Genomic DNA, 49,982 nt, shown 5'->3' on the forward strand with positions numbered 1-49,982 from the left:
AGTTTAGTAATTTCATCAAACCAGCCAAAAAGTACCTTGGTCAAGGTATTATTTGAACCAATGGCAAAATTAAGTGATTCTGTTACCTATGATATTACTGCATGGTCCTTACCTTACGCATACGGATTGGATGCTATTGCCAGCGAAAGCAATTTAAACGGCTCATCTTCCGTACTAAATAAACCTGTAGCAACTAGTTTTGATGCTGACAAGTATGCCTATTTAGCAGACTGGAACAGTATGAAAGATGCTAGATTTCTGGCAGAATTATTACGTAACAATGTGCGTGTACGTTACGCACATAAGCCTTTTACCTTAGACGGTATTTCTCATGATCGCGGTACATTAATTATAACAAAAGGTGATAACAAGCACCTAAAAAACTTTAATGAGGTTCTTAAAACAGCATCTACCAATCACTCTAAAAATTTAATTTCCACCAACACAGGTTTTGTTGAAAGCGGTAAAGATTTTGGCTCTGGGTATGTTGATGTAATTCAGAATTTAAACATTGCCGTACTATCTGGAAAGCCTACTTCAACGCTTCGCTTTGGAGAAATATGGAACTTTTTTGAACAACAACTAGACTACCCGATTTCTGTATTGGACGAAGCCTATTTTGACCGTGTCAACCTTGCTAAATATAATATCTTAATACTACCTGACGGTCGTGGGTACAACAGTTTTTTAAGCTCTTACAATAAAGAAAAAATTAAGGAATGGGTAAAAAATGGCGGTAAACTTATTGCCATGGGCGGAGCAATTGACGGAATTACAGCATCGGACAAAGATTTTGAAATTTCCGAAAAAGAAATGCCGAAAGATTCTTCTTCCACAATTGAATCTTATGAAATTTCTGAAAGAGAACAGATCAAATCAGCTATTACAGGAGCTATTTTTAAGGCTACCGTAGATAACACAAATCCTTTGGCATATGGGTATAACGATACTTATTTCACCCTTAAACTAGGTGCACGTTCCTATAATTATCTAGAAAACGGAAGTGCTGTTTATTTAAGTGATGGCGCCAACGAACCTGTATCTGGTTTTGCCGGTAGCGAAGCAAAGAAAAAGATTGCCGAAACCTTAATCTTCGGTACCGAGGATATGGGTCGCGGTCAAGTAATTTACATGGTAGACAATCCTTTATTTAGAGGTTTTTGGGAAAATGGAAAACTATTTTTTGCCAATGCCTTATTCATGGTTAAATAAAAAAATATGAAAGAGTATAAAGTTGAAACGCTTATTTTCTATTCGAAATTTACGTTTGATAAAAATCATTTAGCGAAATCATCTAACAAAGCAATTCAAGAAAAATTAAACGAATACGCTAAAAATGGCTGGCGTTTGGTATCTACCGATACTACAGAATTTGGAATGGCCATGTATATTTATTTATATTTTGAAAAGTAATTAAATTAAAAATCAACTGGATTAGATATCCCTGAAGCAACGTTAATTGTTTCAGGGATATTTTATTTTATGGTTGCATGGCACTCTTTCCAACATATTTGCATGTTTTACGTTTAAAATATAAGACACTGAGCTATTAGTGCAAAAACCACCACCAATGCCAAACGACCAAGAGCAAATAAATGCATTAATGCAAAAGTTAGAACTGCTTTTAAAAAAGCAGCAAGACTTTAATATTGAGGTAAATGAAATTCGTAGGGATATTCAAATTCTTAGAAATACACAGGCAATAAAATTCAACGAAAATACTTCTGAACATACCACTAAATCTTCAGAAGTTACTATTGAAAAAGAGGATGCATTAATTGATAAAGCAGTTGAAATTGAAACACCCACTCCTGTTCAAGCTCCAATAGAAATTGCTTCTATACAAGAAGAGCCTAAAAAGATTCCTGAAAAGATAATAAAGCTTCAAAAAGGCAAATCTAACCTAGAGAAGTTCATTGGTGAAAACCTAATTAATAAAATAGGGATATTGATTACCGTAATAGGTGTTGGTATCGGCGCAAAATACTCTATTGAAAATAATTTAATTAGTCCGCTTACCAGAATTATTCTTGGCTATTTGGTAGGCTTGGGCCTTTTAGGATTCGGATTTAAATTAAAAGCCAAATATGAGAGTTATAGCGCTGTTTTGGTGAGCGGTGCATTGGCTATTCTTTATTTTTTAACTTATTTGGCATACGATCTTTATGGGCTATTCCCGCAAATAGCAGCTTTTGGCCTAATGCTTCTATTTACCGTTTTTGGTGTGGTTGCGGCCATCAACTATAATAAGCAGATCATTGCACATGTTGGTCTTGTAGGCGCTTACGGCGTTCCTTTTTTATTAAGTAACGATTCTGGTAACGCTACCGCCCTATTCAGTTACATTGCTTTGATCAATGTTGGTCTTTTGGCAATTTCATTTAAAAAATACTGGAAAGCTCTTTACTACGTTGCCTTCACCTTTACATGGCTTATTTACGGATCGTGGTACGCATTCTCAAGTTATGATGAAGATTTTATTATGGGCTTTAGCTTCTTAGCAATATTCTTCTTTTTGTTCTATGCCACATTCTTAGCTTTTAAATTAATTAAATCAGAGAAATTTCAAGTTGCAGATATTATTCTGATCATGCTAAACTCGTTCATCTTTTACGGCTTTGGTATTGCTTGGCTCTATGATTATAAAGGCGGAGAGTTTTACCTAGGCTTATTCACCCTATTGAATGCATTTATTCATTTTGTAATAACGGTAATTATCTTCAAAAGAAAATTAGCCGACCGAAAGCTGTTCTTCTTAACATCTGGGTTTGTACTTACGTTTATTACCATAGCGGTCCCTGTTCAGTTAGATGGCAATTGGGTAACGTTATTCTGGGCTTTTGAAGCCGCTTTATTATTTTGGATAGGACGCACCAAAAAAGTCAAATTCTATGAATATCTATCCTATATTTTAGTTGCTCTAGCATTCTTTAGTTTAACCATGGACTGGGCAGCAAGGTACTCTTATATGAATACTAAAGATGAATGGAATCTATTATTAAACACTACGTTTTTAACATCTATACTTTGCGTTGCCGTATTTGGATTCATGAGTTGGATACAAACAAAATTCAGCACTGAAAAACCTTCAATAGTTCAACAGCTAATGACCTTTGGTATTCCCGCTCTGTTCATAGGAACCCTCTACTTTGCATTCTATCTTGAAATTGAACAGTATTGGAACAATGCCTTTCAGTTATCTAAAATTGAAATATCAAGTACATCTGGCCAATACCCTGAATACAACTACAATCTCAAAGATTTTGAAGCTATTTGGTTAATTCTTTATACCATGTTTTTCTTTGGCGTTTTAAGTTTTGTACATATTTTAAAAATCAAAAACAAGATATTAGGTATTGTAGCCTTAGGCGCTGCGCTTTTAACAACTTTCATATTCCTTACAAACGGACTTTATACCTTAAGCGAGCTGCGTGAAAATTACCTAACCCAGCAACTTACGGAATTTTATAATGTAGGAGCATATAACATATACATACGCTATATTTCTTTTGCATTTCTTACATTTCTTCTATTCGCCATTTATAAATTAGCACAGCAAGAGTATTTAAAATTCAATACTAAAATTCCGTTTGAAATTCTAATGCATACCACCATTATATGGGTTTCAAGTAGCGAATTATTAAATTGGATGGATATATCCGGATCTGATCAGTCTTATAAATTAGGTCTTAGCATACTTTGGGGTGTTTATGCCCTTTTATTGATCGGTCTTGGTATTTGGAAAAAGAAAAAACACCTACGTATTGGTGCTATTGCCCTATTCTCTATTACTTTGATCAAATTGTTTTTCTATGACATATCATCGTTGAACACTATTTCTAAGACCATTGTATTTGTGTCATTAGGAGTATTATTATTGATTATTTCATTTCTTTATAATAAATACAAACACATTATTTCTGATGAAACTAAATAGTTTTCTAACCATAATTGCTATTCTGTCGATTTCATTTTGTTTCGCACAGATGGATTCCTATTCCAAAAAAATAGAATTAAAAGGAATAGACAGTCAATGGCATGCCATAGAAATACCAAATGATGTATTTTCAGAAGTGAATACCAATATGAGTGACATTCGTATTTATGGGGTCACCGCTAACGATACTATTGAAGCACCTTACCTTCACAAAGTTTCTAAAGCAGAAAATTCTAATTCAGAGATATCCTTTAATTTATTGAACAGCGTCAATACCCAAAAAGGTTATTACTATACCTACGAACTGCCCCAGAAAGAAACTATTAATGAGATTCTATTAAACATTGAAGACCTTAATTTTAATTGGGAAATTACCCTTGAAGGAAGTCAACATCAAAAACAATGGTTCACTATTTTAGAAGACTATCGCATTTTATCGATTAATAATGACCAGACAAACTATTCGTTTACCACATTAAAGTTTCCAGATGCAAATTATAGATACTACAGAATACTGATCAGAAGTACCGAAAAACCGAATCTGGCATCAGTAACTATCTCTAAAAAAGCAAAAAAAGCTGCAGAATATCGTAATTATATCATACAATCCTTTAAGGTTTCACAAGAGGAAAAGAAAACAATAATAGATATTGAACTAAATAAACGCGTTCCATTAAACTTATTAGAATTAACAGTTGATGACAAAATTGATTATTACCGATCTATTTCTATTCAATATTTAGCAGATAGTGTAAAAACGGATAAAGGATTCTATTACAACTATAGACCATTAGCTACCAGGACACTTTCATCCATGGAAAATAATAGTTTTCAACTACCTGGAACCTTAGCAAATAAAGTTCGAGTAATTGTTGTAAACAATGACAATCAGCCTTTAAAAATATCAGGGACCAATGTAAAAGGTTATGTGCATACTTTGACCACACGTTTTACAGAACCGGCTACATATTATTTAGTTTATGGCAAACAGAACGGTAATTTTCCCAATTACGATATTACCAAAACCACCGTTTCATTACCTGACACCATTACAAAACTAAATTTTGGCAGTGTGGAAGAAATACCAAAACCCCAAACCGAAACAACAGACCCTCTTTTTGAAAACAAATGGTGGTTGTGGCTTATCATTGGGATAGTAATTGCCCTATTAGGCTACTTCACTATTGGGATGGTAAAGAAAGAGCTTTAATGGTTTTAGTAAAAAAATCATTCCGAAAATACGCTAAATTAAAATCTACAAACAGTTCTCCATAGTTTGCTTGACCTATATTTTATTCACCTCTCTCTGATCTGGGAATCAACAATTAAACCATTGTTATATAAATTATAATATGATGTAAAGGTGGTTGATTTAATTTTACTTATTAATAGGCAAAACCTTCATGAAATTATAACGTAAGTAGTGTGATGAAATATTATATTCTATTACTGCTCCTACCTCCAACGGTTCTTTTAAGTCAAAAAATAGACCATCTTGTCTCCTTTAGAGATATGGGTAGTGAAAGGTATTTCCGATTTAATTATGACAATGATTTCTTCGCTGAATCAGATAAAAATTAAACACAAGGTTATAGTTTTGAGTATGTGGATCCAAGCTTATCCCAGAACCCGGTAAACCATATAATCTTCAAGATAAAAGGTAATTACTTTACCTACGGATTAGCATTAGAGCATATTGGCTATACACCGAGTGATTTTGTAAATTCTGACATACAACTTGATGATAGACCTTTTGCCGCAGCTATCTACTTTAAGAGTTTTGTTGTTGCAACAGATACCATTACCAAATCAAGACTATCTCAATCATTAAGCTTAGGACTTATTGGTCCAGGGGCATTTGGTAAAGAAATGCAAACAGCAATTCATAAACTTATCGAAAACAAAACTCCCGGTGGTTGGGATAATCAAATCCAGAACGATTTAGTGTTGAATTATGAAATTGGCTACGAGAAACAAATTTTTAATTATAAAAACATAGTAAATGCACAAGCAATATCTTCACTACAACTAGGAACCTTATTTACAAATGCATCGGTGGGATTTAATTCTACTGTCGGACTATTAAATGATCCGTTTTCTAGAAACAGTACACCATCGAAGTTTAAATTTTATGCTTTTGTACAACCAACCGTTAATGTAGTTGGTTTTGATGCCACCTTGCAAGGCGGCATTTTCACCAATGACAATCCTTATACCATTTCTTCGAAAAATATAGAAAGGTTGACCGCACAAGTCGACTACGGACTCATACTCAAATACCGAAAACTGTATTTAGAATATACTCGAACAACGATTACCAAAGAATTTACCTCTGGTAATTCTGCCAATTGGGGCGGTTTTAGAGTGGGATTTCTATTTAATTAATTACACAACTGGCTCTCCGTAAAGGTCAAAGTCAGCCGCTTCCGTAATCTTTACATTTACAAACTCTCCCTGCTTTACGTAGTGCTTAGTAGCATCTATTAAAACCTCGTTATCCACATCTGGCGAATCAAACTCGGTTCTTCCGATAAAGTGGTTTCCTTCTTTACGATCTATAATACAACGAAACGTCTCCCCTACTTTCTTTTGGTTCAATTCCCAAGATATTTGAGATTGTATTTCCATGATAATATTAGCACGCTCTTGTTTTACTTCTTCCGGAACATCGTCTACTAAAGTATAAGCATGAGTATTTTCTTCATGACTGTAGGTAAAACAACCCAAACGTTCAAAACGCATAGCGGTTACCCAGTTTTTAAGAATCTCAAAATCTTCTTCTGTTTCACCAGGGTACCCAACTATCAATGTAGTCCTAATGGTCATTTCAGGTACCGCTGCCCTAAATTCCTTAAGTAACTTGGTAGTTTTAGCTTCTGTGGTACCTCTGCGCATACTTTTAAGAATACGGTCAGATATATGCTGCAATGGAATATCCAAATAGTTACAAACCTTGGGTTCCCTATTCATTACATCTAGCACATCCATTGGAAAACCAGCCGGAAATGCATAATGTAAACGTATCCACTCTATACCTTCTACCTTTACCAAGGCTTCTAAAAGCTCGGCTAGATTTCTTTTCTTATATAAATCTAATCCGTAATACGTTAAATCTTGAGCAATCAAAATAAGCTCCTTTACACCTTTGGCGGCAAGCTTTTCCGCTTCTGTAACCAATTCTTCTATAGGTGTGCTTTTATGCTTACCTCTCATCAGTGGAATTGCACAGAAAGAACATGGACGATCACAACCTTCCGCAATTTTTAAATAAGCATAATTTTTGGGTGTCGTCGTTAATCGTTCTCCAATTAATTCATGCTTATAATCTGCACCTAAAGCTCTTAATAGTCCCGGTAACTCGCTTGTACCAAAATACTCATCTACATTAGGAATCTCTTTTTGCAAATCTGGTTTGTAACGCTCGCTCAAGCAACCGGTAACAAAAACCTTATCTACTGCACCTACTTCTTTCTTTTGAACATATTCTAAAATGGTATTAACACTTTCCTCTTTTGCATTGGCAATAAAACCACAGGTGTTAATTACAACTATATTTCCTTCTTCTTCATGTACAACTTCTTTGTCGTTGGCCTTTAATTGGCCCATGAGTACTTCAGAATCATAAACATTCTTTGAACAACCTAGAGTTACTACGTTGATTTTGTTCTTCTTAAGAGTTTTTGTCCTCATAATTTAAATTGGGGTGCAAAAATACGATTTGGCTATTTAAAAACGTTAGATATGGACAAATTTACTTGTAATCTTTATTTGATTGCAGTTTATGTACACCCAAATCTTAAATTAACCATGAAATTCTCCCAATATTTCAGGCTGTTTGCCCTATCTCTAATTATAGCATCGTGCTCCAGTGATTCTGAACCTAGTTCAGAGACCGGAAAGAGCGGTACACCCCCGGTAACGGCAGCAATACCCACAGAAACCTATTTCCCTCCTATATCACGATCTAATGAATGGGAAACCATATCAATGGAAAACTTAGGATGGAACGAAGATGAACTAAGCAACCTCTATTTCTTTTTGGAAAATAACAATACCGATGCCTTTATAGTGTTAAAAAATGGGCGCATAGTGATTGAAAAATACTTTGGTGATTTTAAGTCCGATGATAACCATGCCTGGAATTCCGCTGGAAAAAATTTAACCGCCATGTTAACAGGTATCGCCCAAGAAGAAGGGTATTTGGATATTACGGATGCAACTTCTACACATTTAGGTGAAGGCTGGTCTAATTTGCCTTTAGAACAAGAAATGAACATCACCATAAAAAATCAATTGACCATGACTACCGGTCTAGATTATACCGTAGATGATATTTTTTGTACCGAGCCCCAATGTTTGAATTATTTAAACGAACCAAGCACTTTCTGGTATTACCATAATGCACCGTATACCTTGCTAGATAATGTCATTGCAAATGCCACGGAAACCGATTTTAATTCATATTTCTCAAAAAAAATAAAAGAACCCATTGGTATGCAAGGCTTGTTTCTTGAAATTGGATACAACAATGTGTTCTTTAGTTCTGCAAGAAGTATGGCACGTTTTGGCATTCTTAATTTAACTAAAGGTAACTGGGACGGAATTTCAATTCTCGATGACCAAGATTACTTTAATGCCATGACAAACACTTCGCAAAATTTAAATCTTTCTTACGGTTATCTCTATTGGTTAAATGGCAAAAGTAGCTTTAGATTACCAAGCACCATAGATGAATACTCCGGTAGCCTAATACCCAATGCACCTGACGATCTATATGCCGGACTTGGACTTAACGACCAGAAATTATATATGGTACCAAGTTTAGATTTGGTAGTTGTACGCATGGGCGGAGCAAGCAACGAAGAACTTTTAGGACCTTCTAGTTTTGATAATGAAATTTGGGAATTACTAAATGCCATCATGGAGCAATAGCATTTGTATTTATTTAAGTAACTTCTTGATCACCTAGTTATTACTTAGCTAGTAACAATGCTTATTTTTGTATAAAATTGCAAAATGGATTTTAGAAGCATTGCCGAAGAAAGATATACGACCAAAAAATACGATGCCACAAAGAAAATTTCCGATTCACAGATCGAAGATTTAAAGCATATATTAAAACTAAGTCCGTCTTCTATAAACAGCCAACCTTGGCTGTTCACCTTCGTATCTAACAAACAGATAAAAGACCAATTAGCCGACGCCTCATATTCCAATGCCTCTAAAATTAAAGATGCCAGCCATTTGGTAGTATTCAGCGTATTGGACAATCTTGAAGAATTTGAAAAACGCGTTGAAGAAAATTTACATGAAGGTTCAATTAAATTTTACCAGCAAGTTGTAAAACCACAACCTGAAGAGAAAACTATAAATTGGCTGTCACAACAAGTATATATTACTTTAGGGTTCTTCTTGGCAGCATGCGCTACCATGAAAATAGATTCTACGCCAATGGAAGGTATAGAACCTAAGAAATATAAAGAAATTTTAAAAATTGAAAATCACAAAGTTCTCTTCTCCGTTGCTTTGGGCCACCGTCATTTAGAAGACAACACACAACCAAGCTTAGTCGGCAAATCTAGATTGGGCGCTGATGTAGTCATTCAATCCATTGATTAATTCAGCATCACTTTAGACCTCTTTTAAAAGCTTAAAAACTGTAATTTCTGGCCTAACATTAAAACGTACTTGTCGTAAACAGCCCAAAGCACGATTAATGTAAAGGGTTCTCCCATCTTTTAAATCTTTTATACCTGCATCATAATTTTTGTTTTTAACAGGTAAAATAAGTGGTGGCAGAAAAGGTGGTTTAACCTGTCCGCCATGGGTATGACCAGAAAGTATCCAACCTTTAAAATTATTCCAAACGGGAAGATCACATACATCCGGATTATGACATAGGGTAATATTTGCTTTAGTGGGGTTATATTTTTCTATAGTCTTTTCTGGATAAAAATTACTTCCCCAAAAATCATCCATTCCTAAAAAATTGAGTCCGGCAATCTCTACCGCATCATTACGCAACATGGTTACCCCTACATCTTCTAAACTCTCTGTTATATTTTGTGCTACCGGTTCCTCTACAAAATCAATTCCGTAGTCATGATTACCCAATATCCCAATAGTACCCAAAGTACCTTTAACAACAAATTTTAACACCTCTCTTAATTGTGTTATTTGCTCATTGTCTTCATAGGTAACATAGTCGCCAGTATACACCACAAAATCTGGGCGTAACTCTTGAGCTTCTTTAAATGCATCTATAATATATTGATAATCAAAAGAATTACCGATATGAACATCACTTATTTGCATTAGCGTTTTCCCAACTAGTGCATCTGGCAAATTCCTTAACGGCATTTTTAGATGCACAAATTGAATCCAAAACGGTTCTATCTGCCAACTATATAATCCTGTCAGTAAACCCAAACCCGCTAGCCACCGAAAAGACTTTTTTATAAAGCTTCTTCTTTTCATTTTAAGCCATCAAATTTAGTTTTGGTAGTCTTTTGGTAACACTCGGTTTGGAAACTTTTCTTCATAAGATTTACCTAATCTCAATAAATTTGCTTCTGAGAACTGTTTTCCTATAAATGTTAAACTAATTGGCTCACCAGATGTTTTATAACCCATTGGAACCGTTAAGGCCGGATATTTTGCAACAGCTGCATAACCCGCATGATAATTATTTATGGACAATACGGCATCTAGCTTATATTTATCCAGCGCATTATCAAAGAATGTGCGTCCATTTTTTTCAAGATTAGATTTTATCTCTTCTAACTCGGCAGTTGTGGTAGAATCATTAATTATCCCTTCAAACAAAGCTTGCCCATATGGAATTCTAAATAACGAATCTAAATTATTGAATGATACCGCATCTGAAATTGAAGAAATTTTAACCAATTCAGGATTTGCATGTTGTTTAAGATAAGACTTTAAATCATTTCGCATATCTATATTCAAAATACTTAAAAAACCGTTCATAGCTACTTCTGGTGGAGTAAATTCAACTATTGTTGCGCCAGCTTCTTTTAATTCCTCTATGGTCTTTTTATAAATACTATCGGTTTGCACCAACTCTTCAATTACACCTAATCTCATTTCAGAAAAAGGTGTTGCATGTAAGCCTGCCGATAAAATACCTGGATAATTTTCTTTTACAGAGGCAGCATCCAACTCATCATATCCCAACATAGCAGATAATAAAATGGCATTGTCCTTTACATTCTTTGTCATAGGACCCGGAGTATCCAATGTACTGGAAATAGGCACAATACCCGATCTACTCAACAAACCAATGGTAGGTTTTAAACCAACTACGGAATTTTGGCTACTTGGCGATAAAATTGAACCTGAAGTTTCCGTACCTACGGCTGCCACTGCATAATTTGCAGCAACGGCCGTACCGCTACCCGAACTTGAACCTCCTGTCTCAAATACCTTACGCCCATACGGATTAAGCGTTTGGCCGCCATAGGCACTATAGCCCACGGGACAGCCCGAGCATAAAAAATAAGCCCACTCACTTAAGTTGACCTTACCTAAAATTAAAGCCCCATTCTTCTTCAATTGCCGAACTATAAATGAATCATCAACCTCATTATTCATTAAAGTAATTGAACCTGCAGTGGTTTTCATACCCAATGTATTTATGTTGTCCTTCAGTAAAATAGGCATACCATAAATAGGGTGTTGAGTCTGCGTTGCTACCCCTTTCTCATTCAGCCTATCTAACTCTCGCGCTTGTTCTACTACATCTTCATTTAAAGCTATGACCGTATTTAACGTAGTTGCATTATCCAACTCATATTTATAGATGCGATATAAATAAAAAAGTACTAGCTTTTCATATGTAAGGTTGCCTTCTTTAATATGTTTACGTATTGTAAAAATATCCTGCTCCAAGATCAAAGGGAGCAACTTCTGATACTCCGCTTCCGTTACCTTAGAAGTTTCTTCATATAGCGGTAGAAACACTTCATTTTTATCTAAAATTTTAGATTGTATCAATTTGTACTGCATACGCCCATTTTCATGATCGGCATTAGCGGCAACCTCGGTAGAATCATTATACGGCATCCAAAGAACTACATTTTCATTAATAGTTTCTTGCTTGTTTTTACAAGCACTTAATATAATAATGACCAGTAATAAAACATGCTTTTTCATACCATTATCTATTTTTAGTTTGTAGTGCTTTCCAGCTATTAATATCATTTTTGTTCAAACGAACAAATTCATCTTTACCTTCCTTTTCAGCTAACTTCATTGAAATCTCAGATGCCTTTATAGCTTCTTTATACTTTTTTAAATCTGCCAATAATAAGGATTTAACTCTATGAAAGAAATAGGTATCCCCATCCATTTTTATTGCCTTGTCAACAAAGCCAAGAGCTTCTTTAGCCTTCATACCCTGTTCTTGATAATATCTAGCAATTTCGTAATAGGTTTGTGCGGTGGGTTCAGTTGAAAGCATTTCATCTATTTGCTCTTGCATTATAGACTTAGTGTCAAATGTTAGTGGGATAGTAATCTGGGTTGTTCCCCAATTCAAATGCATAGATGCACCGTTATGATTAATATTATCGAATGAAATTAGAAAGGTCTCTTGAAAATCTTTTTTATGAGAAGGAACAACTTTAATACGCAAAGCATCTTCTTCCGCATTATAATTTGACCTACCATCTCCCCAATGTGTTATATTTTTATGAAAAGTAATTTCCCACAGGTCTTCTTCAGGAAAAGCGTACAAAGCATAGGTACCTTTGGGCAATGTTTTACCATCTATTATAACAGCTGTACTAAAAGATATTTTAGTAGATTCATTGGCACCAACCCTCCAGATACGACCATTAGGAACTAGCCCAGGTTCACCGTTGGGTTGATTTCCGAACAGGATTCGTCCTTTTGCAGATGGTCTTGAATATGCTATTGTAATTTTAGAGAGTCCGACGTGTTGTTCGATCTTGGAGAACGGACTGGCTTTTGGGTGGTTCATTTGCCCCCAACTCAGTTTACATAATAAAAGAGGAAAAATGAACCAGCCGTATTTCAATTTTAAATTTTAAAGAATGAATCTACAAATTCGTACTTATTGAATGCTTGCAAATCTTCAATACCTTCCCCTACACCAATATACTTCACCGGTATCTTAAATTGATCGGATATACCGATAACCACACCACCTTTTGCCGTACCATCTAATTTGGTAATTGCCAATGCAGTTACCTCTGTTGCTTTTGTAAATTGTTTTGCCTGCTCAAATGCATTTTGTCCCGTAGAACCATCTAGCACCAACAATACTTCATGTGGCGTATCTTCAACTACTTTTTGCATAACACGTTTAACCTTGGTCAACTCATTCATTAAGTTGATTTTATTATGTAAACGCCCGGCAGTATCTATGATAACCACATCTGCATCTTGGGTAACGGCAGAACTTAAGGTATCAAAAGCAACAGAAGCGGGATCACTACCCATTTGCTGTTTTACAATAGGTACATCTACCCTATCTGCCCATACCTGTAACTGATCAATAGCAGCTGCCCTAAAAGTATCCGCAGCACCTAATACTACTTTTAAACCTTGGTTTTTAAACCTATGTGCCAGCTTACCAATAGTGGTGGTTTTACCAACACCATTTACACCAACTACCATAATTACATATGGTTTTTTATCTTTTGGTATTTGAATATCGCCTGTTTCGCTGTCGTTAGTCTCAGAAAGAAGACCTGCTATTTCAGCTCTTAAAATAGAATTTAGCTCATCTGTACCTACATACTTGTCACGAGCAACCCTTGCTTCTATTCTTTCTATAATCTTTAATGTAGTATCTACACCAACATCTGAAGAAACCAGTACCTCTTCAAGATTATCCAATACGTCATCATCTACTTTAGACTTACCGGCAACTGCCTTTCCTAACTTAGAAAAAAAGCTAGTTTTTGTTTTTTCCAAACCTTTATCCAAGGTTTCCTTTTTCTGAGAAGAAAATATTTTTTTAAATAAGCTCATTGTTTATCCTATGGTTATTCAAATATAAAAATTAAAAAGCCCCTTTCGTAGGAAAGGGGCTCAATAACTACTAAAAGTTATATTTCTTATTTCTTGGCAATCCAAGCATCTACCAATTCTGGTGGCATTACTTGTTCTACAAAAACGTAAGCACCTGATTTTGGTGACTTAACCATTTTTATAGCTTTTGTCAATCTTTTAGAACTTGTCTGTAAACTTGCTACGGTCTTCTTAGCCATGACTTATATTATTTTGTGATTCTCTAAAATGAAAATCTATTTAATTTCTTTATGAACGGTCATTCTCTTAAGAATAGGATTGAATTTTTTAATTTCCAATCTCTCAGGAGTGTTCTTCTTATTTTTGGTAGTGATATATCTTGAAGTACCTGGTTGACCAGATTCTTTATGCTCAGTGCATTCTAATATAACTTGTATTCTATTACCTTTCTTTGCCATCGTATCGCTCTATTTTCCAGATTACTTAATAACTAATCCTTTTGCTTTTGCTTCTTTTAAAACAGCAGATATACCTTTCTTATTGATACTTTTTAAAGCTCTTGCAGAAACTTTAAGTGTTATCCAACGGTCTTCTTCTGGAATGTAAAAACGTTTTTTAGAAAGATTTACATCAAATCTTCTTCTAGTTTTATTAATGGAAAACGAAACATTGTTCCCAAACATCGCCTTCTTACCCGTAATTTCACAAACTTTTGACATCGTGCTGACTTTTTCTTTTAAACAGGGTGCAAATTTATATCTTTTTTATCGATCCAACAACAATAAAGATCACATTTTTAAAATTTCTTTTTGAAGGAGCTCAAAAGCCTTATTTACAGACTTTTCCACAACCCTCTCGCGGGTGCTTCCCATTTGAAATTCTTGCACATAAGTAGACACTGGACCATTGATAGCGATAAATACCGTTCCTACATCTGCGTCTGAATCTCCTTTTGAAGGTCCTGCGTTACCAGTAGTAGCTATTGCAAAGTCGGTTTTCATTAAATCTTTTGCCCCTTTTGCCATTGCCAAAGCAACTTCTGCACTTACCACAGAATGCTCATCCACAATATTCTTGGGCACATTTAACACATTGATCTTGGCCTCTGTAGCATAACTGACCACACTGCCTTTAAAATATTTGGATGCACCAGGTATAGAGGTTATTTTTTCTGCAATTTTACCACCGGTAAAACTCTCCGCAGTGGACAAAGTCAAATTTTTATCGGTCAACAATTTTGCAACGGTCTCCTCTATACTTTCATCATCCTCCAATCCAAAAACAATATCGCTTATTAATGGATGTAATTTTTCAATTTCGTTGTTTATAGCAGACTCAAGCTCATCATAATCCGGTCCTTTACCGGACAAACGCAATCTTACCTTACCCAGATTAGGTAAATAGGCCAACTTAATGTTTGAAGGCAATGCATCTTCCCAAGCCTCTATACGTTTGGCAATAGCACTTTCCCCCATACCATAGGTCACTACGGTTTTATGGATAATATGTGGTCTTTTATAATAAGCCGCCAATTTAGGAATTACAGATTCTTTCATTAGGTGCTTCATTTCAAAAGGCACACCGGGCATTGAAACAAACGTTACTTCATTATGTCTTATTAACATACCGGGCGCAGTACCATTGGCATTATGCAAAACCTCTGCCTTGCTTGGCACCAAGGCCTGCATTCTATTGATATCAGAAATAGGGGTGTTACTTATATATTTGGCGAACAATTCTTCTACATGCGCCAATACCTCTGCATTCTCTACAAGTTCATCATTAAAGAACTCACATAAGGTATGCTTGGTAATATCATCTTTTGTAGGTCCTAGACCGCCTGTAATTATAACGATATCTACACGTTCTAACGCATCTTTAAAAGCATTTAATAAATGTGTACGTTCATCTTGTATAGAGGTGATTTGATAAACTGAAACACCGATCTTATTCAGTTCCTTACCAATAAATGCGGAGTTGGTATCTATAACTTGACCAATGAGAATTTCATCGCCAATAGTAATTATTTCAGCAAGCATTATAACTGAAAGTCATTTTTTAATTCTGCCACCACTTGATTTATATCTGTCTTTAGCATTGGAAATCTTTTCTCGATCTCTGCCATATTGGCCTCTTGCTTTCCCAAGGTTTCTAATTCTAGGGCTATAGCACGAGTTTGCTCCATTCCCAACAAATCTACATTTGGTTTTATTTTATGTGCAAGTTTGTACACTTGATCATGGTCTTTTTCTTGAAGTGCTTTTTCCAAAGCTTCCAAATCTTCGGGTACTTCTTCCAAAAAAACAGAAATAACAGAATTTATAAAATCCTGATCCCCCTCTGCCATCTCGTTAATCTTATCCAGGTTATAAATCATTATTTAATTTTTAAGGTAAAAAGCTCTTTATCTTCCAAACTACCCGTAAGATAGTCATTTGGACTTATTTTGCCAACACCTGCAGGTGTTCCGGTAAAGATAATATCGCCTTTTTTTAACATAAAGAACGTTGAAACATAGGCAATTATTTCATCTATCTTCCAAAGCATAAAACTTGTATTGCCGTCTTGAACAACTTCGCCGTTCTTTAGCAACTTAAAATTAAGGTCATTAACATCTTTAAATTCAGTTTTAGGTAGCCACTCTCCAATTACCGCCGCACCGTCAAAACCCTTGGCTTTCTCCCAAGGCAACCCTTTTTCTTTTAATTTAGATTGTAAATCTCTTGCCGTAAAATCAATTCCCAGTCCCACTTCATCATAATATGTAGGCGCAAATTCTTTACTGATATGCTTACCAACTTTTTTGATTTTCACCAAGACCTCAACTTCATAATGCACATTATCCGAAAATTCTGGAATATAAAAATCTTGCTGTTTTGGCAATACCGAAGAATCTGGCTTTATAAATACAACAGGTTCTTCTGGTCTTTCGTTCTTAAGCTCATCAATATGTGCTGCGTAATTTCTACCTATACATATAATTTTCATCGGCACTTATTTTTTCTTTGACAACTTTAAACTAATGGCGGGTATCAAATTTTCATTGTTGCCCGGTGCTTTGATCGCAAAATCATTCCATTCACCCATACCATAGACCATAGTTTTAAAGTTTTGGTTCTTTTGATATACAGCAGCAAATGTAGGTGCAAAACGATCTTCTACCACTTTTTTATTTGTTATGGCATGTTTATAGGTATTGGTATACCAGTTGTACGGGAGGAAAATCCACTCTAGCCCTATGTACACTCCTTCATCTGGCATTCTTATACCCATGCTTGAAAGATCTATTGAAACATAATCTTCTTTTGTAGAACTCTCTAAAATGATACTTTTACGAATTAGATCATGGTTTGGCTTGCGTGTCTTCTTATCTACATCATACACTCTAAGTCTAAATTTAGACGACGCCCTTTTAAACTTACTGTTCTGCTGTACATGAATAGTTATTTTCTCCAAATATTTCTTAGCAGCGCCTATATTAGGAAAATACAATGCCAATACCCAAGGGGTCTCCGCAGAAGAAAATCCGCTCTTTATACTATATGAACTCACAGGATTCAATACCTGCGAATCTCCTAAACTTTGAGAAACCACCACTTCTTCCAGCTCAAAGGTCTCTTCTTGCATGTAAATTTTCTTCTTTTGGGAAATTACTTTTGCCGATATGATAGTATCCTTAAAACCTAAAGCGGAAATATGAACTTCTTTTTCCAAGTACGTTTCAGGTACATCAATATAAAAGTATCCTTCTTCATCACTAGAAGTTCCCTTTAGGGTTTTCAAAAAACTGATATTGGCATAAGGAACAGCGGTTTTTGTTTTATCATCATAAACGTGACCTTCTACCAAAACTTCCTGAGCATGACCCATGCACATTACCAAAAGAAACAACACTACACAAATTCTCATCTTCAACTTAATTTATTATTCAGCTTGCTCAGCTTAATTTGTGTAAGAATCTTTTTTGTGTACAATGGAAAATCCGCATTTAGCATCCAACCAAAATAACCTGGCTCATTTTCCAACACTGCATGAACCTTTTTGCCCTTATGTTTACCGAAGGCAAAGATTTCTTCTTCATCTTCATCCAAGGCAATAAAACCTGCGAAATCTACCGATTGTTTTCTTCTAGAAAATTCTGATAGTTTTTTAATATTGTTTTCTAGATCGGGATATCTATCTAACTGAGAAAGCAACACCTCATAGGTAGCATTGGTGTCTGCCGCAGCACTATGGGCATTTGTAAGATCTTTATCACAGTAAAATTTATAGGCAGCTTCTAGGGTACGTTTTTCCATTTTGTGAAAAATGGTCTGTACATCTACGGATACCGTATTTTTCATATCAAAATCAATACCTGCACGTAGCAATTCTTCTGCCAGCAAAGGAATATCAAATCGGTCTGAGTTGAAACCGCCCAAATCACTATCCTTTATAATTTTATAAATTTCTTTAGAAAGCTCTTTAAATGTTGGTTCGTTGACCACCTTTTCATTGGTAATACCATGTACGGCAACCACCTCTTCCGGTATTTCCATTTCAGGGTTCACCAACCATGTTTTACTTTCTTTATTCCCGTTAGGGTATACCTTTAATATCGCTATCTCAACAATACGATCTTTTGCTACATTGACCCCGGTCGTCTCCAAATCAAAGAAACAAATAGGTCTGGTAAGCTTTAATTCCATACAAGTTCTACTTTCAACAAAAATACACTTTCGTTTTTAGCCATATAAAGTTACTTGCGATTAATTTTATTTCAAAATTAAAAATGCAACGAAAAAACAAATATTTTGAAATATTCATTTTATTCATATTTCACGTATAACAACTTATACATATGCTTACAAAAAGAAACCTTTGAAATAACAAAACACCCCGTTATACAATTTGTATAACGGGGTGCTGCAATTATAATATTACTTTAATTACACTTCTCTATTTATATCCCAAGCTTCAAGATAATCTGCCACAGCTTTTGCGAACATACTACCCAAAGCACCATTTACGACCCTATGATCATAACTGTGAGATAAATACATTTTACTACGTATACCTATTACATCGCCTTCCGGTGTTTCTATTACGGACGGAATTTTTCTAATAGCACCCAATGCCATAATACCTACTTGTGGCTGATTGATAATTGGCGTTCCAAAAACACTACCAAATGTACCCACATTGGTAACGGTATAGGTACCACCTTGTACTTCATCAGGTTTAAGCGCATTGTTTCTAGAACGGTCTGCCAAATCATTTACAACCTTCGCTATGCCCAATAAATTCAATTGGTCGGCATTTTTAATTACCGGCACGATCAAATTACCATCAGGTAGCGCTGCCGCCATTCCTATATTTATATTTTTCTTTTTTATAACAGTATCGCCATCAACCGAAATATTCATCATAGGATATTTCTTCAATGCTACGGCAACGGCTTCCATAAAAATTGGGGTAAACGTAAATTTCTCACCTTCCCTTTTGTAGAAAGCGTCCTTTATTTTATTTCGCCATGTAACTATGTTGGTTACATCCACCTCTATAAAACTCTGTACATGTGCAGATGTTGCTACACTATCTGCCATATGCTTGGCTATCAATTTACCCATTCTGGACATGGGTATTACTTCATCGCCACGAGAAACTTGCGTCTTCGGTTTTTCAGGAGCCGGGGTGCTCGCCGGTTTTGGCGCAGTAGTACTAACCGGAGCTACCGGTGCAGTTTTAGCAGCAATATCCGGTGCCGCAATTTTTTCTTGTACCGGTCGCGGGGCAGCAACCTCTACCGGTGCCTCTACCCTATCTTGTACAACTGCTTTTTCTGGAGCAACCGCCTTTTCAACAGGCTTGTTATCCCCTGTTTTAACAAAGTTCAATATATCATCTTTTGTTACCCTACCATCTTTTCCTGTTCCAGGAATTGTTTCGAGCACCTCAAAAGAAATACCCTCTTCTTTTGCAATGTTCTTAACCAACGGAGAATAAAAACGATCAGAGGTTCCGTTTAATTGAACCGTTGCCGTTTCCGCCCTTGCATGCATTACCGCAGATTCTGCCACGGCAACCATTTCTTGAAGAACCGGTTCCGGCTCCTCTATATGTTGTACATTATTAGTGGTATCGCCCAAATCAACATCACCACCTACCTGAATAATAGCTACTGTTTGACCAACTTCTACAACATCATCAACATTAAAGCATTTTTCAATTAAAACACCATCTACTTCACTTGGCACTTCACTATCAACCTTATCCGTAGCAATTTCAAAAATGGGCTCATCCATCTCAATTGTATCACCTACCTCTTTCAACCATGATGTCAATGTTGCTTCTGCAACACTCTCTCCCATACGCGGTAGTTTCAATTCAAATTTTGACATATCGATAATTTAAAGCTTGTTTTGTTTATGTTTTTTGCAAAAATAATAAAATAAATACCTTTTTATTGATATTTAAACGAAAAACAGCCGTTAATCTTGTCTTAACGACCCTTCAAATGGAACTCTATTTAAAATACTCCTGCCCAAAGTTACCTCATCTGCATATTCCAATTCATCCCCAACCGCTATTCCTCTTGCTATGGTAGATGTTTTTACTTCCATCCCTTCAATTTGTCTAAAAATATAGAAATTAGTAGTATCACCTTCCATAGTAGAACTCAACGCAAAAATCAATTCCTTTATTACGCCCTTTCTTACTTTGTCAATCAAAGTCCCTATTTTCAAATTCTGAGGACCTATACCTTCCATTGGTGAGATTTTACCACCTAATACATGATACTTACCTCTAAATTGCCCTGTATTCTCAATGGCCATTACGTCCCTAATGTCCTCAACCACACAAACCAATGCACCATCCCTTTTAGGATTTGCACATATTTCACACAACGCCGTATCAGATATATTGTGGCAATTTTCGCAAAATTGAATCTTACTTCTTAAATCTACCAATGACGTAGATAGATTTTCTGTACGCTGCTCTGGTTGTTTTAACAAATGCAATACCAAACGTAATGCGGTTCGCTTACCAATACCAGGTAACTGTGAAACTTCATATACTGCGTTTTCTAATAATTTTGACGAAAAATCCATAGGCTTATATGGCCATAAATTTACGATTAAACTTAATAGACCAATCGTATAGTTTTCTTAAAATTAACAAAAACACGAACATAGTCACTACCGTTAGCTTCTGCATTATGCCCAAATTCATATTGCCCCATAATTTTATTAGGAAGCGATCTATTTGACCTACGTCATTTAAGTTTTTGTAATTTGCCGCAAATTTTACAACATGAACGCCTCTCATATCTTACTACTCATTACCGGTTACTTTGTATTGCTTTTGATTATTTCATACTTCACAGGGAAAAACGACTCTAATGAAGATTTTTTTAAGGCCGGTAAACAATCCCCTTGGTATTTAGTTGCCTTTGGTATGGTAGGAGCTTCGCTCTCTGGTGTAACATTCATCTCCGTACCTGGTTGGGTAGACGCTTCCCAATTTAGCTACATGCAGGTTGTTTTTGGATATTTTTTAGGGTATTTGGTAACAGCTTTTGTATTATTACCTATCTATTATAAACAGAACGTTACTTCAATTTACGAATATTTGGATGATAGATTTGGCTTTGTAAGCTACAAGGTAGGGGCTATTTCATTTTTCATATCTCGGGTACTTGGCGCAGCGTTTCGGTTGTTTTTAGTTGCCATTGTTCTACAGCAGTTCGTATTCGATGCATGGAAGGTTCCGTTTGAAATTACCGTTATTCTTTCTATTTTACTCATTTGGATATATACTTTTAAAGGAGGAATTAAGACCATAGTCTGGACAGATACACTACAGACCTTATTCATGTTAGTTTCAGTAGGACTATCTATATATTTTATATTGGATAAAATGAACTGGACATTCATTGAATTTCTGAACTCAGCAGAACTAGGACAATACAGCAAAACATTTTTTACCGATGACCTTTCTTCTAAAAACCATTTGATAAAATCATTTTTAGGCGGAATGTTCATCACCATATGCATGACCGGTCTTGATCAAGATATGATGCAAAAAAACCTCACTTGTAAAAATTTAGGCGAAGCTCAGAAAAACATGGTCAGTTTCAGTGTAGTTTTGGTACTAGTCACTTTTATTTTTATGTTACTTGGAGCTCTACTTTTCATTTATGCGGATGCACACAATATTGCATTGCCAATGATGGACGGCTCACCAAAATCCGATCTTTTGTTTCCAGAAATAGCTTTGAACAGTGGTCTAGGCATAACCGTGGCAGTAACTTTTATGTTAGGTTTAATTGCCGCGGCCTACAGTAGCGCAGACAGCGCGCTTACATCACTGACAACTTCTTTTTGTGTAGATTTTTTAGGTACCGAAAAGAAATCTGATGAAGTAGCGAAAAAAACGCGCAGAATTACACATATTGGTATGAGCTTGCTTTTAATTTTAGTGGTAATCTCTTTTAAATATATCTTGGATAAAAATGTAATTGACGGGCTACTAACAGTTGCCTCTTATACCTATGGTCCTTTGTTGGGATTATTCTCTTTTGGCATCTTTACCGATCATCAGGTAAAAGACAAATATGTTTGGGTCGTTGCACTTGTTTGTGTAACCATAATTCTACTTTTAGCAAAGTTGCCAAATGACTTTTTTGGTGGTTATATCTTCGGTTATGAACTATTACCGTTGAATGGTCTGCTAACTTTTGTAGGATTATGGCTAATCCGCAAAAAAAATACTACCGCTAAAATTAACGATATCGCTTAATATTGATGCGTACTTAAAAGAACTAAAGTACACGCTATTTCAAACGCTATACCATTGTCTTTTAGTAATTTATAAAACTCAAGATTTTCAGTTCCCGGATTAAAAATTACCCTTTTTGGAGCCAAAGAAATGATCTGTTCATAATATTCTTCTTGTCTTTTTGGATTTATATATAGGGTTATTGTATGAATATCACTAATTTTGTCTAAATTATTATTGATATTGACACCGGAAACCTCACCTTCTCTTAATCCATAAGCCAAGGTTTCTATACCCGAATCTACTAGTCGATGTATTGCAATATTGCTATATCGATTTGGTTTTAAGGAGGCTCCGAAAACTAGGGTCTTTTTCATAATAAAAAAATGTTAAAAGTTTACTTATATGTAACTAATTAGGCAATATTTCGTCTATTAGTAAAGTTTGATACTCTTACGAGTTTAAAAAATTGTTGGTAACGCTATATGTTTATAGTTAATGGTTAGTGTTTAGTATAGCCTATCAGCATTTGAAACCCGGCTTCCAATTTATTTTGGAATGTTCGGGTTTCTTTTTTTTAGATATGCTGTTAAAAGCAATCTTACTACCACAGATACAAACTGCTTACATTAAACGCAAGTTGCAGTAACATTGAAAACATTTTTACGTCTATTACTATATATAGGGATATTTAATACAGAAGATTGGTTGGTTTTTTCTTTTTAAGTAAAACTATATAGCACCCATAGCCAAAACTATGGGTGCTTTATTTTTACCATCTAATAATTACACTGCCCCAAGTAAAACCACTACCAAATGCAGCCAAAACCACCAAGTCGCCACTTTTTACTTTACCCTCTTGCCACGCCTCTGTAAGTGCTATTGGAATAGATGCAGCCGTAGTGTTACCATATTTCATGATATTATTGAAAACTTGGTCATCACTTAACTGAAATTTCTTTTGAATGAATTGTGAGATTCTCAAATTAGCCTGATGCGGTACCAATAAATCGATATCGGTAGATTTTAATTTGTTTTTTTCCAGACCTTCCACAATTACTTCACTGAAACGTACCACCGCATTTTTAAAAACAAATTGTCCGTTCATATATGGAAAGTAAGATTCATCGTTAGGATCGTTGTCTTCCATAATATCCGTCACCCATCTATTACCCATGCCAGGGGCAATTAAAGATAGTTCTTCTGCATGCTGGCCCTCTGAATGTAAATGTGTAGACAAAATACCTTTTGTAGCATCTTCTTCCCTAGTCAATACTGCCGCACCGGCACCATCTCCAAAAATTACCGATACCGCCCTGCCTCTGGTAGTCATATCCAGTCCATGAGAATGTAATTCTGAACCAATAACAAGTACATTTTTGTACATACCCGTTTTTATATACTGGTCTGCTATAGAAATTGCATATACAAAACCGGAACATTGATTACGTACATCTAATGCCCCTACAGTTTTAATACCCAAATCTCTCTGTACCAATACACCCGGACCAGGGAAATAATAATCTGGACTCAAAGTAGCAAATACGATAAAATCTATGTCATCTTTATCTATACCTGCCCTTTCAATAGCTATTTTAGCCGCTTTTACACCCATAGAAGTGGTAGTATCGCCATCACCTCTAACCACATGTCTTCTTTCTTTAATACCGGTTCTTTCTTGAATCCAAGCATCATTTGTATCCATCACTTTTGACAAATCATCATTTGTCACTACATTTTCAGGTACATAATGACCTAAGCCGATTATTTTTGAATTATACATAGTAATATTTTAGTCCTGATCTAGTCCAGGTTGAATTAGTGTTGCAATATAAACAACTATTAAGAATTTTTTTGAAAATATAACTATCAACCTCTTAACTAAAAGCATCAAAAAACTTAACTCAAATACTTCTTAAAATCGTTAACCTTTATATTTGCCTTAAGATCATGCAACAAGTTGTATAGACCAAAAAATGTACGGTTCATATATAAGAAATGCTTTGAACCTCTATTACCGTTCATTTTACGTATTTGCTTGTCCGATGAGAATTGCTCTCCCAATGCTGCAATTTTACCCCAAAAAACTTCATCACCAAAATTGAAATTGTCATTATGGAAAGGTGATGTAAACAAGCTTAACAATTGATAAAAGATAGATTTAAAAAACACTATTTCCTCTGCCGTATCAGCCGGCATCAAGATTTCTAGCTCGTAAAGTTTTTCTGTGAATTTTTTATCATCTGAGATTACTTCTGGTCTAGCAAGTTCAAAATAAGGCACATAAAAAGAATCTGGAACCTCTTTAATACAACCAAAGTCTATAGCTATAAGCTCTTCATTTTTACTTACCAAAAAATTACCCGGATGTGGGTCTGCATGGACTTTTCGCAACCCATGAATTTGAAACATATAGAAATCCCATAAAGCTTGACCAAGTTTATCTCCAGTAGCCTGAGAGAAACCTGTTTTTGTAAATTCACTTAGATGCACACCTGTCATCCAATCCATCGTAATAATGCGCTGACTTGAAAGATCTGTATAATATTTAGGAAAATTGATGTTTGGTATTACTTTGCACGCCTCTGTAATCTCTTTACTCTGAGCCACTTCCAAAAGGTAATCCGTTTCTTCAATTAACTTATTTTCAACTTCTTTAAAGTATTTATCAGAATCTTTTCCTTGCAAGTTGAACATACGAATTGCTATAGGCTTCACTATGGCCAAATCACTGCTTATACTTTGTGCAACACCTGGATATTGTATTTTAACGGCCAAGTTTTTACCATCTTTAGTTGCCTTGTGTACCTGACCTATACTGGCAGCATTTATAGAGTCTTTTTCAAATGTATCAAAAACCTCTTCTGGATATTTATCCAAATATTTTTTAAAGGTTTTACGCACTAACGGTGCAGATAACGGAGGCACCGAGAATTGCGACAATGAAAACTTCTCAACATAAGCGTTAGGCAGGAGATTCTTTTCCATACTCAGCATCTGAGCAACTTTAAGAGCACTACCCTTCAATGATTTTAATCCGTCATAAATATCTGCGGCATTATCTTCATTCAACTCATCTTTGGTAGTATCCGGATTAATAATTTTTTTACCAATATACTTAGCGTAATTACCACCAATTTTTGCACCAGTTCTTACCAACTTACTTGCCCGTTCTATCTTTCCGGTGGGTATTCTGTCTAGAGTTTTCATATTGTAAGAGTAAGATTAGGCAAACTTTTCTTTGTAAAGGAATTTTCCAAAATCCAGAATATTCTCCAATGGCGTATTATCAAATAAATCAAAAATTGTATTTACGGATTTTTCTATGGCCACATCTGTTTTTTCAAATGAAGCAGAGTCATCAGATTTCCAAAAATTCATTAAAAACATTGTCTGTAGCCAAGCACCTTCAGAAAATATTTGTGGATTATGTTTTGTAATCTTCAGGTTTTTGTCGGCATTGCCATCATTGATCAAACCTTTGGCAAATTGTTTGACACTTTTTCTTAAACCTTTTAACTGTTCCAAATTTTTAAGCGGACTGCCCGCATTATCCATAACAAACAATACATAGCTCCTATTTAAGGTAAGCACCTCAAAAAAAGTATAAAAGAATGTAAGCATTTTATCCCTATTGGTAAATTCTTGGTACTCCGCATTTTTATGGATTACGTTTATCGTATTCTCGAAAAAAGTATCCCATATTCCCTTTTTTAGAGCATCAATAGAACCATAGTACAGATAAAAATCCGATTCTTCAATATTGTTCACTTTACAGAATTTATAGACCGTCTTTGGTAATTTTTCGTGCTCAAGCACATAGTCCATAAACATAGTAATGATTAAATCTTTTGTTACTTTTTTAGCTTTAGCAGACATATCTAATTAATTTATTATAAGGTACAATGCAGATTTCACAGTTAGAAGTTTTTATGAAACATTAGCTTATATTTAATAAAAACGTGCTATCAGGTGATAGCACGTTCCTAAACAACCTAACCAATAAATAATCAACATGTGATTATGCTGTAAATTCTTTTTCATAGCAATTTCTCATAATCACACTACAAATATACGTTATGTTTAACTTTTTTAAATATAATTTAAACAAAAATATTTGTTAAACTTTCATAGGCTCATAACTGTCAGTTTGTCACAATAACCTATTGTGGTATTTTTTTTGACCAATAGCAACGAACAATCATTATTAACAATGGCCGCGCTGACCGTGGCATAAAAAATATAAAAAATGGCAACAGGTAAAATTAATGTGTCCGTAGACAACATTTTTCCACTGATCAAGAAGTTTTTATACAGTGATCACGAAATTTTTCTAAGAGAGTTGATTTCGAATGCAACCGATGCAACTTTAAAAATGAAACATTTGACCACTATTGGCGAAGCTAAGGTTGAATACGGCAACCCTATTATTGAAGTTAAAGCGGACAAAGAAGGAAAGAAACTACATATCATTGACCAAGGTCTTGGTATGACAGAGGAGGAAGTTAAGAAGTATATTAATGAAGTAGCTTTTTCCGGTGCCGAAGAGTTTTTAAATAAATATGAGGATACTGCCAAGGATTCTGGTATAATAGGACATTTTGGACTTGGCTTTTACTCTGCATTTATGGTTGCCCATAAAGTAGAGATCATTACAAAAAGCTTTAAAGACGAACCAGCAGTTCACTGGTCATGTGACGGTTCTCCTGAATTTATTATGGAGCCTGCCGACAAAGAGACACGTGGTACAGAAATTATACTTCATATTGCAGATGACTCTACCGAGTTTTTAGAAGATAATAGAATAAAAGAGCTGTTAAGCAAGTATAACAAGTTTATGCCTATTCCAATTAAATTTGGAATGAAAACAGAAACATTACCAAAACCAGAAGGTGCAAAAGAAGAAGACCCGGCTCCTACTAAAGAAGTAGATAATATAATTAACAACCCTAATCCGGCCTGGACAAAACAACCAGCCGATTTAGAAGCAAAAGATTACCAGGAGTTTTACAGAGAATTGTACCCAATGCAATTTGAAGAGCCATTGTTTAATATTCACTTGAATGTTGACTATCCTTTTAACTTAACGGGTATTCTGTACTTTCCAAAATTGACGAATGACCTCAATGTACAGAAAGACAAAATTCAGTTGTACCAAAATCAAGTTTTTGTAACAGATAATGTTGAAGGTATTGTTCCTGAATTTTTGACCATGCTACGTGGAGTCATAGATTCTCCAGATATTCCATTGAACGTTTCTCGTTCTTATTTACAGGCTGATGGCGCCGTTAAAAAAATATCTTCCTACATCACGAGAAAAGTTGCAGATAAGCTAAATTCCTTATTTAAAAACAATAGAGAAGATTTTGAGGCTAAATGGAACGATATTAAAATAGTTATTGAATACGGAATGCTTTCTGAAGATAAATTCTTTGACAAAGCGGACAAGTTTGCTCTATACCCAACTGTAGATGGTTCTTATTTTACATTTGAAGAACTACAAGAGAAAATAAAAAATACACAGACGGATAAAGACGGGAAAACAGTTATTCTGTATGCATCTGACAAAGAAGCACAGCATAGTTATATTGAAACTGCAAAAGCTAAAGGATATGAAGTACTGTTATTAGATTCGCCAATTATAGGTCATTTAATGCAAAAGCTAGAAGGTTCTAAAGAGAATATTTCTTTTGCCCGTGTAGATGCCGATCATATCGACAAATTGATCCAAAAGGAAGAAACTCAAATCTCTAAATTATCTGACGATGAAAAAGAGACTTTGAAAAAAGAATTGGAAGAAGCTATTACAGATAAAAGCTTTACGGTTCAGTTAGAAGCTATGGACAGTGATTCTTCTCCGTTCACTATTACGGAGCCTGAATTTATGCGCCGTATGAAAGAAATGCAACAGACCGGCGGTGGCGGTGGTATGTTCGGTATGGGTGCCATGCCAGAAATGTATAACCTGATTGTAAACACAAACCACCCATTGGTAAGTGAATTCTTAAACACGAAAACTGCGAAGAAAAAAGAGCGATTGATCAATCAGTCACTTGACTTGGCGAAGTTATCTAAAGGCTTACTTAAAGGTAAAGCTTTAACTGAGTTTATTAAGCGTAGTTACGAGATGGTGAAGTAACTTCCATTTCTTATAATCTTGAAAAAGCCACTACATTTTTTGTAGTGGCTTTTTTGTTAAATGTTGTTATCTTTCAGTTGAGAAACCATTGACCAAATGAAAAACGACTACCGTAGTAATCAATTTAAAAAACTACTGGATAACCTACAGCAAGAAAGTTGGCAACTAGAACTTATTATCTCTGGGTTTGCCATTTATGGTTTAATAGCTGGTTATGATTCTATAGATTTAGAATTATTAAAAGCTGTTCAAAAAGAGGAAGGTTTTACTAGTTTCATGTTAAGCACACTTTTAACCAGCATGCTAATTTTAATAATAATATTGTTAACCCATGTAGTCATTAGAGGCTTATGGATTGGCGCTAGAGGATTACGCTATGTATCTGGAGATATCGATTATAGAAATTTAAACTACTCTGAAAAATTCACCTCCTTCCTAAAAAACAAAGTAGGTGCATTTGACCATTATATTTCTAGGCTTGAGAATATTTGCAGCACCTTATTTGCGTTAGCTTTCTTAATGATTTTCTATTTAATTTCATTCTTTATGGTCATAGGTGTTTTGGCTGTGAGTATAAATTATCTTGAAATAATCAAATCTAATTCTGAAACGTTTTATGAATTTATAAAAGGTTGTTTCATTTTTATTTACGTATTCAGTATTCTATTATTATTGATTGATTTTTTAGGCGCTGGTATTTTAAAGAAGTACAAATGGACATCAATAATATACTATCCAATTTATAGGATATTTAGCTACATTACACTTTCGTTTTTATACAGACCTTTAGTATATAATTTCTTAGATCAGAAAAAAGCTCGATGGATTGGTATATTAATAATACCCGTTTATTTTATTGTTTCATTATTTTCTTCCGGTTTTGGAACATTACGATCTAACTACCTTGATCATGAACAAAATACTTCACAACAATTTACAGGTAAAGAAAACTACGAAGACCAATTATCAGAAGATACCGATATGGTGAACTTTGCCTCTATACCCTCTAAAATTATAGAAAAATCCTATTTACCGGTATTTATAAGCTATACTAATTATATGGAAGATGCTGTTTTTAAAAATGATTCTACACTTTTACCCGAAGAAGATGAAAGAGGCTTTGGCTTTCATTTAACTAACATGCAGTCGGCTTCAGGTTTAGTTAATTTTCATGTAACACCAATTGACAATCTTGAAAATCAATCCAAATATTTAAAGGTATTCGATTCTATTTTTGAACTTCAAATAGACTCGAAAAAACAAGTTTCTATTTTCAATTTGACTAAAAACAAACAAGAACAATTTGGTTTTGAAACGATTTTAGATATTGAAGAATTATCAAGAGGAAAACATTTTTTAAGGATACTTGGACCTGACGAGAAGGAAAAAGGAATTTTTGAAAAAGATACCTTAATTACCATACCCTTCTGGTACTTCCCAGAAAACAGCACAACGTCAATTAACCAACATAGCATTGTATTACGAGACAGCGTGACAACCAACTAAGACACAAAAGCTAACTACTGAATTTAGAAATAAGCAACAAACAGACGAAAAAATCATAGGTTACTAATAAATACCCTACGTTTTTAACCGATTTAATACCCGTTTGGTCAACTTTAAGTAAACCTTTTATCATAAATACTAGTGCTTTTTTTATCTTCACCACATGAAGGTGATTTCAACGAACATAGGAGATGCAGTAACTTTTGAATGGAACGGATTTACCGAGCAAACCGGTATCTTCAAATACCCAACTTCTAAGGCCTTATTTCTCACTAAAAATGATGTCAAAAATGACACTGTTATAGACCGTGTGCATCATGGCGGCGTACATAAAGCATGTTATCTCTTTTCTGCCGATTACTATGATTATTGGAAACAACTTTACCCTGAACTAGAATGGGATTGGGGCATGTTCGGTGAAAACTTAACCGTTGAAGGTCTTGATGAATCTAAAATACGTGTTGGCGATATATACAAAATAGGAAATGCCTTAGTACAAGTATCACAACCGCGAGAGCCTTGCTATAAACTAGGTATTCGCTTTGGCACACAAAAAATTTTAAAAGAATTTATTACACATAATCACCCTGGCACCTACGTAAAAATTCTAGAAGAAGGTCTTGTATCGGCCGGAGATGAATTTATACTAGTAGAACAATCTAGAAATACATTTACCACACAACAATTTTATGAATTGATTTTTGCAAAAGAAAAATCTAAAGATTTGCTAGAACTTTTCATGAGCAATGAAGCTGTACCACAATATAAAAAGGACAGGTTCAAGAAATACCTATCATAATTTTAATACACAAGTAATGAAAAATATTATTATAGCATTTGCCCTCATCCTTGGGCTTAAAACTCAAGCGCAATTAAGAACAAACGGGGAAGTTTCTTCTAACCCTACTATGCACAATATTGGTTTCATGACCCTATTGGCGCATTATTATGATGACGGATTAAAACTGAATCCGTTGAACGCCACTTTTCAAGGAGATAACAGATACAACGACACACTACCAAATTTTCTATCTGATAGTTACAAGAAAGAACTGGTCAACTACTATCAAACTTATTTGGAAAAAGCGGAGAAATTTGACGACGCCCAACTTTCTGAAAGTGAACTGATGTCCAAATCTATTCTAAAATGGGAATGCAAAGTAAATTTAGAAGGTCTAGCTTTTGAGCAATATACTCCAATAGACCAAATGTGGTCCATGAATTTAATGATGGGGCAATTAGCCGGTGGTTCTAGCGCCCAACCCTTTAAAACTACGAAAGACTATGAAAATTGGAGCAAGCGTCTAGAAGATTATGAGGTTTGGTTGCAATCCGCAAAATCTAAAATGCAAGCAGGTATTAAAGCTAAAACCGTATTGCCTAAATCTCTTATTAAAAAAGTTTTACCACAACTTGCAAGTGTAGCAAATACCAGTCTTGAAGACAACCTCTTCTATACCCCTATTAAAAACTTTCCTGCAGATTTTCCAGAAGCCGACAAACAAAGGCTGACCGAAATTTACACGGCTGTTATCACCAATAAAATAATACCGGCATACAAAGAATTGCATGATTTTATGGCAGCGGAATATTTAAAGGCCGGTAGAGAAAGTAGTGGTATACAAGGTATCCCAAATGGTGACGCATATTATGCACATCAGATAAAGTTATATACCACAACAAATATGACGGCTTCAGAAATTCATGAAATAGGATTAAAGGAAGTGGCTAGAATTAGTGCTGAAATGGAAGCTGTTAAAAAACAAGTTGGTTTCAAAGGTGACCTTAAAGCATTTTTCAATGAGGTACGCAACAAAAAAGAGTTAATGCCCTTTAAGGATCCGCAAGAGGTTATTGCCAATTTTAATGATATTCACAAGAGAATGATGCCCAAGGTAAATGCTTTATTTAGCAAACAGCCTAAAACTCCTTTTGAGGTTAGACGTACAGAGGCTTTTAGGGAAGCTTCCGCCAGTGCAGAATACAACCCCGGTTCTTTAGATGGTACCAGACCCGGTATTTTCTATGTTCCTATTCCAGATGTTACTTCTTACAACACGTATTCAGATGAAGATTTATTCTTGCACGAGGCTATACCAGGCCACCACTTTCAAATTTCACTGACACAAGAAAATGAAAATCTACCACAATTTAGAAAAACACTTTGGTATAGTGCCTACGGAGAAGGTTGGGCTTTATATACTGAATCTTTAGGTAAAGAATTAGGTCTATATACAGATCCATATCAATATTTTGGTATGCTTGGAGCGGAAATGCACCGTGCAGTTCGCTTGGTGGTTGATACAGGGTTGCATTCAAAAGGGTGGTCTAGAGAAAAGGCTATTCAATATTCCTTAGATAACGAAGCAGAATCCGAAGCTAGTATTACTTCTGAAATTGAACGATATATGGCGAATCCTGGTCAGGCTTTATCCTATAAAATAGGGCAACTTAAAATCATGGAACTTCGTGCTAAAGCAGAAGCTAACCTTGGTAAAGATTTTGATATTAAGGTATTTCACGAAAAAGTGTTAGAAGTTGGTTGTGTACCGTTAGCGCTACTTGAAGAAAAAATAATGAAATGGATTTCGGCAAATACCAAAGCTTAAAATTCTAATCTTTTAAATTATCTATGATCTACCCTTGGCACTTATATCTAATGGGCGCAATCTATATTTTTGCGGGCATTATGCATTTTATAAAACCGAAGGTCTACCTTAGAATTATGCCACGCTACCTACCTGCCCATAAAGCTCTGGTTCTATTAAGCGGTGTGGTAGAGATTTTATTAGGTATCGGTCTATTTTTTAAAGAGACCAAAAACCTTTCCATTTATGGCATTATAGCAATGCTTGCCGTATTCTTATTAGTGCACTTTTATATGTTATCAAGTGACAAAGCAAGTGCAGGTTTTCCTAAGTGGTTACTTTTATTAAGATTGCCAATACAATTTGCTTTAATGTATTGGGCTTTTATGTACTTGAACTTATAGCAAAAAAAAAGGGGACGCTCCCGTCCCCTTCTTAAATCAACTTAAATCAACTTAATTAACAACAAACTCTTCAGTATATGTCTTACCTGCTGACTTCACCGTTACAGTGTAAGTACCAGGGAAAGCATCTGTGAAATTGAATGCTTTCTCAACAATCAACTCATCTGCTACTTCTTGTGTAAATACTGTTCTACTTTCTGTATCGTAAATCTTGATAGACATGTCCGCTCTATCTAAGTTTAAATAGTTCATGAAGATCATGTTATCGGTCTTTCTAAAGAAAGGCTTGATTTCTTCATCAGATTCTACGATTTTCACATTATCGTTATCTAAAACAATTGTATATGAATATTCTGTCATATTATCATCGGCAGATAAGAAGTATACTCCATCTGTCAAATCTTTAAGATTTAATTTCTTGCTAAACTGACCTTCGGTCATTTTTTCTGAATAAATAACATTTAAATCAGAATCCATTAACTTAACCTGAACACCCTTAGTAGATGCATTCATAGTTAAAACCACACTCTTGGCTTTACCTGCAGATAATAGGTTTAATTTCGGCTCTCTTGCCATGCCTGCTACTGTAGCGAACATAAAGGCAACAACTGTTGTGAATTTTACTAGGTTTTTCATAATATAAATTATTTAAGGGTTAATGATAATTTACACTACAAACATACAGCCGTTGTAAAGCTCTTACTACATCATATTTTCCCAATTTATGTGCTATTTTAACCACCTTACATATCCATTATTACCCTATGGTTAAGATTCCACATATTTTGGTTAATTTTGTAAAGAACATAGAAATTAGAAGGTTTAATTTTATAGTATAATCCCCTAACGTCATGGTAAAACAGAAACCTACATTTGAAGCGATCAAACCAGATTTTGGTCATTCTTTCACCTATCAGAAGTTTGATGAACATAGATTGAACAAAAACAATCTATGGCATTACCACCCAGAACTTGAATTGGTATATGTTAACGGTGGATCTGGTAAAAGACAAATTGGTAGCCATGTATCTTATTACACAAACGGTGACCTTATATTAATAGGTAGTAATTTACCCCATTGTGGTTTTACGGACGCCCTTACCGGCAATACCAGTGAAACGGTGGTACAGATGAAGTCAGATTTTTTGGGGCCAGATTTCTTTAGCCTTCCTGAAATGAAAAAAATTCAAAGCTTGTTCAACAGTGCTAGTGGCGGAATTGCTTTTTCTGGAAAAACAAAAAGAAAAATAGGTGATAAGATGGAAGTGTTAGAATATCAGACAGATTTTCAAAGATTACTATCTATCCTTAATATATTAAATGAACTGGGCAATTCTGATGACATGCGATTATTGAATGCCGAAGGTTTTTCATTTACCACGGACGTAAAGGATAACGACCGTATCAACATCGTATTCAATCACGTAAAGAACAATTTCAAAGAAGAATTGACGCTAGAAGAGATATCCTCAATGGTAAGTATGACGATACCATCTTTCTGTAGGTACTTTAAAAAAATTACCAACAAGACATTTGTTCAGTTCGTTAATGAATATAGATTGGTGCATGCCTCTAAATTACTTGCAGAAAAGCCAATGAGTATTACAGAAGTATGTTTTGAATGCGGATTCAACAACTTTTCTCACTTTAACAAATCTTTCAAAGCATTTACAGGTCAAAATCCGTCAGAGTACAGAAATGAATTAAAGAACGTTTTAGTGTAATACTTATACCTTATATATAGAACTATATTTTTTTAAGAAACCGGATGGTGAAAAATCACCATCCGGTTTCTTTTTTCTTTCATTTCTTATTGAGCTACAAAAAAATGGATACGCAGTCTTTACATTTTATTATCATGTAGTACCTTTATATCGCTATGATAAAAGAATTTACAGAAAGAGAATTAGACCGTATTATTGAAATGGCATGGGAAGACCGTACACCATTTGAAGCCATTACTTTTCAATTTGGTATTAGCGAACAAGAGACTATTGAAGTCATGCGTCGCGAAATGAAACCAAGTAGTTTTAGAATGTGGCGTAAACGTGTACAAGGCCGCGCTACAAAACATGCCAAATTGCGATCAGATGAAACTGACAGGTTTAGATGTTCTAGACAAAGACACATCTCCAGTAATAAAATATCTAAACGTTAACAGTTGCGCTTATTATTTAAAGGTCTCGTTTAGAACGGCAGCTAACCTAACACCGCCTTTTTGCAATTGATCTTCAACAGTATGCCACCAGTCATAACTATAACGATAGCTTAACTTTTCACCTGGCTCAACAGAGGCATACACTTTTTCTGCCAATAAGTGAGATTCTTCTACCCAATCAAGTAAGCTTCCACTTTGTAGAAATTTAATCTGTTGTTTTGACATTTCAGGGTATTCCGTGGATAGTTCCGTAAAGCTCATTCCATTTTCATCGATCAAATTGGAATCCCATACTCTATGCAAATTGGTACCGTTACCAAACCATTGCAATTGAATATCGTTACCGCCTTTATCCTCTGCCCTGCCAACATGCATTGGTTGGTGCAGATCACCAATTAAATGTACCAAAAATTTTAAATAGAAGGCTTTATCTTCTTTACTACTGTTCTTATCCTTTATAACTTCAATACAAGTATTTACCCCTTGTACCAAATCACCATACTCGCTCTTTTCTATTTCTGCATAAGTCTTACCAAAAGGTATATTTACATAGTGCCAAGCGCTGAACTTACGGTATGCGCGATCAGATTTTATCTCATCACCAAAATTAGCTACTGCTGCCAAACTCTCCCCATCAAGCAAATTTTCAATTGCGCGTTTTGCCTTTTTACTCAAATGTTGTTCTGCAACTTCACCCACAACCCTATGCCCGGTCTTGGACCAGAACATATCATTTGCAAAAGTGAAATTAGACACCAAAAACAGTAAAATAATATACTTCATCATCATTAAAATTTTCTCAAAAATAGCACAACAAACTTTAAGGCATTGTTAAAACTTGGTAAGATTAAATTTATATCTGAACTTGCGGTTATGAAGAAGAAGACGAGAAAATCATCTAAAAGAAAAATTAGTATCCGTAAAGTAATTGGCATTGGTGTTTTGGGTCTATTTGCTTTGTTCATTTTGTTCATTGCCAGTATAAATATGGGCTTATGGGGACAAATACCTTCTAAAAAAGAACTTTCAAATTTTCAATATCAAAGGGCTTCTGAGGTTTTTACCGCAGATAGCGTATTGATCGGCAAGTACTACCTTTATGACAGACAACCTGTTTCTTATAAAGATTTTCCAGAACATTTAATACAGGCATTGATCGCTATAGAAGATGAACGTTTTTACGAGCACTCTGGCGTAGACCTTAGAAGTTTGTTAAGGGTAGGTTTTAAAACGGTTCTTCTAGGCGATAATTCTTCTGGTGGCGGTAGTACCCTAACCCAACAATTGGCAAAAAACCTATATCCCAGAAAAGAAAGGAATAAAACCAATATTGTGGTCAACAAAATCAAAGAAATGATCATTGCCAAAAGACTGGAGAAAATTTTTACGAAAGAAGAAATTATAACCAATTACCTAAACACGGTTTCTTTTGGTGACAACACCTTTGGTATTGAGAGTGCCGCACTTAAATTTTTTAATACTAGAACAAAAGATATAAGCGCCACTCAAGCCGCTACTTTAGTAGGTATGCTAAAAGCTACTTATGGGTACAACCCAAGAATATTTCCTGAAAAAAGTCTTGGTAGACGTAATCTGGTACTACGCGCCATGTATAACAATGATTTTATTTCTGAAGAACAGGTATCTAAATTTTCACAGGAAAAACTTGATCTTGATTTTAGGGATTTTGATTACAATGCCGGTATTGCCCCCTATTTTAGAGAAGAGGTCCGTAAAGAAATGCTGAACTGGATCAGTAAACAGAACAAAGCCGGTACCAATTATAACATCTACACTTCTGGACTAAAAATTTACACGACCTTAAACTATAAGATGCAAAAATTGGCAGAAGAGGCCATGGTAGAACATATGACCAAGTTGCAACATAGTTTTGAAAAAAGTTACGGTACCAATGCACCTTGGTTGAAGGATAAAAAATTGATGGAAAAAATAGCCAGACGTACTTCTGCTTACAAAAGATTACAAAAATCTGGACTGACTCATGAGCAGATAATTGATAGTCTATCTAAAGACAAACAAAAGAGAATTTTTAAATCTTGGCAAAGTGACGAAGAACAAATGGCAAGTACTATGGATAGTATTCAACACTATACCAAATTCTTAAATACAGGTTCACTAGCGGTAGACCCCACAAATGGTGACATCTTGGTATGGGTTGGTGGCATTAATTTTGAACAGTACAAGTATGACCATATTTCTCAAAGTAAACGCCAGGTTGGCTCTACGTTTAAACCTATTGTATATACCACAGCAATAGAACAAGGTGTTTCTCCTTGTACCTATTTCTCTGCAGAAGAAATTGAATATGATAATCTAAAAGGTTGGTCTCCTTCTAATTCTGGCAATAAAGATGAAGCATACCTCAACTACTCAATGGAAGAAGGGCTTAGCAACTCTATCAATACAATCGCTGTAAAAGTTTTAGAAAAAGCCGGTATTGAAAACGTAGTTGAGATGGCAAAAAAAATGGGCATTGAAGATAAGCTACCTAAAGAAGCATCCATTGCGTTAGGTACCGGTGAAATAAAAATTATAGATTTAGCGCAAGCATATACAAGTTACATTAATAATGGTAAGCATGTAAAACCTAAAATCATTAAAAGCATATCTAACCATAAAGACTCCGTTTTGGTTGAATTTAAGTCAGAATTGAACGAAAAAGCTGCTTTTTCTAAAAAAACCAGTGAAATTATGATTGAAATGATGAAATCTACGATTAATTCCGGTACGGCATCTAGATTAAGAAATACTTACGGACTCAAAAATGACATTGCCGGTAAAACTGGTACTACACAAAATAACAAAGATGCATGGTTTGTTGCCCTTACCCCAAAACTTGTACATATCAGTTGGGTAGGTCTTGATCAACATGAAATAGGTTTTAGCAATACAAGTATTGGGCAAGGTGCAAATGCAGCACTTCCTTTATTTGGGCTATGGATGAAAGAATTGAACAAAGACAGGGATTTTGACACCTATACCAAAGTCAATTTTAAAAAACCTTCTTTAGACGTACAAAAAGCATTGAATTGTGCCCCAGTTAAACGTGACGGATTTTTTAAACGCCTTTTTAAAAATCCGAATAAAAAGAAGAGTAAGGATTTTAAGGGTTAGTTATAGCCAAATTCAACACTGTATCCATATCAATTTAGCACCTAAAATTTAGTTTAGCATTTATTTAACAGAACAAAAACTTAAATTTGGTCAACTACCAAACTTTTACCGAAATGACCAAATACTTAGGTACACTTGTACTTATATTTTTTTTCTATTCTTTAAATGCTCAAATAGATGAAAAATCATTTAACGTTAAGAAGATAGCTGCAAAAATAACCCCAGATGGTGTTCTTGACGAACCAATTTGGACAGAGGCAGACCAAGCCGATCAATTTTGGCAATTCTTTCCCCTGGACACTGTACAGTCAAAAAAACAGACAGAAATTAAAATGCTGTACGATGAAATGAACCTATATGTAGGCATTATCGTTCATACCGCTGGTACAGATTATTCCATTCAATCACTTAAACGAGATTTTAGAGCAGGAAACAGTGATAACATCACCTTACTTTTTGATACGTTCAATGATGGCAACAATGCTTTCTTATTTGGAATAAACCCATACGGAGTACGTCGTGAAGGATTGGTTTCCGGCGGTGGTTTAAACTTAAATGGTTTTACTATTTCATGGGATGTAAAATGGCGCGGAGATTCTAAAATATATGATGATTATTATACCGCAGAAATGGTAATTCCCTTAACGGCCTTTAAATTTAAGGAAGGAGAAACAAAATGGCGATTCAATAGTTACAGATTTGATACACAGTCTAACGAGAATAGCACGTGGATGAACATCCCCCAAAACCAGAACATATATGGACTCACGTTTATGGGCGATATGGTTTTTGAAAAACCGTTAGGGAAATACCGCACTCCTCTTGCAGTCATACCTTATGTAAATTTCGGTTCTCAAAAAGACTTTGAGCTAAACGAGCCAGAAACTAAAATAAACTTTGGTGGAGATGCCAAGATCGCTATTGGCAATAGTATGAATTTAGATGTTACGGTAAACCCCGATTTTTCTCAAGTGGAAGCTGATGACCAGGTTACCAATTTAACACGTTTTGAAGTTTCGCTACCTGAAAAAAGGCAATTTTTTATTGATAACAGTGATTTGTTCGGAAGTTTCGGTGGTGGTAGAGATGCAAATCCGTTCTTCTCTAGACGAATAGGAATAGCCAAAGATACAGCGGACAATACCATAGAAAATAAAATTATTGGGGGCGTTAGATTAAGCGGTAAAATAAACAAAGGGCTACGATTAGGTTTTTTAAATCTACAGACCGCAGAAGATCTAGAAAAAAACATTGCGTCCAACAACAATACCATGCTGGCCCTTCAACAAAATGTTTTTGGCAGATCTAATATTGGTATGTTCTTCATCAATAGACAAACGTTCAAGGACTACGATTTTCAAGATGATGAAGATCGTTATAATAGGGTTGCCGGTATTGATTACAATTTAATATCCGATAATAATATTTGGAACGGTAAATTCTATTTGCACAAGTCTTTTGCCCATGATGCGGGCAAGGCTAATCTTTCATCAGGGGCATTTTTGCAATATAACTCTAGAAACTGGAACTTTTTTGAAGACATAGTCTACATTGGTGAAGACTTCAGGTCTGATCTTGGTTTTATACGTAGAACTGATATTTTTAAAACGGCCACTATGATAGAGCGTGTGTTCTGGCCTGAAGATAGTGCTTTGCAGAGCCATAGTTTTCAGTTTTTTCCAGTCTTGACCTGGAGTCCCGATAATGATTTTCTACACACAGATTATGACTTAAGAGGCTCATGGGAATCTAAGTTCAACGATCAGTCAGAAATCAACTTTTCCTATACACATTCGTATACCTATCTTTTTGATGAATTTGACCCAACAGGTTTAGATGACGCCGTACCGTTACCGGGCATGCTTGGATATCATTACAACTTTGTTTCCTTGGAATATCAATCAGATAGAAGAAAACGATTTGCTTATAGCATAGAGCCTACGGTAGGTAGCTTTTTCAATGGTGATAGATTGTCCGTAAGAGGTGAATTATCATTAAGATTTCAACCTAAGGTATTTTTGTCCTTAGCTATGAACTATGATAAAATATCCCTACCAGCTCCATACTCAAGTACAGATATTTGGCTAATAAGCCCTAAAATTGACGTTACCTTTAGTAAATCTATATTTTGGTCAACACTTGTACAATACAGTAATCAACGAGATAATTTAGGTTTTAACTCTAGGTTACAATGGCGTTTTACCCCGTTATCAGATTTATTCATAGTTTATAACGACAATTATTTTGTAAATTCTTTTGAACCTAAATATCGATCTATAAACCTAAAGCTCACCTACTGGTTAAATATCTAAAATGAAGTATAAAATTCTATGTTCAGATTTAGATGGCACGTTGCTTTCTTCTAAAAGTGATGTTTCTGAATTTGCTATTGAACAGATCAATAAAATAAAAGATGATACTAAAATCATTTTAGTTTCTGCAAGAATGCCAAGTGGCATGCGCTATATACAAGAGGACTTAGGCATTGCCGATCAACCTATAATTTGCTACAATGGCGCTTTGGTTATGTTAAACAATACAGTTTTAACCTCTGTGTTCATTCCTGTTACCACACTAATGGATATTTATGAACTATGTAAAGAACAACAAGCTGATTTAGGTTTATACTACAATAATGAATGGTATGTACCAAAAACCTCTTTACGTGTAGAGAAAGAAATAAAATACACAAAATCTAACCCTACCTTTCAAGATACCCATAGCACCTTAACTGATTGGGACCAACGAAATGTTGGCGCTCACAAGATCATGCTTATGTGCACCAAGAACAGTGCCGATGATTTAATGCCGGTTCTAAAGGAAAAGCTGGGAGGACATCTTAATCTGTATAGATCTAACGATACGCTAATTGAAATTGCCCCTAAGACGGTATCAAAACTATCTGCGATCAAACTACTTTTAGAAGCCAATGAATCCCTCACGGATATTATTGCCTTTGGCGATAACTATAATGATATTGAAATGCTTGAAAATGTAGGATGCGGTGTTGCCGTTGCCAATGCCAGAGCAGAAGTTAAAGAAATTTCAGATTACATCACATTAGAGAATACAGCAGATGGTGTAGCGAACTATATTGCCAAAAACTTGGTTAATTAACTATATTTGAACATACCAACTCACCAATACTTTTATGCCTTACCTATATGCACAACCCATAATTACTAATGATACGGTAGTTTTTGGACTCTTGGCACTATGCCTAGGGTTCATCTTTTATACTTCTAGCCTAAAAACCGGATTTTGGAGTAAATTCTACTCCATTGTTCCAGCGGTTCTTATGTGCTATTTACTACCGGCTATTTTGACCAGTACCGGAATTGTTTCTGATGAGATTTCCAATTTATACTTTATGGCAAGTAGGTACTTACTACCTGCGGCACTCGTTCTCATGACATTGAGTATTGATATTAAAGCCATATCAAATTTGGGCTCTAAAGCTCTCATCATGTTTTTAACAGGCAGTGCCGGCATAATTATAGGTGGACCAATTGCTATACTGATTGTTTCAATATTCTCTCCGGATACCGTGGGCGGAAATGATTTTGATGCTATTTGGAGGGGGCTATCCACTATAGCAGGTAGTTGGATCGGTGGCGGTGCCAACCAGGCGGCAATGTTAGAGATTTTTCAATACAATCCTGAAAAATATGGTGGTATGGTATTGATAGATATTGTAGTTGCAAATGTGTGGATGGCCATTGTACTTTTAGGAGTTGGTAGAACAAAAAAAATTGACGCATGGTTAAAAGCAGATACCTCGGCCATTGAAACTTTAAAAATAAAAGTGACCGAATTTACCGAGAAAATTACTCGGGTTCCAACTTTGAACGATTATATGATTATGCTAGCCTTAGCTTTTACCGCTGTTGGGATAGCTCATTTTTTCGGCGACCATATAAGTACTTATTTAAAAGGTAGTTTTGACGCTGTTAGCGATAAAAAGAGTTTTCTATCCTTCTTAGGCTCTGCATTCTTTTGGATGGTAGTTATCGCTACAGGTTTGGGCATAGCGTTATCCTTCACTAAAGCTAAAAATTATGAAGGTGCAGGTGCCAGTAAAATTGGCGGCATGTTTATTTATATTCTGGTTGCTACAATTGGTATGAAAATGGACCTGAACAAAGTACTTGAAAACCCTGGATTAATTGCTGTTGGCTTTATCTGGATTGCCATTCACGCTGGATTGATGATATTGGTAGCCAAACTTATAAGAGCACCTTATTTCTTTTTAGCTGTGGGTAGTCAGGCAAATGTTGGTGGTGCCGCCTCTGCCCCAGTAGTAGCTGCGGAATTTCATCCGTCATTAACTTCGGTCGGTGTGCTATTAGCTGTTCTTGGTTATGTTGTAGGTACCGGTGGCGCTTTACTTTGCGCCTATTTGATGGAAGTTGCATCGAGTTTGTAACCACACATATTTACTAACAAAATAAAGAGTTGGCGTTCTTTATTATCAAATTTTATAGATATTTGCGCCCTAAATTATAATAATGAAGAAAATATTATTTGTTGTTGCCGCACTTTTGGCATTAAGCTCATGTGGCGACAATGCAGAAGAAACTATGATTGTAAGCGGTAAAATAAAAGGATTGAAAAAAGGTACCCTTTATTTGCAACATGTACCGGACTCAGTTCTAATTACTGTTGATTCCCTTACTATTAACGGAGATGGAAATTTTTCTTTTGAGACCAAATTAACAAGTCCTGAGATATTTTATCTATACCTTGACAAAAAGGATAATAACGATATTAACGATCGCATTACATTCTTTGCCGAACCTGGACCTATTACTATCAATACTGATTGGAATACTTTTGATACTACTGCAAAGATTACTGGTTCTACAACTCATGAAAAACTTGAGGAATACAAAAAACACATGAGCAACATCAACAAAAAGAATGTTGAAATTATGATGAATGCAGCACAACCTAATGGTGAGTTAAGCCAGATAAGTATTGATTCATTAACGAATATCAGTAATAGAAATACACAAAGAGGTTATGCATTTGCAATCAACTTTGCGCTTAACAACAAATCTTCATTTATAGCGCCGTACATTGCATTAAAAGAAATACCAGATGCCAACGTCAAATACTTAGATTCAATTTACAGTGTACTATCACCAGAGGTAGCTGAATCTAAATATGGTAAGGAATTAGCTGAACTTTTGAAAAAAAATTAGAACCATACTAATTGTTCAAAATAAAAAAGCATCCTAATAAATTAGGATGCTTTTTTATTTTAAGATAGTCTCCAATTAAGCTAACTTATTCAAGTCTTCTACCAATTTAGTTGCTTTAGTTTCCAACTCTTTTCTAACTTCTTTGAAATGTGCTTTCTTGTTCTCAACATCATTCTTGTTGATTTTAGCGACCAACTCGTCAAAAGTTACAATTGCTTCATCTATAATGGCAGACCCCTCTTTTGAGTGTGTAGTACCGTTAGTAGCCTCAACTATATAAACTCCTTCTATAATGTCACCAAGAACATTATTAATATCTTTTTTTAAATTTTTAATACTTGCCATCTCTAATTATTTTTTGCAAAAATACGATTTTTGAACTGCCGTATCGTTAATTAGAACTTAAATAGTAACTTCTAATAATTTAGCACCGGTTGACTGTAAGGAAATTTTTTGGGTTGAAGCTGGTAACAAAGCTGTTTCTCCACTTTTAATAGACACTTCACCCTCTGCAGTACTAATTTTGGTTTCTCCACCAACGCACATAAAAATTGTAAATGAATCGCGTTGTGCCGTATCTAAATCTAAATTATCGGTAAGCTCAATGAAGTTTGTTTTAAAATATGGACAATCTACCATAGTATTTACCTCATTCTTATTATGACCGTATTCAACTTTAAAATCATCTTTCTTTTCATAATCTACAGCATCTAACGCCAACTCTGTATGCAGTTCACGAAGATTACCTTCTTTATCTTTTCGGTTGAAGTCAAAAACACGATACGTAACATCAGATGTCTGTTGTATTTCCGCCAACATCACCCCTGCTCCTATTGCATGAATTTTACCCGTATTTATAAAGAACGTATCCCCTTCTTTAACTTGCTCATAATTAAGAAGATCAAGCAAGGTATCATTAGCAACACTTTCAGCATATTCTTCTTTGGTAACATCTTTATTAAAACCTACGATCAACTCTGCATTAGGATCGGCATCCATAATATACCACATTTCTGTCTTTCCAAATGAATTATGACGTTCTTTGGCCAGAGCATCATTTGGGTGTAGTTGTATGGATAAGTCTTGCTTTGCATCAATAAACTTTATTAAGATCGGAAATTCTTTTCCAAAACGCTCTACAACACTCTTACCTAACAATTCTTCTGCATTAGAATCTATTAGTTCTTGAAGAGATTTGCCCTCTAAACTACCGTTTGCAACTACAGAAATATCACCTTTTACGGTAGACAACTCCCAACTTTCGCCGGTAATATCACTTTCAATTGGTTTTCCAAAAACCTCTTTTAGCTTGGTACCGCCCCAAAGTCTTTCTTTTAAAATGGGCCTAAATTTTAAAGGATGTATCATTCTATATTTTTAAGTTGATCTATTTAATAACTATTATAACGTTGAATTAAAAAAAATCTTACAATTAACTTTAAAAACTATCCTGAGAACGTAACGTAATTTCTTGGCGTTTCAAAAAGAACCACTTCAAGTTCATGGGTATCTTGAATATTTGGCCTTAACCTTTTCCATATAACCACAGCTATATTCTCTGCCGTAGGGTTTAAGGTTTTAAACTCCTCTACTTCAATGTTTAAGTTTTTATGGTCCAAATAGTCTTCAATCTCTTCTTTGATCAAATCTTTTAACACCTTCATATCCATTACAAAACCTGTTTCCGGATCTATTTCTCCTGTAACACTTACAATCATTTCATAATTGTGGCCATGAAAATTAGGATTATTGCATTTACCAAAAACTTCTGTATTCTTAGTGTCTTCCCAGTCTTTTCTATACAAACGATGGGCTGCATTAAAATGTGCCTTTCTACTTACCTTAACTTTCATCTCTATGCCGGTGTGTTAAATAAATGTTCGTAAAATTTGTCAAAGATTATCTTAAACCAAGCTGTATAAGCATTAGGATTATTGGAGATATCTTCTTTAATGGATTCAGGAGACATCCATTTCCATGCCTCTACCTCTTCAATATTAATATTTGGCTCAGCGTTGTAAGTACCTATCATGACATGATCTAGTTCGTGCTCAGTTAAACCGTTATCAAAAGGAGCCTTGTAAATGAAAGAAAACAGTTCTTTTAATTCGGCCTGAAAACCCATTTCTTCTTGTAGTCTACGCTTGCCAGCTTCAATATTGGTCTCTCCTACTCGCTGGTGACTACAGCAGGTGTTTGTCCATAATAATGGTGAATGATATTTGGATGCCGCACGTTGTTGCAGCATAATATCGCCATTGTCGTTCGTTATAAAAACGGAAAAAGCCCTATGTAAAACTGCCTTTTCATGGGCTTCCATTTTAGCCATAGTGCCTATTTGCTCATTATTTTCATTTACGAGAATTACCTGTTCTTCCTTCATAAGGTAAAAATAAGGCGTTTTAGGTATTTAACGTAAAGAAGAATATAAAAAGATAAATCTAGAAGAAACGAGGCGATTTTAAGTTGTTCTTGGTCATAATAAAATCATATCTAAAAATAACTTCGAACGATCCATTATTAAAAGCCGTATTACCAAGATCGGTAGTTTCTTTGTCATACGCTATACCAATTAAAAACTTATTAGATACGTTAAAACCTGCCATACCACTAAATGCGGCATCCCACCTGTAGGCCGCTCCCAAAATGAATTTTTCATTTAGCATAAAATTTGCAGATAGATCTACCTGTAAAGGTGCCCCTTGAACAGCCTTGGTAAGTAAGGCCGGCTTAAATTTTAAGGACTCGTTTAAATCCCAAACGTAACCAGTTATTAAATAAAGGTTCATTTGTTCTTTGGCCGTAGATAGGTTAGTTTCCTGAAAATGCGTTGTTTCCAAAAATCTAGGTACAGACAACCCAACATAGAATTTATTGGTATGATAATACACCCCGGCGCCAATATTTGGCGAAAGCCTATTATCTATATCTTGTTGTAAAGTAGGGTCTGTGGTATATTGATTTAGCTCTGAAAACCTGATATCCAATAAATTGGCACTGGCCTTTAAACCAAAACTTAATCTACCTTCAGTAGATGTCCAAACCGTATACGAGAAATCAATATCAAAATTGGTTTCTGACGTAGGACCTATTTCATCATTTACTATTGAAAGTCCTAAACCTACACCCCTATAACCAATTGGGGAATGTACATTAAAAGTCTGTGTAGTAGGCGCCCCATCTAATCCTACCCATTGAGACCTATGCAAAGCACCTAAACTGATATGTCCTCTAGATCCGGCATATGCAGGATTGACACTTATGGTGTTATACATATACTGGGTATACTGTGCATCTTGCTGACCATAGGCAAACAACCCAAAACATAATGCCATAACGACAACAACTTGTTTTAGAAAATTCTTTTTAAGTATGGTTATATATGTTTTCAACATTCTTATTATCTATTTATATATATGTAACCAGACAGGGTTTCTGTTTCTCCGTTCGGTAATTCATAATCTAGAATATAGAAATATGTACCTACTGGTAATTTACTGTCCATGTCAACGGTTACCCTACCTTCAGATGTTCCATCAAAGACATTGCCTTCTGTATCATATGCTTTTGTCATATACACCGCTACACCCCATCTGTTAAAGATTTTCAATGTATTGTTAGGGTAATTCTGTAAGCCGTCTATTCTTAGAACATCATGAATGCCATCACCGTTAGGTGTAATAACGTTGAAAACTTCTATTTCTTCTTCTAGCTGACCTAAATCTGAATCTAAATAATTAGGTATACCATCATCATCAGAATCATCATCAACGTAATCTCCGTTAAGGTTGATATCTTCATCACGAGTTTCTATACCATCATCGTCATCATCGGTATCCCTATAATCAGATTCCTCATCACCATCGGTATTTGGAAGCTGCGTGTAAGGATCATCAATTTCATCATTGACATCCGTATCAACCGAAATTGCACCTTCATAACCATCATCCAATCCGTCATTATCCTTATCCGAACCAATCATAACAACATCTGCAATACCATCATGATCATGATCATGAGCTTCAATAGCATCCAGTACGTTATCATTATCACTATCCTCATCTAAATAATCAGGTAGGTTATCTCCGTCCGTATCTACAGGGAACAATCCAGTTAAACCATTAGCTTCATACGCATCATCTAACCCGTTGGTATTCGCATCGATCCCTGAAGGCGGAATATAATCTGCCGTAGCCTGAGCCTCAACATTATCAGGTATACCATCGCCATCTGCATCAATATCCAAATAATCTGGGAAGCCGTCTCCATCAGAATCTGTTGGGTCGGTAGACGGATCATTATCGCCATCTAAGTTCAAATCTTCAAAACTATCAACGATACCATCATCATCACTATCCAAATCAACACCTAACGGATTAATAAGAATTGTTATGGTCGATGTACTACAGTTGCCCACTGTATCGCACACGGTATAATCAAAAGTATCTGTGCCTAAGTAATTATTGTTAGAGAAGTATGTTGGAATATCATCGGATGGATCATTTGGTGTACCATTATCATCAACAGTAACCGAGCCATTGATTGGTTGTGTTACGCTAAACGTACCCTCTGTAGGTAAATCATTATCATTTACTTGCCATGTATTAATAGCTGTAATTGCATTGATATCTATAGCAATAGAGTCATCGTTAGTATCTAATATTGGTAATACCTCTATTGTAACCGTAGCTGTACTACAATCTCCGTAGGCATTGCAAATCGTATAATCGAAAGTGTCTGTACCATTGAAATCTACATCTGGAGTGTAGGTGACAATATCATCCATAGGATTGTTTGGTGTACCACCGTCATCAATGGTTACCGAACCATTTGCCGGATCTGTAGTTGTCAGAGCCCCTACATCCGGTAAATCGGCATCATTACCATAAATATCTATAATTACTGGTACTTCCTCATCCGTAGATACCAAATCATCTTCTAAATCTGCAGCCTCAGGCAAACATACTACCGTAAAATTTGGTAGGCTAAACGTATTACCCGCCTTTGTTACCATTGCCGTATATCTTACAACGGCATCTGTAGCAATGACCATGGGACTTAATTGATCACCTGGTAATGGCGGACTCCAACTTACCGAAGCTGTGCTTGGTACGTTAGAAGTGATATCCATAGTTACTTCATTGTCTGGATTATTACAATCTGTTACAATAAAATACCCTGTTGCATTAGAGCCACATAAGGTACCGTCATAGGTTGCAAAGTAAATACCCGGTTGGGTGACTTCGTAAAAAGAATCGGTACCGAGGACCGTTGCCGTGTCCGAAGCTTCATACCAACGAAAATTGTTTTGATCACTGTCCGTAGGTGCCTGAAGCAAAAACTGGGCGTTAGATACCAATACCCCCAGTATCGTAGTAACGATACTGAGAAATATGTTTTTATATATATGTGTTTTTTTCAAATCGATTTGGAATCTATGCTTCAATTAGCTAATTATTGTGCTACAAAAACTACGTTAATCAATGTATTATAATCTGTTGGTACTGCAATAACATCATACTGCATAACACCTGTTGCACTAACCGATACATTGGCAAATACCGTAGGATCATAATACGTAACATAGTAGTATAATTCAGTATTTGCATATGTAGGTATTGCTGCTGGAGCACCTGCACTACGTACATCAGGAGTACCATATTGTGTTATATACTCTGCATGTAAATCAATTGTTCTACCAGTACCTGTTGTTGCCACATCTACCTCTATAGAAGGGGGATAAAAAATATCAGGTCTTGTATTGGCAATTAAATATGGATCAGCTGATGTACCAGTACCACTTACACTAATATCTGTGTCTGGCGCAGCTTCTACAATCGTTTCTGCACCGTTTGCTGTTGGTACAGATAAGTTATAATTAATATCCGTTTGTGTCACTGTTACCGAACCATCTGTTGACGTAATTGTCTGTATTTCATTATTTGGACTATTATCCGCATCATCTACATTATCCACTCCATCGTTGTCTACAGTAATAGTTCCGCCATCAGCTAAACCAATCGTAGATGTTCCATCGCCATTATCTGTAATGGTAGATGCTTGGAATTGTACCGGCGTTCCATTCTCTGAGGTATACGTAAAGCTACCATCTCCATTATTTACTAAAGTTGTTA

45 protein-coding genes and 3 pseudogenes are annotated in these 49,982 nt (G+C 35.4%); 20 read left to right on the forward strand and 28 right to left on the reverse strand.

Features of this window, described 5'->3' with window-relative positions:
• The 5 genes and pseudogenes from QZ657_RS10880 to QZ657_RS10900 all read left to right on the forward strand — a co-directional run.
• Positions 1 to 1,212: pseudogene (locus tag QZ657_RS10880) on the forward strand (zinc carboxypeptidase); the annotation flags it as partial.
• Between the two features lie 6 nt (positions 1,213 to 1,218).
• A complete protein-coding gene (locus QZ657_RS10885; RefSeq protein ID WP_276472640.1) occupies positions 1,219 to 1,413 on the forward strand; it encodes a DUF4177 domain-containing protein in 195 nt (64 codons plus the stop codon).
• Between the two features lie 157 nt (positions 1,414 to 1,570).
• On the forward strand, positions 1,571 to 3,937 hold the full coding sequence (locus QZ657_RS10890) for a DUF2339 domain-containing protein (protein WP_291966870.1): 2,367 nt from the start codon (positions 1,571 to 1,573) through the stop codon (positions 3,935 to 3,937).
• A 49-nt stretch (positions 3,938 to 3,986) separates the two neighbouring features.
• On the forward strand, positions 3,987 to 5,147 hold the full coding sequence (locus tag QZ657_RS10895) for a DUF3999 family protein (RefSeq protein WP_291966872.1): 1,161 nt from the start codon (positions 3,987 to 3,989) through the stop codon (positions 5,145 to 5,147).
• A gap of 383 nt (positions 5,148 to 5,530) precedes the next feature.
• Positions 5,531 to 6,322, forward strand: a pseudogene (locus tag QZ657_RS10900) (lipid A deacylase LpxR family protein); the annotation flags it as partial.
• Here QZ657_RS10900 and rimO read toward each other — a convergent pair.
• Positions 6,323 to 7,627 (reverse strand): 30S ribosomal protein S12 methylthiotransferase RimO, encoded by a 1,305-nt coding sequence (gene rimO, locus QZ657_RS10905; protein WP_291966874.1) that lies wholly within the window; start codon positions 7,625 to 7,627, stop codon positions 6,323 to 6,325.
• A 51-nt stretch (positions 7,628 to 7,678) separates the two neighbouring features.
• On the opposite strand from rimO, the gene QZ657_RS10910 reads away from it, so the two are divergent.
• Positions 7,679 to 8,869: a serine hydrolase domain-containing protein gene (locus QZ657_RS10910; RefSeq protein WP_291960694.1), complete on the forward strand. Its 1,191-nt coding sequence runs from the start codon at positions 7,679 to 7,681 to the stop codon at positions 8,867 to 8,869.
• 84 nt (positions 8,870 to 8,953) lie between these two features.
• A complete protein-coding gene (locus tag QZ657_RS10915) occupies positions 8,954 to 9,556 on the forward strand; it encodes an NAD(P)H-dependent oxidoreductase (RefSeq protein WP_291966876.1) in 603 nt (200 codons plus the stop codon).
• Positions 9,557 to 9,568: 12 nt separating this feature from the next.
• Here QZ657_RS10915 and QZ657_RS10920 read toward each other — a convergent pair whose 3' ends face one another.
• From QZ657_RS10920 to recR, 14 genes are all read right to left on the reverse strand, one after another.
• Positions 9,569 to 10,414: a metallophosphoesterase gene (locus QZ657_RS10920; protein ID WP_291966877.1), complete on the reverse strand. Its 846-nt coding sequence runs from the start codon at positions 10,412 to 10,414 to the stop codon at positions 9,569 to 9,571.
• Between the two features lie 15 nt (positions 10,415 to 10,429).
• Entirely contained in the window at positions 10,430 to 12,109 is a 1,680-nt protein-coding gene (locus tag QZ657_RS10925) for an amidase family protein (protein WP_291966879.1), read from the reverse strand.
• Between the two features lie 4 nt (positions 12,110 to 12,113).
• Positions 12,114 to 12,938 (reverse strand): DUF2911 domain-containing protein, encoded by an 825-nt coding sequence (locus QZ657_RS10930; protein ID WP_291966901.1) that lies wholly within the window; start codon positions 12,936 to 12,938, stop codon positions 12,114 to 12,116.
• A 59-nt stretch (positions 12,939 to 12,997) separates the two neighbouring features.
• The gene (ftsY, locus tag QZ657_RS10935) at positions 12,998 to 13,954 is read right to left on the reverse strand and encodes a signal recognition particle-docking protein FtsY (protein WP_276472630.1); all 957 of its coding nucleotides are present in this window, start codon (positions 13,952 to 13,954) and stop codon (positions 12,998 to 13,000) included.
• A gap of 86 nt (positions 13,955 to 14,040) precedes the next feature.
• The gene (locus tag QZ657_RS10940; protein ID WP_071340023.1) at positions 14,041 to 14,193 is read right to left on the reverse strand and encodes a DUF4295 domain-containing protein; all 153 of its coding nucleotides are present in this window, start codon (positions 14,191 to 14,193) and stop codon (positions 14,041 to 14,043) included.
• A 36-nt stretch (positions 14,194 to 14,229) separates the two neighbouring features.
• A complete protein-coding gene (gene rpmG / locus QZ657_RS10945; RefSeq protein WP_058105695.1) occupies positions 14,230 to 14,412 on the reverse strand; it encodes a 50S ribosomal protein L33 in 183 nt (60 codons plus the stop codon).
• 21 nt (positions 14,413 to 14,433) lie between these two features.
• Positions 14,434 to 14,673 carry a 50S ribosomal protein L28 gene (gene rpmB, locus QZ657_RS10950; protein ID WP_076549269.1) on the reverse strand — a complete coding sequence of 80 codons (240 nt, stop codon included), beginning with the start codon at positions 14,671 to 14,673 and terminating at the stop codon, positions 14,434 to 14,436.
• Positions 14,674 to 14,742: 69 nt separating this feature from the next.
• Positions 14,743 to 15,993 carry a competence/damage-inducible protein A gene (locus QZ657_RS10955; protein ID WP_291960679.1) on the reverse strand — a complete coding sequence of 417 codons (1,251 nt, stop codon included), beginning with the start codon at positions 15,991 to 15,993 and terminating at the stop codon, positions 14,743 to 14,745.
• Positions 15,993 to 16,331, reverse strand: a complete 339-nt coding sequence (locus QZ657_RS10960) for an Hpt domain-containing protein (protein WP_276472628.1) — start codon at positions 16,329 to 16,331, stop codon at positions 15,993 to 15,995. The genes QZ657_RS10955 and QZ657_RS10960 overlap by 1 nt, the downstream gene beginning before the upstream one ends.
• Positions 16,331 to 16,942, reverse strand: a complete 612-nt coding sequence (locus QZ657_RS10965) for a fumarylacetoacetate hydrolase family protein (protein WP_291960677.1) — start codon at positions 16,940 to 16,942, stop codon at positions 16,331 to 16,333. Before QZ657_RS10965 ends, QZ657_RS10960 begins: the two co-directional genes overlap by 1 nt.
• A gap of 6 nt (positions 16,943 to 16,948) precedes the next feature.
• On the reverse strand, positions 16,949 to 17,863 hold the full coding sequence (locus QZ657_RS10970) for a carboxypeptidase-like regulatory domain-containing protein (protein ID WP_276472626.1): 915 nt from the start codon (positions 17,861 to 17,863) through the stop codon (positions 16,949 to 16,951).
• A 2-nt stretch (positions 17,864 to 17,865) separates the two neighbouring features.
• Positions 17,866 to 18,642: a 3'-5' exonuclease gene (locus QZ657_RS10975; protein ID WP_291966903.1), complete on the reverse strand. Its 777-nt coding sequence runs from the start codon at positions 18,640 to 18,642 to the stop codon at positions 17,866 to 17,868.
• 240 nt (positions 18,643 to 18,882) lie between these two features.
• Positions 18,883 to 20,334, reverse strand: coding sequence for a dihydrolipoamide acetyltransferase family protein (locus QZ657_RS10980; RefSeq protein WP_291966905.1), 1,452 nt, complete (start codon positions 20,332 to 20,334; stop codon positions 18,883 to 18,885).
• 90 nt (positions 20,335 to 20,424) lie between these two features.
• A complete protein-coding gene (gene recR / locus QZ657_RS10985; protein WP_291966907.1) occupies positions 20,425 to 21,045 on the reverse strand; it encodes a recombination mediator RecR in 621 nt (206 codons plus the stop codon).
• A 202-nt stretch (positions 21,046 to 21,247) separates the two neighbouring features.
• Here recR and QZ657_RS10990 point away from each other — a divergent pair, with 202 nt between their 5' ends.
• Positions 21,248 to 22,735 carry a sodium:solute symporter gene (locus QZ657_RS10990; RefSeq protein ID WP_291966909.1) on the forward strand — a complete coding sequence of 496 codons (1,488 nt, stop codon included), beginning with the start codon at positions 21,248 to 21,250 and terminating at the stop codon, positions 22,733 to 22,735.
• On the opposite strand, the gene QZ657_RS10995 is transcribed toward QZ657_RS10990, so the two are convergent.
• The 4 genes from QZ657_RS10995 to QZ657_RS11010 form a co-directional block, all read right to left on the reverse strand.
• Positions 22,732 to 23,091, reverse strand: a complete 360-nt coding sequence (locus tag QZ657_RS10995) for a CoA-binding protein (RefSeq protein ID WP_291966911.1) — start codon at positions 23,089 to 23,091, stop codon at positions 22,732 to 22,734. The two genes, QZ657_RS10990 and QZ657_RS10995, sit on opposite strands and share 4 nt — an antisense overlap.
• A gap of 395 nt (positions 23,092 to 23,486) precedes the next feature.
• Positions 23,487 to 24,497, reverse strand: a complete 1,011-nt coding sequence (locus QZ657_RS11000; protein ID WP_291960667.1) for a 3-oxoacyl-ACP synthase III family protein — start codon at positions 24,495 to 24,497, stop codon at positions 23,487 to 23,489.
• Positions 24,498 to 24,613: 116 nt separating this feature from the next.
• Positions 24,614 to 25,924, reverse strand: coding sequence for an ABC1 kinase family protein (locus tag QZ657_RS11005; RefSeq protein ID WP_291966912.1), 1,311 nt, complete (start codon positions 25,922 to 25,924; stop codon positions 24,614 to 24,616).
• A gap of 15 nt (positions 25,925 to 25,939) precedes the next feature.
• Positions 25,940 to 26,593, reverse strand: a complete 654-nt coding sequence (locus QZ657_RS11010; RefSeq protein ID WP_291960663.1) for a TetR family transcriptional regulator C-terminal domain-containing protein — start codon at positions 26,591 to 26,593, stop codon at positions 25,940 to 25,942.
• A 370-nt stretch (positions 26,594 to 26,963) separates the two neighbouring features.
• On the opposite strand from QZ657_RS11010, the gene htpG reads away from it, so the two are divergent.
• The 5 genes from htpG to QZ657_RS11035 all read left to right on the forward strand — a co-directional run bounded on the left by htpG (position 26,964) and on the right by QZ657_RS11035 (position 33,351).
• Positions 26,964 to 28,853, forward strand: coding sequence for a molecular chaperone HtpG (gene htpG / locus QZ657_RS11015; protein ID WP_291966914.1), 1,890 nt, complete (start codon positions 26,964 to 26,966; stop codon positions 28,851 to 28,853).
• A gap of 96 nt (positions 28,854 to 28,949) precedes the next feature.
• Positions 28,950 to 30,359: a hypothetical protein gene (locus QZ657_RS11020; RefSeq protein WP_291966915.1), complete on the forward strand. Its 1,410-nt coding sequence runs from the start codon at positions 28,950 to 28,952 to the stop codon at positions 30,357 to 30,359.
• A gap of 163 nt (positions 30,360 to 30,522) precedes the next feature.
• The gene (locus QZ657_RS11025; RefSeq protein WP_291966916.1) at positions 30,523 to 31,158 is read left to right on the forward strand and encodes an MOSC domain-containing protein; all 636 of its coding nucleotides are present in this window, start codon (positions 30,523 to 30,525) and stop codon (positions 31,156 to 31,158) included.
• Between the two features lie 16 nt (positions 31,159 to 31,174).
• Positions 31,175 to 32,968, forward strand: coding sequence for a DUF885 domain-containing protein (locus tag QZ657_RS11030; RefSeq protein ID WP_291966917.1), 1,794 nt, complete (start codon positions 31,175 to 31,177; stop codon positions 32,966 to 32,968).
• 23 nt (positions 32,969 to 32,991) lie between these two features.
• On the forward strand, positions 32,992 to 33,351 hold the full coding sequence (locus QZ657_RS11035) for a MauE/DoxX family redox-associated membrane protein (RefSeq protein WP_291960654.1): 360 nt from the start codon (positions 32,992 to 32,994) through the stop codon (positions 33,349 to 33,351).
• Positions 33,352 to 33,402: 51 nt separating this feature from the next.
• Here QZ657_RS11035 and QZ657_RS11040 read toward each other — a convergent pair whose 3' ends face one another.
• Positions 33,403 to 33,987: a hypothetical protein gene (locus tag QZ657_RS11040; protein ID WP_291966918.1), complete on the reverse strand. Its 585-nt coding sequence runs from the start codon at positions 33,985 to 33,987 to the stop codon at positions 33,403 to 33,405.
• A gap of 215 nt (positions 33,988 to 34,202) precedes the next feature.
• Here QZ657_RS11040 and QZ657_RS11045 point away from each other — a divergent pair, with 215 nt between their 5' ends.
• Together QZ657_RS11045 and QZ657_RS11050 are read left to right on the forward strand one after the other, a co-directional pair.
• On the forward strand, positions 34,203 to 35,075 hold the full coding sequence (locus QZ657_RS11045) for an AraC family transcriptional regulator (RefSeq protein ID WP_276472611.1): 873 nt from the start codon (positions 34,203 to 34,205) through the stop codon (positions 35,073 to 35,075).
• 155 nt (positions 35,076 to 35,230) lie between these two features.
• Entirely contained in the window at positions 35,231 to 35,509 is a 279-nt protein-coding gene (locus QZ657_RS11050) for a TIGR03643 family protein (protein WP_291966920.1), read from the forward strand.
• A 12-nt stretch (positions 35,510 to 35,521) separates the two neighbouring features.
• On the opposite strand, the gene QZ657_RS11055 is transcribed toward QZ657_RS11050, so the two are convergent.
• Positions 35,522 to 36,295, reverse strand: a complete 774-nt coding sequence (locus QZ657_RS11055; RefSeq protein WP_291966923.1) for a S1/P1 nuclease — start codon at positions 36,293 to 36,295, stop codon at positions 35,522 to 35,524.
• Between the two features lie 87 nt (positions 36,296 to 36,382).
• On the opposite strand from QZ657_RS11055, the gene QZ657_RS11060 reads away from it, so the two are divergent.
• The 5 genes from QZ657_RS11060 to QZ657_RS11080 all read left to right on the forward strand — a co-directional run bounded on the left by QZ657_RS11060 (position 36,383) and on the right by QZ657_RS11080 (position 43,848).
• Complete coding sequence (locus QZ657_RS11060; protein WP_291966925.1) at positions 36,383 to 38,644, forward strand: transglycosylase domain-containing protein; 2,262 nt, start codon at positions 36,383 to 36,385, stop codon at positions 38,642 to 38,644.
• A 113-nt stretch (positions 38,645 to 38,757) separates the two neighbouring features.
• Complete coding sequence (locus QZ657_RS11065; protein ID WP_291966927.1) at positions 38,758 to 40,956, forward strand: DUF5916 domain-containing protein; 2,199 nt, start codon at positions 38,758 to 38,760, stop codon at positions 40,954 to 40,956.
• Position 40,957: 1 nt separating this feature from the next.
• The gene (locus QZ657_RS11070) at positions 40,958 to 41,761 is read left to right on the forward strand and encodes an HAD family hydrolase (RefSeq protein WP_291966929.1); all 804 of its coding nucleotides are present in this window, start codon (positions 40,958 to 40,960) and stop codon (positions 41,759 to 41,761) included.
• A gap of 34 nt (positions 41,762 to 41,795) precedes the next feature.
• Entirely contained in the window at positions 41,796 to 43,070 is a 1,275-nt protein-coding gene (locus tag QZ657_RS11075) for a DUF819 domain-containing protein (RefSeq protein ID WP_291960643.1), read from the forward strand.
• Between the two features lie 82 nt (positions 43,071 to 43,152).
• On the forward strand, positions 43,153 to 43,848 hold the full coding sequence (locus tag QZ657_RS11080; RefSeq protein ID WP_291966931.1) for a DUF4369 domain-containing protein: 696 nt from the start codon (positions 43,153 to 43,155) through the stop codon (positions 43,846 to 43,848).
• 75 nt (positions 43,849 to 43,923) lie between these two features.
• Here QZ657_RS11080 and QZ657_RS11085 read toward each other — a convergent pair whose 3' ends face one another.
• The 7 genes and pseudogenes from QZ657_RS11085 to QZ657_RS11115 form a co-directional block, all read right to left on the reverse strand.
• On the reverse strand, positions 43,924 to 44,193 hold the full coding sequence (locus tag QZ657_RS11085; RefSeq protein ID WP_276472604.1) for a hypothetical protein: 270 nt from the start codon (positions 44,191 to 44,193) through the stop codon (positions 43,924 to 43,926).
• Between the two features lie 57 nt (positions 44,194 to 44,250).
• Positions 44,251 to 45,213 (reverse strand): type I phosphomannose isomerase catalytic subunit, encoded by a 963-nt coding sequence (locus tag QZ657_RS11090; RefSeq protein ID WP_276472953.1) that lies wholly within the window; start codon positions 45,211 to 45,213, stop codon positions 44,251 to 44,253.
• A gap of 80 nt (positions 45,214 to 45,293) precedes the next feature.
• Positions 45,294 to 45,701: a 6-pyruvoyl trahydropterin synthase family protein gene (locus QZ657_RS11095; protein WP_291960638.1), complete on the reverse strand. Its 408-nt coding sequence runs from the start codon at positions 45,699 to 45,701 to the stop codon at positions 45,294 to 45,296.
• Positions 45,702 to 45,703: 2 nt separating this feature from the next.
• Positions 45,704 to 46,231, reverse strand: coding sequence for an isopentenyl-diphosphate Delta-isomerase (gene idi / locus QZ657_RS11100; RefSeq protein WP_291960636.1), 528 nt, complete (start codon positions 46,229 to 46,231; stop codon positions 45,704 to 45,706).
• A gap of 58 nt (positions 46,232 to 46,289) precedes the next feature.
• Positions 46,290 to 47,183, reverse strand: a complete 894-nt coding sequence (locus QZ657_RS11105; RefSeq protein WP_291960712.1) for a type IX secretion system membrane protein PorP/SprF — start codon at positions 47,181 to 47,183, stop codon at positions 46,290 to 46,292.
• Positions 47,184 to 47,248: 65 nt separating this feature from the next.
• Positions 47,249 to 49,270: a gliding motility-associated C-terminal domain-containing protein gene (locus QZ657_RS11110; RefSeq protein WP_291966933.1), complete on the reverse strand. Its 2,022-nt coding sequence runs from the start codon at positions 49,268 to 49,270 to the stop codon at positions 47,249 to 47,251.
• A gap of 32 nt (positions 49,271 to 49,302) precedes the next feature.
• Positions 49,303 to 49,982, reverse strand: a pseudogene (locus QZ657_RS11115) (hypothetical protein); the annotation flags it as partial.

Origin of the sequence: Maribacter sp., from assembly GCA_020629415.1 — a bacterium.
Classification (GTDB): Bacteria; Bacteroidota; Bacteroidia; order Flavobacteriales; family Flavobacteriaceae; genus Maribacter; species Maribacter huludaoensis.

What these genes read in the sequence shown, in the direction of transcription:
- QZ657_RS11070 (WP_291966929.1), top strand. Translation starts at nt 40,958, where the DNA reads ATGAAGTATAAAATTCTATGTTCAGATTTAGATGGCACGTTGCTTTCT.
- QZ657_RS10910 (WP_291960694.1), top strand. Translation starts at nt 7,679, where the DNA reads ATGGACAAATTTACTTGTAATCTTTATTTGATTGCAGTTTATGTACAC.
- QZ657_RS10990 (WP_291966909.1), top strand. Translation starts at nt 21,248, where the DNA reads ATGAACGCCTCTCATATCTTACTACTCATTACCGGTTACTTTGTATTG.
- QZ657_RS10970 (WP_276472626.1), bottom strand. Translation starts at nt 17,863, where the DNA reads ATGAGAATTTGTGTAGTGTTGTTTCTTTTGGTAATGTGCATGGGTCAT.
- QZ657_RS11065 (WP_291966927.1), top strand. Translation starts at nt 38,758, where the DNA reads ATGACCAAATACTTAGGTACACTTGTACTTATATTTTTTTTCTATTCT.
- QZ657_RS11040 (WP_291966918.1), bottom strand. Translation starts at nt 33,987, where the DNA reads ATGAAAAACCTAGTAAAATTCACAACAGTTGTTGCCTTTATGTTCGCT.
- QZ657_RS11085 (WP_276472604.1), bottom strand. Translation starts at nt 44,193, where the DNA reads ATGGCAAGTATTAAAAATTTAAAAAAAGATATTAATAATGTTCTTGGT.
- QZ657_RS11025 (WP_291966916.1), top strand. Translation starts at nt 30,523, where the DNA reads ATGAAGGTGATTTCAACGAACATAGGAGATGCAGTAACTTTTGAATGG.
- QZ657_RS10980 (WP_291966905.1), bottom strand. Translation starts at nt 20,334, where the DNA reads ATGTCAAAATTTGAATTGAAACTACCGCGTATGGGAGAGAGTGTTGCA.
- QZ657_RS10965 (WP_291960677.1), bottom strand. Translation starts at nt 16,942, where the DNA reads ATGAAAATTATATGTATAGGTAGAAATTACGCAGCACATATTGATGAG.
- QZ657_RS10920 (WP_291966877.1), bottom strand. Translation starts at nt 10,414, where the DNA reads ATGAAAAGAAGAAGCTTTATAAAAAAGTCTTTTCGGTGGCTAGCGGGT.
- QZ657_RS10940 (WP_071340023.1), bottom strand. Translation starts at nt 14,193, where the DNA reads ATGGCTAAGAAGACCGTAGCAAGTTTACAGACAAGTTCTAAAAGATTG.
- QZ657_RS10915 (WP_291966876.1), top strand. Translation starts at nt 8,954, where the DNA reads ATGGATTTTAGAAGCATTGCCGAAGAAAGATATACGACCAAAAAATAC.
- htpG (WP_291966914.1), top strand. Translation starts at nt 26,964, where the DNA reads ATGGCAACAGGTAAAATTAATGTGTCCGTAGACAACATTTTTCCACTG.
- recR (WP_291966907.1), bottom strand. Translation starts at nt 21,045, where the DNA reads ATGGATTTTTCGTCAAAATTATTAGAAAACGCAGTATATGAAGTTTCA.
- QZ657_RS11075 (WP_291960643.1), top strand. Translation starts at nt 41,796, where the DNA reads ATGCCTTACCTATATGCACAACCCATAATTACTAATGATACGGTAGTT.
- QZ657_RS11080 (WP_291966931.1), top strand. Translation starts at nt 43,153, where the DNA reads ATGAAGAAAATATTATTTGTTGTTGCCGCACTTTTGGCATTAAGCTCA.
- QZ657_RS11095 (WP_291960638.1), bottom strand. Translation starts at nt 45,701, where the DNA reads ATGAAAGTTAAGGTAAGTAGAAAGGCACATTTTAATGCAGCCCATCGT.
- QZ657_RS11005 (WP_291966912.1), bottom strand. Translation starts at nt 25,924, where the DNA reads ATGAAAACTCTAGACAGAATACCCACCGGAAAGATAGAACGGGCAAGT.
- rpmG (WP_058105695.1), bottom strand. Translation starts at nt 14,412, where the DNA reads ATGGCAAAGAAAGGTAATAGAATACAAGTTATATTAGAATGCACTGAG.
- rpmB (WP_076549269.1), bottom strand. Translation starts at nt 14,673, where the DNA reads ATGTCAAAAGTTTGTGAAATTACGGGTAAGAAGGCGATGTTTGGGAAC.
- QZ657_RS10955 (WP_291960679.1), bottom strand. Translation starts at nt 15,993, where the DNA reads ATGCTTGCTGAAATAATTACTATTGGCGATGAAATTCTCATTGGTCAA.
- QZ657_RS11045 (WP_276472611.1), top strand. Translation starts at nt 34,203, where the DNA reads ATGGTAAAACAGAAACCTACATTTGAAGCGATCAAACCAGATTTTGGT.
- QZ657_RS10975 (WP_291966903.1), bottom strand. Translation starts at nt 18,642, where the DNA reads ATGGAATTAAAGCTTACCAGACCTATTTGTTTCTTTGATTTGGAGACG.
- QZ657_RS11060 (WP_291966925.1), top strand. Translation starts at nt 36,383, where the DNA reads ATGAAGAAGAAGACGAGAAAATCATCTAAAAGAAAAATTAGTATCCGT.
- QZ657_RS10995 (WP_291966911.1), bottom strand. Translation starts at nt 23,091, where the DNA reads ATGAAAAAGACCCTAGTTTTCGGAGCCTCCTTAAAACCAAATCGATAT.
- QZ657_RS11055 (WP_291966923.1), bottom strand. Translation starts at nt 36,295, where the DNA reads ATGATGAAGTATATTATTTTACTGTTTTTGGTGTCTAATTTCACTTTT.
- QZ657_RS11000 (WP_291960667.1), bottom strand. Translation starts at nt 24,497, where the DNA reads ATGTATAATTCAAAAATAATCGGCTTAGGTCATTATGTACCTGAAAAT.
- QZ657_RS10930 (WP_291966901.1), bottom strand. Translation starts at nt 12,938, where the DNA reads ATGAACCACCCAAAAGCCAGTCCGTTCTCCAAGATCGAACAACACGTC.
- QZ657_RS10885 (WP_276472640.1), top strand. Translation starts at nt 1,219, where the DNA reads ATGAAAGAGTATAAAGTTGAAACGCTTATTTTCTATTCGAAATTTACG.
- QZ657_RS11010 (WP_291960663.1), bottom strand. Translation starts at nt 26,593, where the DNA reads ATGTCTGCTAAAGCTAAAAAAGTAACAAAAGATTTAATCATTACTATG.
- ftsY (WP_276472630.1), bottom strand. Translation starts at nt 13,954, where the DNA reads ATGAGCTTATTTAAAAAAATATTTTCTTCTCAGAAAAAGGAAACCTTG.
- QZ657_RS10895 (WP_291966872.1), top strand. Translation starts at nt 3,987, where the DNA reads ATGGATTCCTATTCCAAAAAAATAGAATTAAAAGGAATAGACAGTCAA.
- rimO (WP_291966874.1), bottom strand. Translation starts at nt 7,627, where the DNA reads ATGAGGACAAAAACTCTTAAGAAGAACAAAATCAACGTAGTAACTCTA.
- QZ657_RS11050 (WP_291966920.1), top strand. Translation starts at nt 35,231, where the DNA reads ATGATAAAAGAATTTACAGAAAGAGAATTAGACCGTATTATTGAAATG.
- QZ657_RS11030 (WP_291966917.1), top strand. Translation starts at nt 31,175, where the DNA reads ATGAAAAATATTATTATAGCATTTGCCCTCATCCTTGGGCTTAAAACT.
- QZ657_RS11035 (WP_291960654.1), top strand. Translation starts at nt 32,992, where the DNA reads ATGATCTACCCTTGGCACTTATATCTAATGGGCGCAATCTATATTTTT.
- QZ657_RS10890 (WP_291966870.1), top strand. Translation starts at nt 1,571, where the DNA reads ATGCCAAACGACCAAGAGCAAATAAATGCATTAATGCAAAAGTTAGAA.
- QZ657_RS10925 (WP_291966879.1), bottom strand. Translation starts at nt 12,109, where the DNA reads ATGAAAAAGCATGTTTTATTACTGGTCATTATTATATTAAGTGCTTGT.
- QZ657_RS11105 (WP_291960712.1), bottom strand. Translation starts at nt 47,183, where the DNA reads ATGGCATTATGTTTTGGGTTGTTTGCCTATGGTCAGCAAGATGCACAG.
- QZ657_RS10960 (WP_276472628.1), bottom strand. Translation starts at nt 16,331, where the DNA reads ATGATTTATAACCTGGATAAGATTAACGAGATGGCAGAGGGGGATCAG.
- idi (WP_291960636.1), bottom strand. Translation starts at nt 46,231, where the DNA reads ATGAAGGAAGAACAGGTAATTCTCGTAAATGAAAATAATGAGCAAATA.
- QZ657_RS11020 (WP_291966915.1), top strand. Translation starts at nt 28,950, where the DNA reads ATGAAAAACGACTACCGTAGTAATCAATTTAAAAAACTACTGGATAAC.